General features: G+C 60.5%; 48 protein-coding genes and 1 pseudogene. 30 read left to right on the top strand and 19 right to left on the bottom strand.

What is annotated here, in order from left to right:
- Window positions 1–1,314 (top strand): aconitase family protein (locus tag ACIF4X_RS23510; RefSeq protein WP_397483940.1); only part of this gene is annotated, 1,314 nt, incomplete at its 5' end.
- A gap of 51 nt (window positions 1,315–1,365) precedes the next feature.
- Here the strand turns inward: ACIF4X_RS23510 and ACIF4X_RS23505 are convergent.
- The 4 genes from ACIF4X_RS23505 to ACIF4X_RS23490 form a co-directional block, all read right to left on the bottom strand.
- Window positions 1,366–3,018, bottom strand: coding sequence for a SulP family inorganic anion transporter (locus tag ACIF4X_RS23505; protein WP_397483939.1), 1,653 nt, complete (start codon window positions 3,016–3,018; stop codon window positions 1,366–1,368).
- A gap of 80 nt (window positions 3,019–3,098) precedes the next feature.
- Entirely contained in the window at window positions 3,099–4,379 is a 1,281-nt protein-coding gene (locus tag ACIF4X_RS23500; protein ID WP_141127693.1) for an HAAAP family serine/threonine permease, read from the bottom strand.
- Between the two features lie 233 nt (window positions 4,380–4,612).
- A complete protein-coding gene (locus ACIF4X_RS23495; protein ID WP_397483938.1) occupies window positions 4,613–4,795 on the bottom strand; it encodes a hypothetical protein in 183 nt (60 codons plus the stop codon).
- Between the two features lie 69 nt (window positions 4,796–4,864).
- Window positions 4,865–5,059 carry a hypothetical protein gene (locus ACIF4X_RS23490; RefSeq protein WP_397483937.1) on the bottom strand — a complete coding sequence of 65 codons (195 nt, stop codon included), beginning with the start codon at window positions 5,057–5,059 and terminating at the stop codon, window positions 4,865–4,867.
- Window positions 5,060–5,310: 251 nt separating this feature from the next.
- Between ACIF4X_RS23490 and ACIF4X_RS23485 the strand changes: the two genes are divergently transcribed.
- From ACIF4X_RS23485 to ACIF4X_RS23465, 5 genes are all read left to right on the top strand, one after another.
- Window positions 5,311–5,694 carry a tautomerase family protein gene (locus tag ACIF4X_RS23485; protein WP_397483936.1) on the top strand — a complete coding sequence of 128 codons (384 nt, stop codon included), beginning with the start codon at window positions 5,311–5,313 and terminating at the stop codon, window positions 5,692–5,694.
- Window positions 5,695–5,912: 218 nt separating this feature from the next.
- Window positions 5,913–6,437, top strand: coding sequence for a cysteine hydrolase family protein (locus ACIF4X_RS23480; protein ID WP_397483935.1), 525 nt, complete (start codon window positions 5,913–5,915; stop codon window positions 6,435–6,437).
- Window positions 6,438–6,779: 342 nt separating this feature from the next.
- Window positions 6,780–7,262, top strand: a complete 483-nt coding sequence (locus ACIF4X_RS23475) for a DUF4822 domain-containing protein (RefSeq protein ID WP_397483934.1) — start codon at window positions 6,780–6,782, stop codon at window positions 7,260–7,262.
- Window positions 7,263–7,277: 15 nt separating this feature from the next.
- Window positions 7,278–7,706, top strand: coding sequence for a hypothetical protein (locus ACIF4X_RS23470; protein ID WP_397483933.1), 429 nt, complete (start codon window positions 7,278–7,280; stop codon window positions 7,704–7,706).
- Window positions 7,707–7,877: 171 nt separating this feature from the next.
- Window positions 7,878–8,846 (top strand): 2-hydroxyacid dehydrogenase, encoded by a 969-nt coding sequence (locus tag ACIF4X_RS23465; RefSeq protein WP_397483932.1) that lies wholly within the window; start codon window positions 7,878–7,880, stop codon window positions 8,844–8,846.
- On the opposite strand, the gene tssA is transcribed toward ACIF4X_RS23465, so the two are convergent.
- Genes tssA through ACIF4X_RS23440 form a run of 5 tightly spaced genes read right to left on the bottom strand, consistent with a single transcriptional unit; the run spans window position 8,843 to window position 16,353 of the window.
- Window positions 8,843–9,925, bottom strand: coding sequence for a type VI secretion system protein TssA (gene tssA / locus ACIF4X_RS23460; RefSeq protein ID WP_397483931.1), 1,083 nt, complete (start codon window positions 9,923–9,925; stop codon window positions 8,843–8,845). The two genes, ACIF4X_RS23465 and tssA, sit on opposite strands and share 4 nt — an antisense overlap.
- Window positions 9,922–13,746: a type VI secretion system protein gene (locus tag ACIF4X_RS23455; RefSeq protein ID WP_397483930.1), complete on the bottom strand. Its 3,825-nt coding sequence runs from the start codon at window positions 13,744–13,746 to the stop codon at window positions 9,922–9,924. The genes tssA and ACIF4X_RS23455 overlap by 4 nt, the downstream gene beginning before the upstream one ends.
- Complete coding sequence (locus tag ACIF4X_RS23450; protein ID WP_397483929.1) at window positions 13,743–14,507, bottom strand: DotU/TssL family secretion system protein; 765 nt, start codon at window positions 14,505–14,507, stop codon at window positions 13,743–13,745. Before ACIF4X_RS23450 ends, ACIF4X_RS23455 begins: the two co-directional genes overlap by 4 nt.
- Before the next feature lie 18 nt (window positions 14,508–14,525).
- Window positions 14,526–15,857 (bottom strand): type VI secretion system baseplate subunit TssK, encoded by a 1,332-nt coding sequence (gene tssK, locus ACIF4X_RS23445; protein ID WP_397483928.1) that lies wholly within the window; start codon window positions 15,855–15,857, stop codon window positions 14,526–14,528.
- A gap of 46 nt (window positions 15,858–15,903) precedes the next feature.
- Window positions 15,904–16,353 (bottom strand): type VI secretion protein, encoded by a 450-nt coding sequence (locus tag ACIF4X_RS23440; protein ID WP_397483927.1) that lies wholly within the window; start codon window positions 16,351–16,353, stop codon window positions 15,904–15,906.
- 227 nt (window positions 16,354–16,580) lie between these two features.
- Here ACIF4X_RS23440 and tssB point away from each other — a divergent pair, with 227 nt between their 5' ends.
- From tssB to ACIF4X_RS23380, 12 genes are all read left to right on the top strand, one after another.
- On the top strand, window positions 16,581–17,123 hold the full coding sequence (gene tssB, locus ACIF4X_RS23435; protein ID WP_397483926.1) for a type VI secretion system contractile sheath small subunit: 543 nt from the start codon (window positions 16,581–16,583) through the stop codon (window positions 17,121–17,123).
- A gap of 31 nt (window positions 17,124–17,154) precedes the next feature.
- Window positions 17,155–18,636, top strand: coding sequence for a type VI secretion system contractile sheath large subunit (gene tssC / locus ACIF4X_RS23430; RefSeq protein WP_397483925.1), 1,482 nt, complete (start codon window positions 17,155–17,157; stop codon window positions 18,634–18,636).
- 75 nt (window positions 18,637–18,711) lie between these two features.
- Window positions 18,712–19,209 (top strand): Hcp family type VI secretion system effector, encoded by a 498-nt coding sequence (locus ACIF4X_RS23425; RefSeq protein WP_397483924.1) that lies wholly within the window; start codon window positions 18,712–18,714, stop codon window positions 19,207–19,209.
- A 15-nt stretch (window positions 19,210–19,224) separates the two neighbouring features.
- A complete protein-coding gene (gene tssE, locus ACIF4X_RS23420) occupies window positions 19,225–19,668 on the top strand; it encodes a type VI secretion system baseplate subunit TssE (RefSeq protein WP_397483923.1) in 444 nt (147 codons plus the stop codon).
- Window positions 19,652–21,445: a type VI secretion system baseplate subunit TssF gene (gene tssF, locus ACIF4X_RS23415; RefSeq protein ID WP_397483922.1), complete on the top strand. Its 1,794-nt coding sequence runs from the start codon at window positions 19,652–19,654 to the stop codon at window positions 21,443–21,445. The genes tssE and tssF overlap by 17 nt, the downstream gene beginning before the upstream one ends.
- On the top strand, window positions 21,409–22,434 hold the full coding sequence (tssG, locus tag ACIF4X_RS23410) for a type VI secretion system baseplate subunit TssG (RefSeq protein WP_397483921.1): 1,026 nt from the start codon (window positions 21,409–21,411) through the stop codon (window positions 22,432–22,434). The genes tssF and tssG overlap by 37 nt, the downstream gene beginning before the upstream one ends.
- A 2-nt stretch (window positions 22,435–22,436) precedes the next feature.
- Entirely contained in the window at window positions 22,437–24,980 is a 2,544-nt protein-coding gene (gene tssH, locus ACIF4X_RS23405; protein WP_397483920.1) for a type VI secretion system ATPase TssH, read from the top strand.
- A 34-nt stretch (window positions 24,981–25,014) separates the two neighbouring features.
- A complete protein-coding gene (locus ACIF4X_RS23400; protein ID WP_397483919.1) occupies window positions 25,015–25,848 on the top strand; it encodes a hypothetical protein in 834 nt (277 codons plus the stop codon).
- 36 nt (window positions 25,849–25,884) lie between these two features.
- Window positions 25,885–26,799, top strand: a complete 915-nt coding sequence (locus ACIF4X_RS23395; RefSeq protein WP_397483918.1) for a hypothetical protein — start codon at window positions 25,885–25,887, stop codon at window positions 26,797–26,799.
- A 20-nt stretch (window positions 26,800–26,819) separates the two neighbouring features.
- Window positions 26,820–27,788 carry a hypothetical protein gene (locus ACIF4X_RS23390; protein WP_397483917.1) on the top strand — a complete coding sequence of 323 codons (969 nt, stop codon included), beginning with the start codon at window positions 26,820–26,822 and terminating at the stop codon, window positions 27,786–27,788.
- 29 nt (window positions 27,789–27,817) lie between these two features.
- Window positions 27,818–29,833, top strand: coding sequence for a type VI secretion system tip protein TssI/VgrG (tssI, locus tag ACIF4X_RS23385; RefSeq protein ID WP_397483916.1), 2,016 nt, complete (start codon window positions 27,818–27,820; stop codon window positions 29,831–29,833).
- Between the two features lie 12 nt (window positions 29,834–29,845).
- Window positions 29,846–30,388: a toxin-antitoxin system YwqK family antitoxin gene (locus ACIF4X_RS23380; RefSeq protein ID WP_397483915.1), complete on the top strand. Its 543-nt coding sequence runs from the start codon at window positions 29,846–29,848 to the stop codon at window positions 30,386–30,388.
- Between the two features lie 198 nt (window positions 30,389–30,586).
- Here ACIF4X_RS23380 and ACIF4X_RS23375 read toward each other — a convergent pair whose 3' ends face one another.
- Complete coding sequence (locus ACIF4X_RS23375; RefSeq protein ID WP_007911072.1) at window positions 30,587–30,982, bottom strand: DUF4280 domain-containing protein; 396 nt, start codon at window positions 30,980–30,982, stop codon at window positions 30,587–30,589.
- Window positions 30,983–31,172: 190 nt separating this feature from the next.
- Between ACIF4X_RS23375 and ACIF4X_RS23370 the strand changes: the two genes are divergently transcribed.
- Window positions 31,173–32,240 (top strand): phosphotransferase family protein, encoded by a 1,068-nt coding sequence (locus ACIF4X_RS23370; RefSeq protein WP_397483914.1) that lies wholly within the window; start codon window positions 31,173–31,175, stop codon window positions 32,238–32,240.
- A 22-nt stretch (window positions 32,241–32,262) separates the two neighbouring features.
- Window positions 32,263–33,030, top strand: a complete 768-nt coding sequence (locus ACIF4X_RS23365) for an SDR family oxidoreductase (RefSeq protein WP_397483913.1) — start codon at window positions 32,263–32,265, stop codon at window positions 33,028–33,030.
- Between the two features lie 101 nt (window positions 33,031–33,131).
- Here the strand turns inward: ACIF4X_RS23365 and ACIF4X_RS23360 are convergent, their stop codons facing one another.
- From ACIF4X_RS23360 to ACIF4X_RS23330, 7 genes are all read right to left on the bottom strand, one after another.
- The gene (locus ACIF4X_RS23360) at window positions 33,132–33,746 is read right to left on the bottom strand and encodes a trimeric intracellular cation channel family protein (protein WP_397483912.1); all 615 of its coding nucleotides are present in this window, start codon (window positions 33,744–33,746) and stop codon (window positions 33,132–33,134) included.
- A 35-nt stretch (window positions 33,747–33,781) separates the two neighbouring features.
- Window positions 33,782–33,994, bottom strand: coding sequence for a hypothetical protein (locus ACIF4X_RS23355; protein WP_397483911.1), 213 nt, complete (start codon window positions 33,992–33,994; stop codon window positions 33,782–33,784).
- A 1,117-nt stretch (window positions 33,995–35,111) separates the two neighbouring features.
- A complete protein-coding gene (locus ACIF4X_RS23350; protein WP_397483910.1) occupies window positions 35,112–35,369 on the bottom strand; it encodes a DUF1652 domain-containing protein in 258 nt (85 codons plus the stop codon).
- A gap of 138 nt (window positions 35,370–35,507) precedes the next feature.
- Window positions 35,508–37,004: a helix-turn-helix transcriptional regulator gene (locus tag ACIF4X_RS23345; RefSeq protein WP_397483909.1), complete on the bottom strand. Its 1,497-nt coding sequence runs from the start codon at window positions 37,002–37,004 to the stop codon at window positions 35,508–35,510.
- A 170-nt stretch (window positions 37,005–37,174) separates the two neighbouring features.
- Entirely contained in the window at window positions 37,175–38,068 is an 894-nt protein-coding gene (locus tag ACIF4X_RS23340) for a LysR substrate-binding domain-containing protein (protein WP_397483908.1), read from the bottom strand.
- 6 nt (window positions 38,069–38,074) lie between these two features.
- Complete coding sequence (locus ACIF4X_RS23335) at window positions 38,075–40,288, bottom strand: molybdopterin cofactor-binding domain-containing protein (RefSeq protein ID WP_397483907.1); 2,214 nt, start codon at window positions 40,286–40,288, stop codon at window positions 38,075–38,077.
- Window positions 40,288–40,752: a (2Fe-2S)-binding protein gene (locus ACIF4X_RS23330; RefSeq protein WP_397483906.1), complete on the bottom strand. Its 465-nt coding sequence runs from the start codon at window positions 40,750–40,752 to the stop codon at window positions 40,288–40,290. Before ACIF4X_RS23330 ends, ACIF4X_RS23335 begins: the two co-directional genes overlap by 1 nt.
- Before the next feature lie 118 nt (window positions 40,753–40,870).
- Here ACIF4X_RS23330 and ACIF4X_RS23325 point away from each other — a divergent pair, with 118 nt between their 5' ends.
- The 9 genes from ACIF4X_RS23325 to ACIF4X_RS23285 all read left to right on the top strand — a co-directional run bounded on the left by ACIF4X_RS23325 (window position 40,871) and on the right by ACIF4X_RS23285 (window position 50,802).
- Window positions 40,871–41,794, top strand: a complete 924-nt coding sequence (locus ACIF4X_RS23325; protein ID WP_397483905.1) for a LysR substrate-binding domain-containing protein — start codon at window positions 40,871–40,873, stop codon at window positions 41,792–41,794.
- A 442-nt stretch (window positions 41,795–42,236) separates the two neighbouring features.
- Window positions 42,237–43,166 (top strand): amidohydrolase family protein, encoded by a 930-nt coding sequence (locus ACIF4X_RS23320; protein WP_397483904.1) that lies wholly within the window; start codon window positions 42,237–42,239, stop codon window positions 43,164–43,166.
- 4 nt (window positions 43,167–43,170) lie between these two features.
- Window positions 43,171–44,076 (top strand): amidohydrolase family protein, encoded by a 906-nt coding sequence (locus ACIF4X_RS23315; protein ID WP_008081961.1) that lies wholly within the window; start codon window positions 43,171–43,173, stop codon window positions 44,074–44,076.
- Between the two features lie 243 nt (window positions 44,077–44,319).
- Window positions 44,320–45,705: a UbiD family decarboxylase gene (locus ACIF4X_RS23310; RefSeq protein WP_397483903.1), complete on the top strand. Its 1,386-nt coding sequence runs from the start codon at window positions 44,320–44,322 to the stop codon at window positions 45,703–45,705.
- 11 nt (window positions 45,706–45,716) lie between these two features.
- Window positions 45,717–46,295, top strand: coding sequence for a UbiX family flavin prenyltransferase (locus ACIF4X_RS23305; protein ID WP_397483941.1), 579 nt, complete (start codon window positions 45,717–45,719; stop codon window positions 46,293–46,295).
- Between the two features lie 50 nt (window positions 46,296–46,345).
- Window positions 46,346–47,389, top strand: a complete 1,044-nt coding sequence (locus ACIF4X_RS23300; RefSeq protein ID WP_397483902.1) for a CobW family GTP-binding protein — start codon at window positions 46,346–46,348, stop codon at window positions 47,387–47,389.
- A gap of 250 nt (window positions 47,390–47,639) precedes the next feature.
- Window positions 47,640–49,007 (top strand): nucleobase:cation symporter-2 family protein, encoded by a 1,368-nt coding sequence (locus tag ACIF4X_RS23295; RefSeq protein ID WP_397483901.1) that lies wholly within the window; start codon window positions 47,640–47,642, stop codon window positions 49,005–49,007.
- Between the two features lie 13 nt (window positions 49,008–49,020).
- Complete coding sequence (locus ACIF4X_RS23290) at window positions 49,021–50,409, top strand: amidohydrolase family protein (protein ID WP_397483900.1); 1,389 nt, start codon at window positions 49,021–49,023, stop codon at window positions 50,407–50,409.
- A gap of 201 nt (window positions 50,410–50,610) precedes the next feature.
- Window positions 50,611–50,802, top strand: a complete 192-nt coding sequence (locus ACIF4X_RS23285; protein WP_397483899.1) for a hypothetical protein — start codon at window positions 50,611–50,613, stop codon at window positions 50,800–50,802.
- 122 nt (window positions 50,803–50,924) lie between these two features.
- Here the strand turns inward: ACIF4X_RS23285 and ACIF4X_RS23280 are convergent, their stop codons facing one another.
- The gene (locus ACIF4X_RS23280) at window positions 50,925–51,557 is read right to left on the bottom strand and encodes a glutamine cyclotransferase (RefSeq protein WP_397483898.1); all 633 of its coding nucleotides are present in this window, start codon (window positions 51,555–51,557) and stop codon (window positions 50,925–50,927) included.
- Window positions 51,558–51,588: 31 nt separating this feature from the next.
- Window positions 51,589–52,800: a helix-turn-helix domain-containing protein gene (locus ACIF4X_RS23275; protein WP_397483897.1), complete on the bottom strand. Its 1,212-nt coding sequence runs from the start codon at window positions 52,798–52,800 to the stop codon at window positions 51,589–51,591.
- A 142-nt stretch (window positions 52,801–52,942) separates the two neighbouring features.
- Between ACIF4X_RS23275 and ACIF4X_RS23270 the strand changes: the two are divergent.
- Window positions 52,943–53,184 (top strand): annotated as a pseudogene (locus ACIF4X_RS23270) (type VI secretion system tip protein VgrG); the annotation flags it as partial.

Genomic DNA, 53,184 nt, shown 5'->3' with positions numbered 1-53,184 from the left:
GACCACATCGCCGAGCAGATGCCCGCACAGGAACCCCGCCCCGGCCCGCCGCCCGTGGGCTGCACCGATGCCGAACACCGCCAGTACACCCTGCCTGACTTCATCATGACCCGCGGCGGCGTTTCCCTGCGTCCGGGCGACGGCATCATCCACTCGTGGCTGAACCGCATGCTGCTGCCAGACACCGTCGGTACCGGTGGTGACTCGCACACCCGTTTCCCGATGGGCATTTCGTTCCCGGCCGGTTCCGGTCTGGTTGCGTTTGCTGCGGCCACCGGCGTTATGCCGTTGGACATGCCGGAATCGATCCTGGTGCGCTTCAAAGGCAAAATGAAACCTGGCATCACCCTGCGTGACCTGGTTCATGCGATTCCGTACTTCGCTATCCAGAACGGTCTGCTGACCGTCGAGAAGAAGGGCAAGAAAAACGCCTTCTCCGGCCGCATCCTGGAAATCGAAGGTCTGGAAGGTCTGACCCTGGAGCAGGCGTTCGAATTGTCCGACGCCTCGGCCGAACGTTCGGCTGCCGGTTGCACCATCAAGCTGTCGAAAGAATCGATCACCGAGTACCTGAACTCCAACATCACCCTGCTGCGCTGGATGATCGGCGAAGGCTACGGCGATGCGCGTACTCTGGAACGTCGTGCTCAAGCGATGGAAGCCTGGGTTGCCAACCCGGAACTGATGGAAGCCGATGCCGACGCCGAATACGCCGAAGTCATCGAAATCGATCTGGCCGACATCAGCGAGCCTGTACTGTGCGCACCGAACGATCCGGACGACGCCCGTCTATTGTCCAGCGTTGCTGGCGAGAAGATCGACGAAGTGTTCATCGGTTCGTGCATGACCAACATCGGTCACTTCCGCGCTGCCGGTAAAATGCTGGTTCAGGTCAAGGGTCAACTGCCAACCCGTCTGTGGCTGTCGCCACCGACCAAAATGGACGCTCACCAACTGACCGAAGAAGGCTACTACGGCATCTACGGCAAGGCTGGCGCGCGCATGGAAATGCCAGGCTGCTCGCTGTGCATGGGTAACCAGGCACGTGTAGAGCCGAACGCGACTGTTGTGTCGACTTCGACCCGTAACTTCCCGAACCGTCTGGGCGACGGCGCGAACGTCTACCTCGCTTCGGCCGAGCTGGCGTCCGTGGCTTCGATCCTGGGTCGCCTGCCGACCGTCGAGGAGTACATGGAATACGCTGGCAAGATCGACAGCATGGCGGCCGATATCTACCGCTACCTGTCCTTCGACCAGATCGCCGAGTTCCGTGAAGCTGCTGCGAACGCCAACATCCCGGTCGTTCAAGCCTAACGTTGCAACGCAATGAAAAACGCCGCCCATCGTAAGATGAGCGGCGTTTTTTTATGCCTTGGGGTTTAGTATGAGGGCTCTCTGCACGGCACCATCGACGCTCAAACCGCTGAGAATCACACCGTTGGCCAGTACTTCAGGCAAAGCGTCCAACACCGTCAACGCTTCATGCTTGAGCCGCGCCAGAATCAATCGCTTGCCTTCCTGATGCACCCGCAAGAAAAACTCCTGCATCGCCTCAATGCTGGTGCCATCAAGATCCGGCGTCTCTTCAAGACTCAGAATCACCGTGTGCACCGGCACCTCTGCATGGCGGATCAGCCGTAACGCCGCCCCCAGAATTCGTTCAACATTGGCAAAAAACAACGCCTCGCTCGGTCGAATGATCAGCACCCCGGGTTCCGTCTGCGCAACGGGATGGCGCTGCACATCGACAAAATCATGCCCGCCGTCGATCCGCCCCAACACTTGAACGTCCGCGGCCGACATCTGCTTGAGCATCAACAGCACACTGATCGCCACCGAGACCAGCAAGCCGTCCAGCACGCCCAACATCAAAACGGCCGAGACCGCACAGATCACCAGCACGCGATCCCGGCGCCAGATGAAGTAGCGGCCCAGCGGCTGCAAACTCAAACCGCGACCCAACGCATGCATGACAATCGCGGCGAGAACCGGCTCGGGCGTCAGGGCAATCCACGGCAACACCGTCAACACGATGATCAACACCACCAACGCGGCGACCCCGCCGGCCCAGCGAGACGTCGCCCCTGCGGCTTCATTCGCCGAGGTCGCCGAGTACCCAGCCCCTGCCGGCATGCCATGAAACAACCCGGAGAGCAGGTTCGACGCTCCCAGCGCCAACAGATCACGGTTTGAGGTGACGCGGTCGCCATGCTTGAGCGCATAGGAACTGATCGACCCGTAAGACTCCGCATACAGAATCATCACCAGCGCAAACCCCACCTCCCCCAGCCGTAGCCAGTCGGCGAACGGCAGCGTCGGCAGGTTGGGGACGTCGAGGCTGAGGTCGATGATGCCGATCATCTTCACGCCGTACGCTGGCAGGTTCAGCCATTGCCCGGCGGCGATGCCGATCACCACCACCAGCAAACCGCCAGGCACTCGCGGGAATCGCGAGGAGACTCCGAGCAACAGCAGTGCGACGGCCGCGACAGCCGCAGCCGGCCAGTTCCATTGCGGCAGTTGTTCAAGCAGTTGCGGGGCGAAGCGCACCAGATTGGCGTCGGTCAGATGCACGCCGACCACACTGGCGACCTGCTTGAGAATGATGGTCAGCGCCAGACCGAAGGCGAATCCACGCAAAACCGGTTTGGCGATGAAGGACGTGACACTGCCCAGACGAAAGGCCCCGGCCAGCAAAAACAACACGCCCGTGACCAACACCAAACCGACCGCCAACGTGGAGCGCAATTGCGGGTCACCATTGGCCAGCGTTGCCGTCGCCGCCGCCAGCACTGCGGCCGAGGAGGACGTCGCCGAGACAATCGCAAAGCGACTGGAGCCGAACAACCCATAACAGAGTAACCCGGCGAACAAAGCAATCACCCCGGCCTGAGGTGCCAGCGCGGCGATAGTCGAATACGCGACGGCTTCAGGCAGCAGCAACCCGGCAATCGACAAACCCGCCAGCACATCCTGCCAGCGATTGGGTGGAACAACAGGTTGCGGGGCGTTCGACAATCCACTGTCTCCAGACGAAAAAAAGCCGCTGTGCGCGTCACGCACAGCGGCCACTGTAGCTGAGTAACCTGGGTTTTGGCTTATGCGGTCAGCGAATAAATCAGCGCCGAAATCGCCACCAGACCTACTGCGGTGACAAACACATTGGAAGCCTGACCACGATAACGCGCCATTGCTGGCACCTTACGAATGGCATACATCGGCATCAGGAACAGAATCGCTGCGATCACCGGGCCGCCGATCGTTTCGATCATGCCCAGAATGCTCGGGTTCAAGGTCGCCACGATCCAGCACACCACCAGCATGAACGCCGCCACAATACGGTCCAGCGCCTTGGCGCCTGGACGTTTGCCGCTTTTGATGATCAGACCTTTGAGACCTTCACTGGCACCGATGTAGTGACCGAGGAAAGACTTGGAGATCGCCACAAACGCAATCAACGGCGCCGCGAAGGCGATGGTCGGATTGCTGAAGTGGTTGGCCAGGTACGACAGGATCGACAGGTTTTGCGCCTTGGCCTCGGCCAGTTGTTCCGGCGTCAGGGTCAGCACGCAGCTGAACACGAAGAACAGCACCATCGCCACCATCAGCAGGTGCGCGCGGGACAGGATCTGCGAGCTGCGCTCTTCAGCGTGGACGCCGTAGCGGCGCTTCTGATCGACCGCAAACGCCGAGATGATCGGCGAGTGGTTGAACGAGAACACCATTACCGGAATTGCCAGCCAAAGTGTGTGCAGCAACGCGGACGGTGCCGGCACGTGCGAAGCGGTGGCGAGAATGCCGCCGTTCCAGTGCGGAATCAGGTAAACGGCGAGGAACAGCAACGCGACGATAAACGGGTACACCATCAGGCTCATCGCCTTGACGATCGCCTGCTCACCGCAACGCACCACGGCCAGCAGACCGAGGATCAGCACGAACGACAGCAGCGCACGCGGTGGCGGCGTGATGTGCAGTTGGTGCTCGAGGAAACTGGCGACCGTGTTGGTCAGGCCAACACTGTAGATCAGCAGGATCGGGAAGATCGCGAAGAAGTACAGCAAGGTGATCAGCGCACCGGCCTTGATGCCGAAATGCTGCTCGACCACTTCAGTGATGTCGGCGCCTTCACGACCGGAAAGCACAAAGCGGGTCAGGCCACGGTGCGCGTAGAACGTCATCGGGAACGCCAACAGCGCGAGGATCACCAGCGGCCAGAAGCCCCCCAGACCTGCGTTGATCGGCAAAAACAGGGTACCGGCGCCGATGGCCGTCCCAAACAGTCCCAACATCCAGGTGGTGTCCTGGCGATTCCAGCTCGAAAGTTCAGCGGGTGCTGCTGCATCAAAGCGCTCTTCGACGCTATTGGCCTGATCATTCATCCGGTCGGATCTCCGCTTTCGGGTCACTTGCCACTCGGTCAGGACGCGTCGGAAAAAACCGACAGACATGCTCCGGCCGAAACAGGGGCGCGATTCTCCGTGATAAATGAGCAGAAGCAAAGACTTAGCTGAGGAATGGTTATGCGGGGCAGATCAGCGGGGTGTCGTTTTTGGGCAATTATCTGTCGTACATAGGTATTCTTGCTGTCGTTAATAGGCACATGCAAAGGTATTCAGATGGTTCGGACCAACACCATCACGAAAGCGATCCCCACCGCGCCCATCAGCATTCCAAGGCTAAATAGCAAAACCGTTTCACGCCTTTCGGCCTTGCGAAAGGGCTTCATGGCTTCTCTGAACTCAAACTCCTCTTGATACAGTCGGTCTATCCTGGCTCTGCTTTCCTCTGTGCTCATACTGCTCCCCTCCCTTTTTTTGGTGGTCTGAGTCAACACGTATGCGCAACGGCAACCTGCTGCGCTCTCTTACAGCTTCAAATAAAGCCCTACGGCGGTGGCAATTGCAGTTAATGCCCCAGCCCCCACCACAAGGGGATACAAAAAAGTCTCAAGTTTCAGTTTTGCTTCCTCCGCCAAGAGCTTGCGCCTCTCCGCGCCGAGCTTTTGGGTTTCCGTTTGTAGCCTTTCGATCTCCACATTTTCGTGGTCATCAAGATGCATGAACCTTCCTTGGCTGCTGACAGTTAACGCTCGGGAAGCTTTTCCATCCTGGACCACCTCCCATTGCTGCCCCATGATTTCGCGTTAACCGTCTGCCCGATAGCAGATGGCTCTGCCAAATGCGTAGGTAAAATCCGCGAGTTTCGTAGGTAGCCTCATACAACAACAGTAGCGAGGTCATCACCCCACACTTTCAATTTGGTTGATATGTTCTAGCGTGAATGAGTCCCCTCCCCCCGGAGTCTCTGCCCATGCCCCTCGTTCGCATCGACATCAAACAAAACCCCGACCCCACTTTCGCCAAACGCATCGGTGAGCAGATCTATTCCGCCCTGTGCAGTTGTATCGATGTGCCGGAGTACGACAACTTCCAGATCCTCACCGAGCACGACAGCCAGCACTTCGTCTACGACCCGCAGTATCTGGGGATCCAGCGCAGCGACGGCGTGGTGTTCATTCAGATCACCATCAGCGAAGGGCGCTCGGTAGAAAAAAAACAATTGCTGTTCAAAACCATCGCCGAAAGCCTGCACAGCCAACTGGCGGTGCGCCTGGAAGACGTCTTCATCAATCTGGTGGAGGTGAAAAAAGAGAACTGGTCATTCGGTAACGGCATTGCGCAATACGTCACTTGAGCGGGTGATTGACAGCCCGGCATCGGTGCCAGCATGATCGGCCCCATGAACATTCGCGCGCTGCAACTCACCCGCACCACCACGACCGCCACCGGCGGATCGCGGAGTTTGTGCGTGAGGTAACCCAGCGCAGCAGACCCGAGGCCCCGCCAGCAATGGACGGGGCCTTGTTGTTTCTCCCGTCCGTGCGGCATCTGCAGCACCCAAGGAGAAGCACCATGCCCGCAGCACTGTTGATCATCGATATGCAGGTTGGCCTGTTCCACGGCCCGGAAAAACCCTACCAAGGCGAACGGGTTCTGGCCAACATCCAGCGTCTGGTCGCTCAGGCACGCGTGAATCAAGTGCCGATCTTCGCCGTGCGCCACACAGGCCCGGACGGCTCACCGATTGCCGCTGGCAGTCCATTCTGGCAATTGCTGCCAGCGCTTGAACTGGACGCCGAGATAGACACCCTCTTCGACAAATTCCGCCCGAATGCTTTCCATGGCACTGACCTCGCGCAGCAACTTAAAGCCGCACAGGTAGAAGACCTCTATGTGGTCGGCATGAAAAGCCAGTTCTGCATCGACAGCACCTGCCGCAGCGCTGCCGATCTGGGTTTTAGACCACTGCTGGTCAGCGACGCCCACACCTGCATGGACACTGCTGCGCTATCGGCCGAAGTGATCATCAACCATCACAACGCAACCCTCGGTGCCGCCTTCGCACGATTAATCGACAGCGCTGAAGTGCGGTTCTAAGGGAGCGGGCGAAATAGACGCAACTTCACTTGCTGCGGTTGCGTCAACCAGACATTTGTTACGGCATCCTCTGTCCTGCAGCATCGTGTAATTAATTAAGAGAGCCAGCGACTTTAACTACAGACAACGCCAACAAACAAGCAAATCGAAAACCAATTTTTCAGAATATTCCTACAACATAAACAGCAAAAAAACCCACAACAAAATATTACTCAAAACCGAATATCAGCCATTTGTTACAAACAACTACCCAGCCATTGAACAATATTCCATGGCAGGTCTATATTTTTATCGCCCCGAATTCGAAGACTAATAATTCAAGTGTGATCAAGAGGACACAGCATGCAAAAGAACATGATGAGCGGCCTGTTGTTGGCCGCACTGCTTGCCCCGCTCGCCAGCGCCAACGCCGATGTCCGCGAGCTGGCTTCTTCGCCGCGATGGCTGACCACCAAGGTCTATATCGACGGCGCCCCTGAAACCGACGTCAAAGCGAAGTACCCCGGCGTCGTTGGTATATCGACGTGGGATCCCGAGCGTAATCGATACGAGTTCTTTTACACCGACACAGGCGAATCAAAATACAACAATGGCGTTGGCGGGTATTTCTTTGTCACCGGCGATCAGCAACAGCACATTCTTGTACCGGATATCGGCCCGACCAAAACATGGGTCAGGCGTTTGGAAACACTGAACAAACGTGAGTTCACTTATTCCCGGGAAGTCCCCCGCGACATGGTCGACAATAATCCTCTTGTGCGCATTCATGTCGTTCACGCGCCCTATACCGGAACGATAGAAACCAAGTCCGCCATCAAACAATAAAACCAGGAGTTCGCTATGCAAAAGTCAATTAAAACCCTGCTGATGTCGACGTTACTGATTTCTTCTGTCTATTGCGCCGGGGTCAGCGCACAAGCTGCCATCCAGCCCGCAAAAAATGCCGTCGCCACCGCCGACAACGCGATGATGCTGACCGTCTTTCTGAAACATGATCAAACCCGACCGTTAAGTGAACTCAAGGCCCAGCTCGCGCAACAAGGCTTCTACAAAACCTTCCCCCCGGCCGGAGTCGAGGTGGTGAGCTGGAGCATCATGATGGGTATCGGCCAAGTCGTTACCGTGCGCTTTCCTGTCTCGCGTCTGGCGGAAGTGAACCTTGCGCTGGAGAACACCGCATGGGGCAGTTACCGCACCGAGTTCTATCCGACCTACGATTTCAAGCCGATTGCCCTGGCTGAACAAGCCAAAGCGCAAGCGGCCCAGTGATGCCGACAGCACACCGGATCACCGGTGTGCTGCCTGCCCTTGCTTCTTGCCCGAAGCCGTCCAGAATCAAAGCACCACTGCGCGAATGACAACGATTGCCAAGTCGCTGCGGATTCAGCACTCTGAAACGACTTTCGCGACCAACCCGCCGACGTTCACAGGAGCCGCGCAATGCCCGCAACCGTTCTGGTACTGGTTGAAACCATCAACGACTACTTGCCGATTCTCGAACATCAGGGTTTCCACCTGATCCTTGCCCCCACGCCCGCCGAACGTGCGCAAGCCATTGCCACCCAAGGCAGCCGCATCGACGCGGTGCTGACCCGTGGCCCGCTGGGCCTGACTGCCGATGAGATCGCCGCCCTGCCCGCGTTAAAGATCATTACGGTCATCGGCGCCGGTTACGAACAGGTCGACCTGCAAGCCGCCAGCAACCGTGGCATTACCGTCACCAACGGCGCCGGGGTCAACGCCTCGTCGGTGGCCGACCATGCGATGGCAATGTTGTTGGCACTGGTGCGCGATATTCCGCGTTGCGACGCCGCAGTGCGCCGGGGTGAATGGCCGAAGATCATGCGCCCGTCGCTGGCTGGCAAACGCCTGGGGGTTCTCGGGCTGGGCGCAGTGGGAATGGCGATCGCCAAACGCGCGAACCTCGGCTTCGACATGGAAATCAGCTATCACAGCCGCCAGGTGCGCAGCGATGTGCCCTACGCGTTCTGCTCGACGCCGACCGAACTGGCGCGGGCCTCGGACTTTTTGATTGTCGCCACGCCCGGTGGCATCGGCACACAGCATCTGGTCACCCGCCCGGTACTCGATGCGCTCGGGCCAAAAGGCTTCATCGTCAACATTGCCCGCGCCAGCGTCATCGCTACGGCGGATCTGATCACGGCCCTTGAACAACGCCGGATTGCCGGTGCCGCACTCGATGTGTTCGACCACGAGCCGCAAGTGCCGGATGCACTGAAAACCCTGAGCAACGTGCTGCTGACACCCCACGTCGCGGGGCTGTCACCGGAAGCAACGCAAGGTACGGTGGAACTGGTGGGCAAAAACCTCGTGGCGTTCTTCTCCGGCGTGCCGGTGCTGACGCCCATCGCGCTGCCGCCAAAACTCAACAATCAACGCGTGCACTAAAGCACCCCGAGCAACGTCCACAGGCGCCGCGATTCCGCGTCGGCGCTGATCAACTCACCGAGCAACTCCCTCAGCGGTTTGTTGCCCCACTCGACACCCCGGCGGATCAGGTAGGGTACAGGGCTGTGAGGTTCGGTGCGGGCAAGGTATTGGGCAATCAACAGCAATTGTCGGTAAGCCTCTTCGCGACTGGCCGGTTCGCGAAATACCTGGGCAACCGCCGCGGGTTCTTCTGCTTGCGGCAAGGCGACGGAGGCTTCGACCACCGGTGCCGGCGACGCCGGTTGTTGTGGGTGCATGGCGATAAACTCCTGAACCAACGTCAGCAGCGCTTGAATAATGTCCTGCAAGGGACGCAATCCCGGGCCCTGATCACCTAGATAAGTATTGCTCCAGCTGTCGAGCCGCTGCAGATGTTGCAGGCTCAGCAGCAGATTGCCCTGGGTGCGCAGCCAGAACGCCAGCGGCGTGGCGCGGATCTGGTCGCTGAGTTTTTTCTGTTCGTTGCGCGCGGTTTCCGCCGAGCTCTTGGCATTCTTGCTGTCGTTGGCCTGCACCTGCTGAATCTTTAAACGCCGCCAGACTTCAAGCGTATAAACCTCGAAATCACTGTTGCGAGTGCCGAACAGCGGCACCCGTGTGAGCAGTATTTCGCTATAGCGGCGCACCAGCCATTCCAGCGGAATCACGCGCCACGACTGATCGCCCTCCTCGGCTTGCGGATGCAGGTGCTCGGGAAAGCGTTCACACAAACCGGCGATCAGCGCCAGGCTGCCGGGCAAACCGTCCAGCGCTTGCAGGTGCAGCCAGGCTTCGCCAAGCCACGCGCTGAGCATCAAGTCCTTGCTGCGTTCGAGCAATAACGCAGTGGAGAGCTTCTCGACTTCCGGCCAGTTCGCCCGCTTCAGTGTTGACTGCCAGACGCCGGTCGGCAGGCTGGCATCGTCCTCGCGGCGCAAGTCGCGCAATTGATCGAACTCACGCTCATAGCGCAAATCGACGCCGCAGGGCGCCTGCGCGCTGATCGGCGCGAGCAATTGATCAATCAGATCCGGCACAGCGGTCGATGGCAGGTTCACAGGTCCTCCTTCTGCGATTCGAGGGCGGCGGTGCTGCCGGTCAGCTGAAACGGCGAACGCGGCGCACGGGTGGGCAACGGAGCAATCGACAGCGGTAATTTCGAACCTTGGCTCATCAATGACAAGCGCACGAACATGCGGGTGAACTCGCTGGTGACGCTGTCGGTCGAGGCGGTCACTGGCAGGCGCAGGGTCAGCGGGAAGTCGGTGTAATCCATGCTCGGCTGCCGCTGCACCGAAAAGTGCGCGCGCATCATCCGCAGCAACGACCATGGTCCGCCATACTCCCAACCCGCCTCCAGATCGCGCACCACCAGATTCGGCTGCTGCGGATCGTTGACCGGGCGCTCCTTGCCGTTGCGTGCCCAGCGCAGGGTCAGGCGGATGGGTTGCCCGACCATCCAGCGCAGGCTCGGCTGCTCGGTCGGGACCGGATAGTTGATCTGCTGATTGCCCGCCAGCAAACCCCAGGCAATCACCTGGTCGGCACCCTGTTCATTGTCGCGATCGGTGCGCCAGCGCACGTCCAGCTCGACGCCGAGGATGCCGCTTTTGTCCCGCACGAACAGCGGCGTCAGCCAGACGCTGGCCTGCTTCAAACGATTGAGAAAGTCTTCTGCGGCTACACGTTCCGGCGTCTGATTCGTGGCCAGTCCGGCCTGTGCGACCGGCAGCCGCTTGTCGATCAGCTCCAGCAGATACTGAACCCGCGCCGGGTCGGCATCCGGCATCTGCACGCCGTTGGCGAAGGGAAAGCGGTCAGCCAGGTATTGATTGAAGTAGTTCGCCAGCTCATTCCACGCGGCCGCCGCCTGTTGCACTTGCAGCTGCTGGCAACGCTGCATGGCTTCCTGTTGCAGCTCTATCGCGCGCATCGCCAACGTGCCGCGCCCACCGGCAACATTGGCGGTCTGCAACATTTGCAGGCAGGAATTGACGTCCATTTCGATGAAATCACGGCTCACCAGCTGCTCGATCTGCGCCGGCGAGCTGGCCGGATTGGCTTCCTTGTATTTACGTAGTTCGTCGTTAAGTGCGCTGAATTGCGTCACGCGTTCGTAATCCAGTGCCGAGAGATTGGCTTGCTGCGTCGTCAACCACTGCAACGAAGACGTGCGCCGCTCAGTGATGCCGAGCATGGTGTTGAACTGCTGCTTGAGGCTCAGTTTCAGATCCTGCACATCGCTGGCGCCGAACAGTTCCAGACCGAGGTTTTTCGAACCGTCCCACTGGCTGATTTCGGCACGACCGCCGAACAGCGGTTGTGCGGTGATTTCCTCGATACCACCGGTAATCTGCGCCATCGCGCGGCGATTGAGAGCCGCTTGCAGGCGCGTGGAGAGATCCGCGCGGTGCACCTCGACAAAGGCTTTCTGCAGGGCCATGGCTTGCTCGGCCTGCACGTTGAACACGGCGTAAGGATGCGCCTGGTCGTTGTGATCCTTGAGGCTTAACCACATCGCCTGAGCGGCGGCGCGCTCGGCGGTTTTGAGCAGGGCAATTCGATAGTCCGGCGGAATGCGCGGCAGCTCTTCAGCGATGTAGCTGCTGTAGTCGGCAAAATACTTCAGCGACTCATTGAGGTCATCGCCGTCTACAGTCTGGCCTTGCAGGTTGACGTTGTCTTCGCTGTCGCGCAGGGCAACCGAAACGAACTCTCGCTTGAACAGCGCCTGTATCGCGTTATCCAGCTTGATCACTTGTTCCTGCAAGGCCAGCTGCCCGCTGACTTGCTGCACCAGCAGGTTGTCCCGCGAACCGATCTGGGCGATCCATTGATCGCGGAAACTTTGCTGCAGGCGTGTCGCTTGCGTGTCGAGGTCTTGCTCGACCTGCGTGCCGAGCAACGTGCTCTTGCCGACCTTGGTGAGGAAGTCGCGATAACCTGGGACCAGTTCCTGGCCCTTGCCGCGGCTCCACGTCGAATTGGTCAAGGCGATCGCCGCTTGCAGATCGTCGACCAGCGCGGTCAGGTCTTCAAGCTCTCGCAGGCTGTTGCCACTGCCGGCTTGCAGTTGATCCAGATGCAATTTGAGGTAGCCCGCCTTGCTGACAAAATTGTCGGCGAGAAAATACTGATCCAGCCAGCGCTGCATCAACCCGGAAAAATTGCTGACGATCTGCGGCCGGTCGACGCTCAGATCCAGCGCCTGCAAGCTGCCGTCTTCCCCGGCCACGAGCAGCCGATTGTAGAACGCCGCATAGGGCAAGGTGCCCGTATTGAGGTTCAGCGACAGCGCGTTGTTGCTCAGTTGCACCAGGTCGTCCAGCGGCGCGCGCGGGTTGTTCTGCACTTGATTGAACAACTGGTTCTGCTGTTCCAGGCGCAAGGCCCGATCCACCAGATCGTTCGCCTTCAGATAGTTCTGCCACTGCGCCGGGTCGTCGCTTTCGACACTACTGCGCCGATCGGTGCTGCGGATCGCCTTGATCTGCGCCAGTTGCGCGCTCAACAGGTCATGCAGCGGCACCATGATGTGGCGCTGGGTGGACTGCAACACTTGCTGCTCGAGCTGATTGTCCAGCGAGGAAAACCACGACGTCGGAAACACCAGAGACACATAGTTCCAGTGCGGCGCACGTTCCAGCACGCGCCAGAAGGTCTGCACGTTGCGTCGGGTCGAGTCGACCCGCTGCGCCTCGTCGCTGATCGCCACGTAGCCCTTTTGCGCACCTTGCATCTGCCGCGCCAGTTCGTGGGCGTCCTTGACCGACACGTGCCAGACCCAAAGCATCGCCACGGCCCAGACAACCCCGATCACCAGCGCCACGCCGGCCGCCAGCCGCTGCCAGCGCTGACGCAAACGCAGCAGGCGCGGCACGCCTTGCGCCAACCCGCGCTCACCGACCAGGCGCTGACGCCACAACTGGCGCACGAATACACTTTGCTGCAAGCCGCTGTCGTCGGCGGAGAATCCATCCTTGGCATCCTCCGAGGCCTGACTGGCGCTGAAATAGACACCGCGAAAACACGGTGCTTCACCCTGAGCATTGCCTTGAAACACCGGTTCCAGAACACTCTGCAAACCACGTCGCAAGGTTTCCAGACGCTCCGGCAAGGCGTACAGATCGGCGCTCAACTGGCCGGACAGCGTGCCGATTTCGATGATCGCTTCCGCCACGGCGCGATGGAGGCGATCGAGCGCCTGATCGCTCCATTGCCCTTGCCATACCGCATCGCGCGAATAAGGCGACGACCAGCCAAGGGTACGTTCGCGGGCCTCTTCGGGCAGCGCACTGATCAGTTCCTGAAACCCTGGCAGCTCTTCAAGTCCGGTGATGATCACGTACACCGGCACACTCAGGCCAAACCGTTGCAGCAGATCGATGAAGCGTCGGCGCGCGGCCAGTCCGAGGCTGGCGGCCTGTTCCAGATTGTTCAGGCGACTGACCGGCACCAGCCAGACCACCCCGTCCAGCGGCCGCTTGCTGCGCATTCGCAGGATCAGACCGAGTAATCGCCACCAGCCGCCACGTTGCAAATGCATACCGTCGTCGGGCAGAAACAGCGCCTGCGGCACGACCAGCACGGCCCCTTCGGGATCTGACCACCAGCGACCGAACCAGGCGGGTTTGTCGGTCGGTTGCAGACGCCATTCACTGACCAGTTGCGTGCCCTGGGTTTCGTCGCCGAGCATCAGCAGCCATGGCATCTGATAGCGGTCATGACTGCCCTGCTCCTGCTCCATTTGCCGTACGGCTGCGTAGAAACTGCGGATCGCTGCGCCACTCTGGGTCCGCAACCACCACACCGCCACGGCGATGATCACCACCACCAGCAGCAGCGCGACAACCCACGCAACCATTGTCAGGGTGCTCATGAGTCTTGCTCCGCCGGCGCCACCGAGTCGATGATCTGCAGCACCGGGTCCAGCTCCGAACGAATGTCACGCCAGAGGAACTGGCCAAGCCCGGTCAGCAACAGCACCATCGCCAGAATCCCCAATGCCAGTCGAAAGCCATCCGGCAGCGCCGTGCGCACCGGCAGCTGCAATGGCGTGGTCAGCGACGGCTGCACCAGGCGCTGACTGACATCGGCATAACTGGCCTCGTCCTGCCAGGCAAAGGTGTACAGCGCCAGCCGCCATTTCTCCAATTGCGCCTGACTGTGTTCTCCGCGCAAACGCCCATGGAAACCGAGGATCAGGCACTGCAGATACACGTTGGCCAGATCGCGGCTGGTCGGTTGTTGTTCATCGAGCAAGGTTTGAATCGCCGCAGGCACGTGTTCGCCGGCCTGACGACTGGAGTACAGACGCGACTCCAAAGGTTTGTCCTGCCACGCCGACTGCCCGGGCCATGGCGTGAAGAGCAGGGTTTCGTCGACCAGCGCGACGAACGCATAAACCAGTGCCTTGACCTGTTCGGTCGCCGAATCGCCGACCCGCGCATAAGCGGTGCGCCACAATCGCTGCGACGCTTGGGTAGACAGCTCGACCACGGTGTCGACCAGCGCCGCTTCGTCCTCGCTGTCCTTGGGCAATTGCACCCAGTCCTGTTGCCATTGCTGCCACGTCTGGCGGAACGCGCTGCTCAACGGTGCGTCCTGCAACCCAAGGCTTGCGGCACTTCCTTGCGACATACGGCGTTCCTTGTGTGGTCAGGCACTTTCAGTGTTCTGGGCGATAAACAGCACCACTTGCCACGGGCTGCTGGTCAGTTTCGTCGCGGGCGCGGCGATTACCAGCGGCAGTTGCGCGTCGAACCACGTACCTTCGGCGGTGATCACAAACAGCCGCGTGTCCTCGCCAACGCTGTAGGCCACCTGTTCGCTGCGGCTCATGACCTGGTGCGACAAACCGCTCATGCGCTGGCGGCTGAGCAGCGCAATGTGCGGTGCCGAGGCGATGATCGCGCCACGCAACCAGTCAAGGGCCGCTTGTTCGCTGGCCCCGTTGGGCATGCGCAGACCGATCACCAGACGCTGACTCGGCTGCTCGTCCGGCAGTTGAATGGAATAGCTGTGCTCACCCCGCTCGAACGGCAGGCTGCGGTAGCCGGCACGGATCAGTTCGAGGGTGGTTTCCAGCCATTGCAGCACCGCGTCAAAACCGCGCTGCAATTCGAGAAAATCCAGCGGCGCAAACGCCGGCACGCCGGCCAGCGGATCGAGCGCCGACCATGCGCCGGCCAGACCGAGCAATTGCACATAGAGGGTTGGCGGATGAGCAATGCGGCTGTTCAGCGCGCCTTCGACTTCCGGCAGACGCGCCCACAACGCCGTCAACTGGCGACGGATTTCCAGCGCATCGTCCTGATTGCCGGCCTGCTGCGCCTGACGCAAACGACCACCGAGAAACAGACACTTCTCCCGCGACCGCGCGCAGAGACCGGCGATGCGTCGACCGAGCGCCGACTCCGGCAACAGGATCGGCGTCGGGGCCGTGTAGGACAGTGCCAGGAAGCCGCCGCCCTCCTTGCGGATTTTCAGCAGCGGCAGGCAGATCGAATCGGCTTTGTTCAGTTGCGTGCACAGACGTGGATTAGGTCGCCACACGGTGATCGATTCAGGAAATTCACCGCTGGTGAGATCCGGCAGCGCGTCGCCCACCACCGACTGCAAGCGGCCCTTGAGCGGCAGCAACTGACCGGCACGCCACATCGGGCTGATCGCCAGGTACACGGTGACAGTGGCATCGTCGGTGGCATCGATGGCCGCACTGACATCCAGCTCCAGTGCCGGGCCGATCCCGGCCTGCAAATCCACCGGCAGACCATCGGGCATCGTCCCTTGCAGCGACAAGACGCGTACCACGCCAGCGCTCAGCGCCGAAGGATCGAATTCCATCTGGCTCACGCCCCAGAACCACGGGTTGCACGCTTGCGCCAGATGCGCACCGAGCGCTTCGGCCCGCAGTCCTTGCAACTGAAAATGCTGCGGCAGCAATTGCATGCCTTCGTGCCAGCAAACCGCGTCAGGTAGCAGACTCATACGACTCCCTTCGACAAGGCCGCGATCCGGCGGCAGCGGTGATGTTTCAGTGTTCGGTGGCGTTGACCAGGCTCATCTCGCGGCTGTCGAATTTCAGCCACGCCTCGCTCTGATCGTCGAGCCGCAAGCGGTGTGCTCCGGGTGTGTTATAGCTGGCGAAGACCAAAAGTCCAGCAGCCTTCTTGCCCCCCAACGGGAAGGGTTGGCGGTCGATGAATTGGCCCGGCACCAGCTCCAGTCCCCACACGCTCATCAACTGACGATAGTCGCGTTGGTACTGTTCGCGCCCGGCGAACCACTGACTGGCACTGATGCCCGACAATTGCTTGAGCAGATCGGGGTCGGCGACTGCAATGAAGTCCACGGCAATCGGCGTGTCGTCGTTGGCTTTCGGAGCGACGTCGAGGGTCAGGCTGTCGAGATCCACCTTCGGCCCGAAGAAGGAGCAACCGGCCAGGGACGCAAACACCAGCGTTAGAAAAAGTCGTCTACGCAAAATGAATTTTCCTTTTCACGAACCTGTCCAAAAATGTTTTTGCTTGCATTTTTATAGACCTGTTCTAGCGTCTTGGGTAGTTCGGTTCCTACAGCCGAATGAGGAAGGTTTGTCAAAGGAACGACAGGTCATCTGCCTCCCTTTCTAACCTACGGTCCAGCAAGGGAAAGCGATGAACGGGCCACCCCGATGCATTGCGCCCGCTCATCGCATCGGAGTCCGCCGACATGGCAGAAAGTACTCAGCACAAGCTCGACCGGGTGCGCCCGCCCCGAGTGCAAATCACCTACGACGTCGAAATCGGCAACGCCATCGAGAAAAAGGAACTGCCACTGGTGGTCGGGATTCTTGCCGATCTATCGGGCAAGCCACTTGATCCATTGGCAAAACTGACTGAGCGGCGCTTTACCGAAATCGACCGCGACAACTTCAACGAAGTGCTCGCCTCGATCGCCCCGCGCGCCACGCTGCAGGTCAACAACACCCTCAGCGGCGACGACAGCAAGCTCAACATCGAACTCAATTTCAAACACATCGACGACTTCGACCCGGTCAAGGTTGTGGAACAAGTCACGCCGCTGCGCCGCCTGTTCGAGGCCCGCCAGCGTCTGCGCGATCTGCTGACCAAACTCGACGGCAACGATGACCTGGACAAGCTGTTGCGCGACGTCATCGCCAACACCGAAGGCCTGCAGGAAATCAAATCGGCCCGCCCAGACACCGCTACCCCGGCAGCTGACGCCGAGGCGCCGGCCGAACCGCAAGCCTGATCGTCCACTTACATCGAGGGGAGAATTCGCCATGCCCGCTTCTGCTCAGAAACAAGCCAGCGACAGTACGACCGAGACACTTTCCCTGCTCGACCAGATCATTCTCGACGGCCGCATGGCCCACGATGACAGTCAGCAGGATTACGCCCGCGACATGCTCGCGGAATTCGCCACCCAGGTGCTCGACGAAGGCATGGCCATCGACAAGGACACCGTGGCGATGATCAACGACCGCATCAGCCAGATCGACGAACTGATCAGCGCCCAGCTCAACGAGGTCTTGCACCACCCTGACCTGCAAAAACTCGAAGCCTCGTGGCGCGGTCTGCACCTGCTGGTGCAGAACACCGAAACCAGCACCCGGCTGAAACTGCGCCTGCTTAACGTCACGCAGAAGGAGTTGCAGAACGACCTGGAAAAAGCCGTCGAATTCGACCAGAGCGCGCTGTTCAAAAAGATCTACGAAGAGGAATACGGCACCTTTGGTGGCCATCCGTTCAGCCTGTTGGTCGGTGACTACACCTTTGGCCGCCACCCGCAGGACATTGGCCTGCTGGAAAAACTGTCGAACGTTGCCGCCGCGGCTCACGCGCCGTTCATTGCCGCCGCCAGCCCGCGTCTGTTCGACATGAACAGCTTCACTGAGCTGGCCGTGCCGCGTGATCTGTCGAAAGTCTTCGAGAGCCAGGAGCTGATCAAGTGGCGCTCGTTTCGCGAGAGCGAAGATTCGCGCTACGTCTCGCTGGTGCTGCCGCATTTCCTTCTGCGTCTGCCGTATGGCCCGGACACTTCACCGGTGGAAGGCATCAATTACGTCGAAGACGTCAACGGCACCGACCACAGCAAATACCTGTGGGGCAATGCCGCGTGGGCGCTGTCGCAACGCATCGCCGAAGCGTTCGCCAAGTACGGCTGGTGCGCGGCGATTCGTGGCGCTGAAGGCGGTGGCGCGGTCGAAGGTTTGCCGGCGCATACCTTCCGCACCAGTTCCGGCGACCTGTCGCTGAAATGCCCGACCGAAGTGGCGATCACCGACCGCCGCGAGAAGGAGCTCAACGACCTCGGTTTCATCGCCCTGTGCCACAAGAAGAACAGTGACGTCGCGGTGTTCTTCGGCGGCCAGACCACCAACAAATCCAAGGTCTACAACACCAACGAGGCCAACGCCAACGCGCGGATCTCGGCGATGTTGCCTTACGTGCTCGCCGCCTCGCGGTTCGCGCATTACCTGAAGGTGATCATGCGCGACAAGGTCGGCAGCTTCATGACCAGCGACAACGTGCAGACCTACCTCAACAACTGGATCGCCGACTACGTGCTGATCAACGACAACGCGCCGCAGGAAATCAAGGCGCAGTACCCGTTGCGTGAAGCGCGCGTGGACGTCACCGAAGTCGCCGGCAAGCCCGGTGCCTATCGCGCGACGGTGTTTTTGCGGCCGCACTTCCAGCTTGAGGAACTGACTGCATCGATCCGCCTGGTGGCGACTTTGCCACCGCCTGTTGCTGCCTGACCTGCTTCGCCCCCGCCGTCAGTGCGGCGGGGGCTTTCGTTTATCTAGCGCGACACCTTTCAGGAGTTTCAAGCGATGGATGCAATCATTCTCGACCTCGGCGGCGATATCAAAGGCGATAGCTTGCTCGAAGGTTATGCGGACAAGATCGAAGTCATGTCCTACAGCCACAACGTGGCGATGCAAGTCACCAACGACGTCAGCAACTCGGAACGGACTTCCGGTAAACCTCACGTCGGCGAGTTCACCCTGACCAAGTTTGTCGACACCTCGACACCGTCCCTCAACGAATACTGCTGCGCCGGCAAACCCATTCCGGAAGCCAAGATCACCATCGGTCGCAACGCCGCCGAGGGCAGCGGGCAACTTCTGCCATTCATCGTCTACACGCTGACCAACGTGGTGATTTCCAACGTCAGTGTCAGTGGCGGTACGGGCGGCAAACCGGTAGAAACCCTGTCGCTGAACTTCACCAAGATCAAATGGGAGCTCACCGCGCAGAAAGACGACGGCACCAAGGAAGGTACGGCCGCATCGACCTGGGACATGGCCGCCAACAAGCTTGTCAGCTAAGCCGGCGTCGCGGCCATGGCAGGCACCGGCATGCTTCCCCCACTGTTCGAACGCCTCGCGTCGAGCGAGGCTGACGGCGCCCGGGCGTTTGATCGGCAGGACTTGCTCGACTCGGTGCACGCCGAGCTCGGGCGCCTGTTCAACACCCGGCGTGGCCCGCGCACACTGACCCAGCCACCCAGCGTAATCGACTACGGCATCGCCGACTGGAGCGCTTTGCAACAACAGCGCAGCGATGACCGTCGGCGCCTGGCGCGCGATATCCGTGAAGCCATCACCCATTTCGAACCACGCCTGAAACTCGGCGATGTTCAGGTCAATCCTTTGCCCGATCAACCGCAACGCATGAGCATTCGCCTGCTCGGCGAGTTGCGCAGTGGCCACCAGCACTGGCCGGTGGCGTTTGTCATCGAGCCCGGCGGCCAAGGGCTGGAGGTGCGCCATGAGCGACTCGATTGACGCGCAACTGCTCGACTATTACCAACGCGAACTGACCTGGCTGCGGCATGCCGGCAGCCAGTTTGCCGAGCGTTATCCGAAAGTAGCGCGGCGCCTGGAGCTGTCACCCGGCGAATGCCCCGACCCGCATGTCGAGCGTTTGCTGGAAGGTTTTGCGTTGCTGGCGGCGCGTCTGCAACGACGCCTGGATGACGACTACGCCGAGTTCAGCGATGCCCTGCTCGAACAGCTTTACCCGCTGGCCATGCGGCCGTTGCCGTCCTGCGCCATCGTTCAGTTCGAACCGGACCCGAGCAAAGGCAACCTCGACGCCGGCTATCCACTGCCCCGCGACACGCCGTTGTTTGTCACCACCGACAAGGGCCAGAGCATCCACTTTCGCACCACGGCCGCCGTGCAGTTGTGGCCGATCGAGGTGACTGAAGCGCTGTTGCTGGGCAGTGATGAAGCGCAGGCGCTGACCGGTGTCGCGCAGTCTCGCTCGGCCCTGCGCTTGAGCCTGCGTTGCCTGGGGGAAAGCCAATGGGCCGACCTCGGCATCGAGCAATTGCGCATTCACCTGGCCGCCTCGCCGGTCATCAATGCCTGCCTCTACGACTTGCTTGGCGCCCACGCAGTGCAAGTGCTGGCAGGCTCACCCGGCAGCGTGCCGATGGCGCTCAAAGGTCTGCCACAGATTGTCGGTTTCAGTGATGACGAAGCGCTGCTGCCCGACGAAGACGGCGTGCACCCGGGCATGCGCCTGCTGGCCGAGTACTTCGCCTTCCCGGACAAATTTCACTTTTTCGATCTGCCCATGCGCGGCGTGAGCAGTGACAGCCAGACGCTGTACCTGTACATCGTCTTCGACCGCGCCCCGGGCAATCGTCTGCACTTGCAGGCCAGCGACATCACCCTCGGCTGCGCGCCAGTCATCAACCTGTTCCCACGGACCTCCGAGCCGCTGCGCCCGGACGGCACCCGCAGCGAGTACCGCTTGATCGCCGACAGCCACCGCGAAAACAGCGTCGAAATCCACAGCATTCGCGGCATGCGCGCCAGTTCCAGCGCCGGCGTGCAACGCCTGCCGGCGTATTACGGCAGTCAGCACAGTGGCGGCGATCAGCAGCGCTACTGGCACGCGCGGCGTGTCAGCGGGATGACGCCGAACCGGCTCGGCAGCGACTTGCTGGTGAGCGTGGTCGACACCCGTTTCGAGCCGCAGACCGATCTGCCCGATTACAGCCTGACCGCCGAACTGCTGTGCACCAATCGGCACCTGGCGCAGAGCTTGCCGGCGGGCACACCACTGGGTTTCGAGCGCCCCGGCCCGGTCGCGTGGGCACGCCTGCGCAATCCACCGAGCCCGCAAAGCCTGCCACGTCTGGACGGCGATTCGCGCTGGCGGCTGGTGTCGCAACTGACCCTCAATCATCTGTCGCTGGTGGAAGGGCCGCAGGCGCTGGATGCGTTGAAAGAGATTTTGCATCTGCACAACCTGCGCGATGAAGCCAGCGCGTTACGGCAGATTGAAGGTTTGCTGAGCCTTAGTTGCGAACGGGTGATTGGCCATGTCGGCACCGATGCCTGGCGCGGTTGGCGCAATGGCCTGCAAGTGCAATTGCAGCTAGACCCACAACATTTTGTCGGCAGCAGCGCGGTGTTGTTTTCGGCGGTGCTGGCGCAGTTCTTTTCGCTGTACGCCACGGCTAATCGCTTTGTGCGCACGGTCTTGATGCAGTCCGACAAGGAGGTCAAGGCATGGCAACCCCAAGCCGGCATGCCCCTGTCGCTCTGACGTTAAGCCAACGCTTGCGCCGCGATCCGCAGGCATTCGAATTGTTGCAGGCGCTGTTGCTGCTGGAACGTGAACAACCGCAAGCCGAGTCCCTGGGCAGCGGCACCTCGCCTCAGGCCGAAGCGCTGAAATTGCGTGGCCCGTTGACGCCGATGTTCGCCGCCAGCCAGATCGAAGCGCTGCACGAAGAACCGGGCGAGCCACTGACTATTGATACGCCGGTTTTCGGCCTCGGCGGGCCCGACGGCCCCCTGCCCTACGCCTATCAGGAATGGCTGCAACAGCGGGCACGGGCGAAAGATCACGCGCCGGCCGAGTTCCTCGACCTGTTCCAGCATCGCCTGCTCAGCCTGCTCTACAAGGTGATGCGCAAACACCGCATCGCCCTGGGCTTCGTGACACCCGGCGCGTCACCGGTGCAAGCGCAACTGCGGGCGTTGACCGGGCTGTTGCCCAAAGCGCTGCAGGAACGCCAGGCCGTGCCGGATTGTGCGGTGCTGGCCAGTACCGCGTTGTTTGCCGACGGTCGCCGTTCACTGGCCGGGTTCGCGGCGATCGTACGCGAGCAGTTTGCCGTGCCGGTCGCGTTGAGTGCCTATGAAGGTGCCTGGCGCGAGATTCCTCCGGCCAGTCGCAGCCTGATGAAACCTGGCGGGCGCAATTTGCAGCTCGGGCGCAGCGCCGTCGCGGGCAAGCGGGTCTGGGATGAACACGCCGGCGTTCGTTTGACCCTGGGGCCATTGCCTTCTGCACAGGCCGCACGGTTTCTGCCCGATGGCGAAACACACCCGGCGCTGGCCAGCCTCGCCGCGCTGTATTTCGGCCCGGACCTGGACGTCAAACTGGTGCTGTTGGTGCGCGGTGCCGGACCGATGAAACTCGGCCGTCAGGCGCCGGCGCTGCTCAGCTGGAACGGTGGCTTGCAACGTCAGGCCAGCTTGGCGGTGCAAACCATCGAAACCCGTCTTCGTCAGCTGGAGATCACCTGAACATGGAACTGGCCAGCCTGATCGGACGCCTCAACCCGGACAACCGCCGCGCCCTCGAACGCGCCGCACAACGCTGCTTGCAGCGCGGGCATCACTTTGTCGAAATCGAGCACTTGTTGCTGGAGTTGCTGGATATCGAGGGCGGCGACTTCGCCTTTCTGCTGCCGCGCTTCGGGTTGGAACGTGATGCGCTGACCGCAGAGATCAACAAGGCGCTGGACCTGTTCAAGGCTGGCAGTACACGCACACCGGCGCTGTCTTCGCACACGTTGGGGCTGCTCGAAGACGCGGTGGTGCAGGCCAGCGTGTTGGGACTCGAGAGCATTCGTTCCGGGCTGCTGTTATTGGCGTTGATTGACCGCGATGAGCGTCGCAGCCTGCTGCTCAACAGTGCCTCGTCGTTGCTGCGGATTCCCAAGGAAGCGTTGCGGGCGAATTGGCTGGAGTGGACTGAGAACTCGCGTGAGCACGTCGGGCCGCGTTCCGCAGCGTCCTCTGGAAGTGCCGCGCCGCGCCAGGACTCGGTGCTGGATCAATACACCCAGGACCTGACTGCCGATGCCCACGCCGGGCGCATCGACCCCATCGTCGGTCGCGATGGCGAGATTCGCCAGTGCATCGACATTCTTTTGCGGCGGCGACAGAACAACCCGATTCTGGTGGGCGCACCCGGCGTGGGTAAAACGGCGGTGGTCGAAGGTCTGGCCCTGCGCATCGCCGCCGGGGACGTGCCGCCGTCGCTGCAGGAAGTCAGCCTGCGCGTGCTCGATCTCGGCCTGTTGCAGGCCGGCGCCGGGGTCAAAGGCGAATTCGAACAACGCTTGAAAGGCGTGATCGACGCAGTGCGCAACGCCGATAAACCGATCATTCTGTTCATCGACGAAGCCCACACGCTGATCGGCGCCGGCGGTGCCGAGGGCGGCAGTGACGCGGCCAACCTGCTGAAACCGGCACTGGCCCGAGGCGAACTGCGCACCCTCGCCGCCACCACGTGGATGGAATACAAAAAATACTTCGAGAAAGACCCGGCCCTCGCCCGTCGCTTTCAACTGGTGCAGGTTGAAGAACCGGACGAAATCACCGCCGTGGAAATGCTCCGTGGCGTTGCCGCCAAACTTGAACAGCACCACGGCGTGCAAGTGCTCGATGCGGCGATCCATGAAGCGGTGAAACTCTCGCATCGCTACATTTCCGGTCGCCAGTTGCCGGACAAAGCCATCAGCGTCCTCGACACCGCGTGTGCCCGCGTCGCCCTTGGCCAGCACGACGTGCCGCCACCGCTGGAAAGCCTGCGCCACCGGCAGAACAGCCTCAAGGATGAAGTCGAACGCCTGCGCCGCGAACAAGCCACCGGTCTCGATCACCGTGAGCGCATCACCCTGCTGGAGGAGGAATCGAAAACCAATGTGCAGGCCATCCGCGAACTGCAAACTCGCTGGGGCGAAGAGCGCGTGGCCGTGCGCGAACTGCTCGAAACCCGCCGTGAATTGCTCGACTTGAGCGAACGCGCCGACAGCGACAAACCCGATGAAGCCACCGACAGTCGCATCGATCATTTGGCTGGCGAACTGCTGCGACTTGAGGCAGGACTCGACGCGATCCGCCAGGACGATCCCTTGGTGCCCGAACAGGTCGACGCGAAAACCGTTGCCGCCGTGATCGCCGGCTGGACCGGCATCCCCGTCGGCAAAATGCTCGCCGACGAAGCCCACGCCGTGCGTACCCTCGGCACGCGCATGGGCCAACGGGTGATGGGCCAGAGCACGGCGCTCAATACCATCGCCCAACGCTTGCAGGCCTACCGCGCCGGCCTCACCGATCCGCAAAAACCGGTCGGCGTGTTCCTGCTGGTCGGCCCTACTGGCGTCGGCAAAACCGAAACCGCGTATGCGCTGGCCGATGCGTTGTATGGCGGCGAGCGCAACCTGATCAGCATCAATCTTTCGGAATATCAGGAAGCCCACACCGTCAGCCAACTCAAAGGCGCCCCGCCCGGTTATGTCGGTTACGGCAGCGGCGGCGTGCTGACCGAAGCAGTGCGGCGCAAACCGTATTCGGTGGTGCTGCTGGATGAAATCGAGAAGGCGCATCCGGATGTGCTGGAGGCGTTTTACAACGTCTTCGACAAAGGCTTGATGGAGGACGGCACCGGGTTGGTGGTGGACTTCAAGAACACCGTAATGCTCGCCACCAGCAACGTTGGCGCTGAGCTTTTGCTCGATACGCCCGTTGCGCAACTGGGCTCGGATGCCTTCAACGAAGCGCTGCACAAAGTCCTGCTGCAAGCCTTCCGCCCGGCGTTTCTGGCACGGATGACCGTGGTTGCCTATCGGCCGCTGGATGAGGCGACGCTGGAAGGGATTGTGCTCGCCAAACTGGAAAAACTGCGCGGCCGCTACAAGGCGGCAACCGGCAAGCAGTTCGAGTTTGATGCAGGGATTGTCAAAGCAGTGCTCGCCAAGTGCAGCGCAGCCGGTGCGCGGGATGTCGAGAATGTGTTGATGACCCAAGTGACCGGGAAGCTGGCGGAGTGGGTTTTAGAGTGACGTCAAAAACAGGCGAACAGGGGAAAAACAGGACATGGCTAGTTCACCGATCATCACCGCCCGCTTTCCGAGCAACGGCCATCGGGAATGGGTCCACTCGGACCTGACAATGCACTATTCACGGAAAATTGATCTGGTGCCGGAAATGACGCAGCGTTCATTCCCGTTGACCTGGCATCACCAGATACCCTTCAACAGTTTGAGAGATTTCTGGAACTGGCTGTATGTCATTGCCGATGACGATCTGCTGGACATGTGCGTGGATCTTTTCAGCCAGCGAGCCAAAGGTGGGCGATTCCCGGAGATCAAGAGAAAACTGAAAGTAATCAAGAGCACCTTGATGCCTACCTTGCAGTTGGAAACTCAGACCTATGCGCAATGGAAAGCGGTGGTTGCGCAAATCGCCAATGGTCGTCTTGTTGCCGCCGATGAGCTCGACGGCGAGGAACAGTCCGACCTCTTTGAAGCTATTTCATGGTCATCGTGGAATATTCTCGAAGGCCCGCTCCCCCAGCATCGAAGTGATGATCCAGGCGATGCCAACGTAGACGACTTCAGCCATTTGAGAGAAATAAAGTTCTCGAAACACTTCGTAAAAACCGCCGAGCTGTATGCCTCCATGATTCTTTTTATCAATGAGATGAATGCCCAGCAGAACCAAAACTACAGTAAAGCCTGGGTCAAGGATCGCGGCAAAAAACTGCTCACGATCCTGACTGGTGCGGACCAGCTTCTGTTCAGCGTCAAGATCACTTTCTTCAATAAGAAGCACTGGAGCTACCAGGAGCAGATGACCGGCCGCACGCCCGTGAGGGCGACTGTTCTTGACAATGGCGCGACGTGGTACCGGTGGCGTCGGTGCATCTAGGTTGGCTGAATGTAGCGCAAACGCAGGGAGGCTTGTATGTATTCGATCATGATCTGGAATGCTCAACATTTCGACAATCAGAAGAGCAACCACTCACAGGCCTATACCGACAAAAAGAAGTTTCTGGATTTCTATATCTCGCAAAAAAAGCCCCACATCATCGCCCTGTTCGAAGCAGGCAAAACCGGAAACATCAATGAAAGCCTGATTGCCGACCTGACCGGCAGCTACACGGCGATCGCCACGTTGACGCAGGAAGGTGGCAAGAAAAAACACACCACGCTCGGCTCGATGGTGCTGTTGCGAAACGACATCAGTACTGAATTCGATAACGTCACCGACAATTACATTCTGTCTCATACGGAACAACGCGCGCCGTTGATCATTCGCCACATCGAATCAACCTTCGGGTTCGCGTTCTATCACGCCAACGCCTCGTTCATGGCACCGGGCAATATTGTCGACACGATCGGCTTCATCCAGGACAACAAAGCCATGCTCGGCATCAAGAATCTGCTGTTTTTCGGTGGTGACTTGAACCTCATCCCGACGCAGGCCTACGCCGAAATAAAAGGCATGAACCGCTTGGTGCCGTCCAATCCGGGTTACACCCACTTGAGCATTAAAAATGTCACCCTCGCGCAGGCTGCCCATGAACTGAGCATCCTTCAAGGCTACGGCAAAGATACGCACCTCACGGCCAAGTCGTACTTGCCGCAGTACATGTTCGACCAAGGCATCGAAGCCTGTGATCTACAACCCGTGCTGTTGTTGCTCGACTATGCCTACGTCATGCATGCACAGCACTGGCGTGCGGAATGTGATGCGAGCCTGCGGCAGAACAGTGATTGCTGGGGCAACATCCTGGAGATCGCCCCGTATTGTCTGGGTCACCCGATTCGCAGCGACCATTTCCCCGTCATGTTTTACCTGAACGCAGCACTTGGCTAACTCCGGATACAAGGAAGATCATGCCTATTTCCAGCTACAACGCCAAAGATCTGGTGCTCTTTTCCACCATCATCAACTCGGCGACCCGACAGAAAAACTGGGAAAGCGAACTGAGTGACAAGGCCGTCGGGACCAAAGTCGAAGAAGTTCAGTGCATGAAGATCGATGAACGCCTGTTCATCGCCTGCAACTATGGGGAACACGCCAGAGTCGACAAGTTCTTCCAGGCATTTGGCGTGACCAACCTCGACACGTTCCTGCAATGTATGCGGTTCTGCCACGCGCTGCTGAAAATGGAGCACACGACGAAGATCCCCTCGCTGGGGCGTGCCTTTACGGCCGATTACAGCGGTCCGGAAAAAACCGCCTGTACTTACGCGGCGGCAAGTACGGCAGTGACGGATCTGAGCGCTGAAGAGTTGACGCTCATTCGCAACATGATCAAGAAGAATCCGACAATCCCGGTCGACACCCAGGCGCAACGCATACTGTGGGCGGTGAGAAAACTCACCGACGCGGGGGTTGCCACCGGCTTGACCAAACCTGCCGGCAGCAAGAGCTTGATGACCAAAAACTACAACACCAATACCAATGCCATCAACTTGCTCAACGACAGTTTGCCGTCGCATGCAGAGTTGAAGCTTTTGCGTCTGCTCACCCAGACCAAAATCGGCGCTTCCCCGCTGAATGCTCACCAGACTGCCACGATTGGCGGGATAAAACGTGCATGCGAGTCCTGTGCAAGATGGATTGCCATCTATGTGAAGTGGATCAAGGCGCAGTTCGATGTAGATATTGAACTGCCTGCTACGGACACCCGCACCAGTGCATCGGGCGACGGTGACCGACCAAAAATCGAAAAAGACCACGTTGAAGAATATGGCGAGTATGTCGTCGCGCTGTTCAATGGCGTGAAGAATAACAACTTCGCCGATCTTCCCGCGGCTGACGCGCCGTGGGTTCTGCCAGCACAGGAAGAAGAACAGTAATCACGCTCACCGATCATTGGGGTTAATCAATGCCACGTGCCACCGACAGCAATACAACGCTCTCCCTGACCGCCGTCGCATTGTCGGCGCTTTATCCTGAGTCGCTGTCCGGTGAAGAAGCCCTCAATGGGCTCGGTTCGCAAATCCTCAACGGTCTAAACGACGGCGCCTCGCTCTCGCTCTCCCTCACCAGCGCCGTGGCCAGCCACGTCACCACCGCTCTGCACAACGATGAGCAGTTGCGCGTGCTCGACGCATTGGTCGCGGAAATTCGCCAACTGCCCGCCGACGCCACCGCCGAGCGTTATCAACTCGTTTTACGCCCGTGGTTATGGTGGCTGACCCTCGCCAGCAACAACCGCGTGTTCCAGAACCTCGCGACCTCAGACATCGTCACCACGATCTTCAAGGCCCACGGCTTCAGCGATTTCAAACTCTCGCTGACCGGCAGCTATACGCCGCGTGAATATTGCGTGCAGTACGGTGAAACCGACTTCGCCTTCGTCTCGCGGCTGCTGGAGGAAGAAGGCATCTTCTGGTTTTTCAGCCACGACGACGGCCAGCACACGCTGGTACTCGGCGACAGTAATGACGCGTTTGTGCCGATCCCCAACGGGCCGAAGATCAAGTATCTGGGCCAACAGTTGGGCGAGCGGGAGTTGCACGGCATTCGCTCCGGGCAGGTGTGCCTGCAAGCGGTCGCCGGGGTGTATCGGGCCACGGATTATGAGTTCACCACGCCGACCACTTCACTTTACGGCCAGGCCGAAGCGGTCGCCGGGCCGCGTTCGATCTACGAGCACCCGGGCGGCTACAACGCCAAGGCGCGCGGCGATGCGTTGACCAAGCAACGCGTCGACGGTTTGCGCAGTGAAGAGAAACGTTTTGTCGGCGAAAGCGACTGCCGCTGGCTGATTCCGGGCCATTGGTTCACCCTCGATGGGCATGACGACGCGAGCCTGAATATCGACTGGGTGGTGACGCGGGTCACCCATGACGTCAGCCACGAAAGCTATCGCAACCGTTTTGAAGCGATACCCAAAACCACGCCGTTTCGCCCGCAACGTGTCACGCCAAAGCCGCGCATGCATCCGCAGACTGCGATTGTCGTGGGCAAGTCCGGTGAGGAAATCTGGACTGACGAGTACGGCCGGATCAAATTGCAGTTCCCCTGGGATCGCGACGGCAAGAACGATGAAACCAGCTCCTGCTGGGTGCGCGTGGTTTTGCCGTGGAGCGGCAAAGGCTTCGGCATGCAGTTCATCCCGCGCATCGGTCAGGAAGTCATCGTCACGTTTATCGACGGTGATCCGGACCGGCCGCTGGTCACCGGTTGCGTGTACAACGGCGACAACGCCCTGCCCTATGCCCTACCGGCCAATCAGACGCAATCGGGGATCAAGACCCAGTCGTCCAAGGGCGGCGGTGGTTTCAACGAGCTGCGCTTCGAGGACAAGAAGGACGCCGAAGAGGTGTTCTTGCAGGCGCAAAAGGATTTCAACATCAACGTGCTCAACGACACCACTGCCACCGTCGGCCACGACGAAACCCTCACGGTGCAAAATGCGCGCACCCGCACAGTGAAGGACGGCGACGAGACGGTGACGCTGCAGAAAGGCAAACGCAGCGTGACCATCCAGACCGGCAGCGACAGCCTCGAGGTGAAGGACAGCCGCACGGTGAAGGTCGGCGCCGACCAGAACCACAGCACCGGCGGCAACTACACCGACAAGGTCACCGGCGATTACAGCCTGACCGTGGATGGCAACCTGACGATTAAAGTCAGCGGCACATTGACTCTGCAAAGCGGCGGCAGCTTCACGGTCAAGAGTGGCGCTGATCTGGCAACCTCGGCCAGCACCTCGATCACGCACAAGGCTGGCACCGCGATGACCAATCAGGCCGGTACTTCACTGGACAACAAAGCCGGAACGACGCTGACCAACGACGCCGGCATCAGTCTGACCAACAAGGGCGCAGCCTCGCAGACCGTGGACGGCGGCGGCATGCTGACCATCAAGGGCGGTCTGGTCCAGGTCAACTGACAAGGAGAAACCATGGCGATCACACCGCTGGATCTGCAGCAGGATGACAAGCAGCTCAAGGGGCGTCTGCAGGACGGTCAGCTTGATGGGCCGCTGAACATCAAGGATGACGGGCGCAAGCAGGCGGACCTGAATTACAGCCAGGGCGAATTGCAGGGCACGTCGCTGCTCTATCACCCCAACGGCAAGGTCTCGGCGCAGATGCCGTTTGTGCGCGACAAGCTGCAGGGCGTGGCGAGTTTTTACGCGCCTGAGGGTTTTTTACAGCGCAAGGCGACGTATCGACGCGGGTTACTGCATGGCGAAGCGTTCAATTACTTCCCGGATGGGCAAGTGGCGGAGGCGGAGTTTTATCGCGATGGCGTGCGGGAGGGGCGTTATCAGCGCTTTCATCCGAATGGCAAACCGGCGGTGGAGGCGCGCTATGTGAATGGGCAGTTGCTGGAGCCAGGGCAAGGATTTGCCGAGGATGGGCGGCCGCTGGGGGCGGATGGCAAGCCGATTTCGCGGGTACGCTGGTGGTATCGGCAGTGGGCGGATCCGCAGCAGGCCTGAAAGCCCGGAAGAGCCCCTCACCCTAGCCCTCTCCCAGAGGGAGAGGGGACTGATCGGGGGAGATTCGCGAATTACGCCGACCGGGAAGACTTGCTGTGAATCCATAATCGACTCGGTCGTTCAGGTCGATGTATCTCGATAGACACCTCGGTCGGCTCCCTCTCCCTCCGGGAGAGGGCTGGGGTGAGGGTTAGCGGTTCAAGGAATCAACATCTGCATCTGCCCCGGCACCACGATCTTGATCACCCCCGCCCAGTTGCACATCAACGTTGAGTTGGCATCGATCGCCGGCATCCCGCCCAACAACAACGTCGGCGCCCCGCCAGGGATCCACGGCGTGGCCGTCGCTGGAATGCACGGCATCGGCGTCAACACTCCCAATGCCGCCGCCGTTGCGGCGGCGACCATCGGGTTGGCCATGCTCATGCACACGCCAAACGGCAAGATATTCACCAGCGGGATGTGATCCATGATGTTCGCCGCCGGCATCCCGCCGGTCAGCGTGCGATTGACCGGCAGCACATTGAGCATCGACGGTGCGGCGCCGAAGCTGCATTGCAACGTGGCCGTGGCACAGACTTGCGGACAGCCCATTTCAACGCTCCTTTTTGCCCATGGCATACCCGCTAAACCTTAGTCTGCTGCGGCCCGTCGCGCACATTCTCAAAGGTGATTATCCGGCAACACGCTAACCTATAAGACCGACCTGCGCTTGTGACTGCCCGAGCGCACCATTAGATTAGCCAATGATGTCTGGCCTCCAAAATAAGCAGAAGGGATAAGCATGGCGCTTACTGACCAGTCCACCCGTATCCGCTCTGGCGAAGAGCTCGATGCCAGCCTGATCGATCCGTACCTCAAGGCGCACATTCCAGGACTGAGCGGCTTGCCTGCGATCAGCCAGTTCCCCGGCGGTGCGTCGAACCTGACCTACCTTCTGGAATACCCGGAACAGGAATTCGTCCTGCGTCGCCCGCCGTTTGGCCACAAAGCCAAGTCTGCCCACGACATGGGCCGCGAATTCCGCATCCTCAATCAATTGCGCGACGGCTTCCCGTATTGCCCGAAAGCCTACGTGCATTGCACCGACGAGTCAGTGATCGGCGCCGAGTTCTACGTGATGGAACGGGTCAACGGCATCATCCTGCGCTCGGAGCTGCCGCCGGAACTGGGCCTCGACTCAGCGAAAACCGAAGCCTTGTGCAAGAGCTTCATCGACCGCTTCGTCGAACTGCACCGCGTCGACTACAACGTCTGTGGCCTCGGTGATCTGGGCAAGCCAGAAGGCTACGTTGCCCGCCAGATCAAAGGCTGGAGCGAACGCTACGAAAAGGCCCTGACCCCGGACGCGCCGCACTGGCAAGCGGTGAAGGCCTGGCTCAACGACAAGATGCCCGCCGACCACCCGACCTCGAGCATCGTCCATAACGACTATCGCTTCGACAACGTCATCCTCGACCCGCACAACCCGATGCAGATCATCGGCGTGCTCGATTGGGAACTGACCACCCTTGGCGACCCGCTGATGGACCTGGGCAACACCCTCGCCTATTGGATTCAGGCGGACGATCCGGCGCCGGTGCAACTGATGCGTCGCCAGCCGAGCCATGCGCCGGGCATGCTCACCCGCCGCGAGTTCGTCGATTACTACGCCGAACGCTCGGGCATCCAGATCGACAATTTCGACTTCTACTACACCTACGGCCTGTTCCGTCTGGCCGGCATCGTGCAGCAGATCTACTACCGCTTCTACCATGGCCAGACCCAGGACAAACGCTTCGCGCAGTTCATTCACATGAACAAACTGCTGGAGCAGATGAGCTTGCAGGTCATTGCGAAATCGAGCCTCTGACGGCCCACACAAAGGAACCCTTATGTCCAAGACTCAGTTGTTCGACCTCGACGGCAAGATCGCTTTCGTCTCCGGCGCCAGCCGTGGCATCGGTGAAGCCATCGCCAAACTGCTCGCCCAGCAAGGCGCCCACGTAATCGTCTCGAGCCGCAAACTCGACGGCTGCCAACACGTTGCCGATGCGATCATTGCTGAGGGCGGCAAAGCCACCGCAGTGGCCTGCCACATCGGTGAAATGGAACAGATTGCCCAAGTATTCGCCGGGATCAAGGAACAGTTCGGTCGCCTCGACATTCTGGTCAACAATGCTGCAACCAACCCGCAGTTCTGCAACGTGCTGGACACTGACCTGAGCGCGTTCCAGAAGACCGTCGACGTGAACATTCGTGGCTACTTCTTCATGTCGGTCGAAGCCGGCAAACTGATGCGCGAAAACGGTGGCGGCAGCATCATCAACGTCGCGTCGATCAACGGCATTTCGCCGGGGATCTTCCAGGGCATCTACTCGGTGACCAAGGCGGCGGTGATCAACATGACCAAGGTCTTCGCCAAGGAATGCGCGCAGTTCGGCATCCGCTGCAACGCCTTGCTACCGGGCCTGACCGACACCAAATTCGCCTCGGCGCTGGTGAAGAACGACGCGATTCTCAAGCAGGCGCTGACGCAGATCCCGCTCAAGCGCGTGGCGGATCCGAGTGAAATGGCCGGTGCGGTGTTGTACCTGGCCAGTGATGCGTCGAGCTACACCACAGGCGTTGCGCTGAATGTGGACGGCGGTTTCCTGTCCTGATCCAGAACTGCAACTCGACCCTGTAGGAGCTGCCAAAGGCTGCGATCTTTTGACTTTGTTTTTGCAGATCAAGATCAAAAGATCGCAGCCTTCGGCAGCTCCTACAGGGGTTGCGATGAGCCTTGGACTTTGGGCAGTTGCCAGCCAAAATGCACCGACAGCAAACGCAACATCAAACACACCGCCCCCGCCAGCAACGCCGCCGCGACCGGTGAAACGCCCAGCCTGCGCACAACAATCAACACCGCCGCGCCAACAAACGCCGAACTCGCATACAAATCCACCTGCAACACCACTGGTATCCGCGCCAGCACAATGTCGCGAATCACCCCGCCACCGACGCCGGTGATCGTGCCCATCAGCATCGCCACAAACGGCGTAATCCCGAAGTTCAGCGCTTTCTGCGCACCGGCCACGGCAAACAGCGCCAACCCCGCCGCATCCAGCACGATCAGCGTCGAACCGGACCAGCCCAGCACCTGTTCATGAAAGGCAAACGCCAGCCCGCCCATGAAAAACGCCAGTGCCGGATAGCGCCAGTCGGCCACGGCATTGGGTGGCGTCGCACCAATCAGCAAGTCACGAGTGACCCCGCCGCCGAGGGCGACGATAAACGCAATCACCATCACCCCGAGCAAGTCGAGCTGACTGTGCATCGCCGCAATGGCGCCTTCCACGGCAAACACCGCCGTACCGGCCAGGTCGGCGACCAACACAATCCGCTCAACCCGGGACTGGCGCCCTGCGTGCGCTATTGCGTGACGCAACGGGTGGTGGTGATGTGGCGAGTGACCTGCCCGTCGACGTACATATCACCGGCGACTTCAGTGTTTTCGAGCACCTGGCAAGTACGTTCCGGTGGCGGAGGTGGCGCAACGGGTGGAGGCGGTGGAGGACTGGCACAACCCGCCAGCAAAACGGCAAAAAAAGCCAACGGCAACACGCGTTTCCCAAGATTGTTCATAGGACGACCCGCGATGAATGGAAGAGCAACTTCCGCGACCCAACCGACCACAGAAGACCTGACCACTCATTCTTTATAGACGAGCGCTCTGCAAGCGCCAGTGAATCGGCCGTATCGGAGTTTTATGGCTGTCGATTTTGCGTTGCGGGTTTAGCGGGTTGGCGGATTGGAATGTGCATTGCCAGACATGCCGTCTTCGCGAGCAAGCTCGCTCCCACAGTTAGATTGGGTGTATTCAGGAAAAAATCGGTCGGCTCGCAGGCCGCCATCGCTGGCAAGCCAGCTCCCACAGGGATTGAGTACATTGCGCAAAATCGGTCGGCTGGCAGACCGCCATCGCTGGCAAGCCAGCTCCCACAGGGATTTAGTACATTGCGCAAAATCGGTCGGCTGGCAGACCGCCATCGCTGGCAAGCCAGCTCCCACAGGGATTGAGTACATTGCGCAAATATCGGTCGGCTGTCAGGCCGCCATCGCTGGCAAGCCAGCTCCCACAGGGATTGAGTACATTGCGCAAAATCGGTCGGCTCGCAGGCCGTCATCGCTGGCAAGCCAGCTCCCACAGGGATTGAGTACATCGCGCAAAATCGGTCGGCTCGCAGGCCTTCATCGCTGGCAAGCCAGCTCCCACAGGGATTGAGTACATCGCGCAAAATCGGTCGGCTGGCAGACCGCCATCGCGAGCAGGCTCACTCCTAGAGTTGCGAACACCCCATGCGGCGAAGCCGCCCCACTCAACAGGATGAGCGTTAGCTCGGCTGCAGCTCTTGATCTTGATTCACCGGCCGTGTCGGCAGGCTGAGAGGAGGGATTGATCCGGGGGTGGGAGCGCAGCGACCGTTCGACGAAGTCGAACACAGCGAGAGGAGGTGCAGCGAAGCAAACCGTAGGCGCTGCCCCCGGATCGATCACGGAGCGAAGGAACCCCGAGCCCCAGCGAGCGGGCCGAACGTTGCGGCAAGCCTTTTTGGGTACTTTTTCGGCGTCTGGAAAAAGTGCCTCGCCGTAAGGGCGAAACCGCCAGCCGCAGCACCCGAAAAAACGGATATACCCACCAGACACCCCAAAGCATGGTCGGCCCAAAGGCCGCCAAGCCCAAAACCCAAAACCCAAAACCCTAAGCCAAATCCGGACCCAGAGCAGAGCGCAAAGAATTGCTTTCAAGCTCATACCGCAACTCGTCAATCAAAGCATCAACCGACTCCGCCGTACGCAACGCATCAAGCTTCAGCCCACTGATCACCAGATCCACCTGCCCCGACACCGGGTGATAAAGCTTCACCGTCAGCGAATGATCACCATCCACCAGACACTCACACGCCAGCGGCGAAAAACTACGCTCAAGCTGCGCGCGCAACTGCGCAAGATTCATCATTGCGACTGTTCCTTTAACAACTTCGAAGGGACGCGATCACCAACCTTAAAAGGCTCGCACCGCACCCCAACAGACTAAGAACAGTCACCCGGCATCAACACATCAAATTGCACCATGTGAGCTAGTGCATTTGCACCCCTATCGCTGCCCCTTGCCCTCCACCCCACCGGAAAACAAACCACGCTCCCGCGCCCAGACAATCGCTTCACTGCGGCTGTGCAGATCCAGCTTGGAGTACACCGTCGCCACATGATTGCGCACGGTGTTCGGCGCCAGTTTCAGTCGCGCCGCGATCTCCTTGTCCGCCAGCCCTTCACAGATCAACCCCAGCACATCACGCTCGCGAGCCGTCAGATCGGTGAACGACACGCTCGGCAATTGCGGCGAGTTGACCTTCTTCACATTGGCCAGTTTCTCGATCAGCGTGCGACTGAACCAGGAAGCATCCTTCATCACCTCTTCAATCGCCGCCACCAGCTCAAGCTCGGTGCGTTTGCGCTCGGTGATGTCCATCAACACCAGCAAATAACACGGCAGGTCCTGAATATTCACGGTGTCGGCCGAGAGCGCACACTCAAGCAGTTCGGCATCCTTCCTGCGCACCCGCACATCCACCCGATCCACCCGACCGTTTTTCTCAAGCGCTGCCAGCAACCGCGTGCGCGCACCGCTGTCATCGATGAAATCCAGCTGCGTCACGGTTTTGCCGAGCACGTCCTCGCTGTCGTAGGCCAGGGTCTCGAGGAACGCCTGATTGACGTCGATCACCTGCTGCTCGTCGGCACTGCAAATCAGGATCGGTACTGGCGTCAGGCGAAACGCCTTGGCAAAACGTTCCTCACTCTGACGCAGCGCCACCTCGGCCTTGTGCCGCAGCTCCATGTCGACAAAAGAAAACAGCATGCAATCCTCATCGTTGAGCGTCAGCGGCTGGCCGGCCACGATCACCTGCTTGCTACTGCCATCTGGCAGGCGCAGTTCAGCCTGCATCTGCGGGATGGTCGCGACGTCGCGCAGACGCTGGATCGCCAGATCCCGGTGTTCGGCCTGCTCAAAAATGTCGATTTCATAAGAAGAAGTGCCAATCACTTGCTCACGGCTGTACCCGGTCATCTCCAGAAACCCCGGATTGACCTTGATGTAACGCAGATCACTGAGCCGGCAGATCACCGCCGGCGCCGGGTTGGCGTTGAACGTCCTCTCGAAGCGCTGCTCGGCGTTGGCCCAATCGGTGACGTCGCTCATGATCAGCACCAACGACTCGGGCTGCCCTTCGCGATCGGTGAGAATCATGCTGCGTACGCTGTGCACCCAGATGCGCTCGGGGTCGTCGATCGGCGACACTTCGATCAGCACGTCATTAAAACTCTCACAACGCGCCACGCGGCTGATCGGGTAGTTTTCGGCGCTGATCGAGTGATTATTGCGATAGCGCAGGTTGAACTTTTTGGCGTATTCGTCGGCATTGTGGCCCAGATCGGTGATCCGGCTGACACCGTGCATGGCCATTGCGGCTTCGTTGGCCCAGAGAATGCTCTGATCCAGCTCCAGCAGAATCACCCCGTCGGACAGCCCGGCGATGATCTGCTGCAACTGGCGGCGGTTGGTTTCGGTGGTCAGGACTTCCTGGCTCATTGGATCTCCACAAGTGATACGCCCATGTGAAGAGTACGACCGCAGCCACCTCTGATCGTGCCGACGCATTCAAAACCACCTCGCCCCCCTGTAGGAGCTGCCGAAGGCTGCGATCTTTTGACTTTGATTTTTAAAGATCAAGATCAAAAGATCGCAGCCTTCGGCAGCTCCTACAGAGGTTTTGGGTTGCCGCTGAGTTCACGTAGTGTGTCGAGAAACAGCTTGAGCACCGGCGAAGCATCATCCGCGCGATAAGTCGCATACAACGGCACCTCCGGCAAAGCCGGCGTCAAGCGCCTGAACACCAGTCCCGCCGGGGCCAATTGCTCGATCGACGCCGGCAACAGCGCCACACCAAACCCGGCACGCACCAAGCTCAGCAACGTCTGCACCTCAATCACCTGCTGACGGATCTGCGGCGTGAACCCGGCCTGAATGCAGCACTGATAAAGGAAGTTGGCAAACCGCGACTGCTTCAATTCCAGCGCGACAAACGGCTCCTGCGCCAGATCCGCCGGGGCCAGCACCTCGCGCTGCGCCAGTGGGTGATCAGCCGGCATCACCACATGAATCGGCTCGTAGATCAGCAGTTCATTACGCAACAACGGATCGTCATAACCCACGCGAAACACGCAGGCATCAATACGTTTCTCCTTCAACGCCTTGACCTGTGCCGCCGGGGTCATCTCATGCAGGCGCCAGTTGACCTGCGGATAGCGCTCACGAAACAGATGCAGGGCCTTGGGCAGCACGCCGACCATTACCGAACTGATCATGCCGATTTCCAGCTCGCCGAGCTGACCGCGCCCGGTCTGCCGCGTCAGATCCAACGCCCGCTCGAGCTGTTCAAACACCAGCGGCGCCTGCTCCTTGAGCATCTGCCCCGCCGCCGTCAGCTCGACCCGATGATGACTGCGCTCGAACAGCGGCGTGCCCAGCTCCTCTTCCAGCAAACGAATCTGCTGGCTCAGTGGCGGCTGACAGATGTGCAGGCGTTCGGCGGCGCGACCGAAATGCAGCTCATCGGCCAACGCCATGAAGTACCGCAGCAGACGCAGATCCATGGCGATTTACCCCAGGTTCAATGGCGTCGAACGCTGGCGCACGCCGGTCAGCGCGAACAGGGCATTGGCGATGGCCGGCACCACTGAAGGACTGCCCAACTCGCCGACGCCACCGGGTTTGCCCGGCTCGCCGTCGAGTACGAGGATGTCGGTGGCCGGCATGTCGGACATGCGCGTGACGCGGTAGTCGTGGAAATTGCTCTGCACCACCCTGCCCTGTTTGATGTCGAGCCGGTCGAACAACGCATGGCCGAAACCCCACATCAGGCCGCCGTAGATCTGCTCTTCGACACCGCCCGGCGAAACTGCCAGACCGCAATCGACCACACAAGTGAGCTTCTCGACTTGCGACTTGCCATCGACCGTGGTCACCCGCGCGACCACCGCAATAAAACTGGTGTAACCCTGATTGGTCGCGATCCCCAGCGCCGTGCCGGGTGGCAGCGGTTTACCCCAACCGGCGCGCTCGGCAGCTTGCTTTAGCACTGCCACGTGCCGTGGCCGCTCCTGCATATTGGCCAACCTGAACGCCAATGGATCTTCACCGGCAGCATGGGCCAGTTCATCCATGAAGCTTTCCACGGCGAACACATTCGGGATGAAACTCACCGAGCGATACCAACCACTGGGCACGTTGGTTTCATGCTTGACCCAGTTCAGCTCCAGGTGCGGCGGACGGTAGGCGAAGTCCCACGCGGTGATCGCCTCGGTGGTGCTGTAATCCATCTTGTCCGGACGCTCGAAATAACCCGGTTCCCACTGTTCCGGCGAGGCTGGCGACACCGCGTGCAGTTGCAGCGCGCTGAGTTTGCCCTGCGCATCGAGCGCACCTTTGACCCGATGCAAAGTGGCCGGATGATTGAACAGCGCATGCATTTCGTCTTCGCGGCTATTGAGCAGTTTCACCGGCACGCCGGTTTTCTGTGCCAGATACGCGACCTCGAACAACCAGTATTTCGCCTCCCGCGCACCGAAGCTGCCGCCAGACACCAACTCATGAATGGTCACATTGGCCTTGTCGATCCCGCACACGGTTTGCGCCGCCTCCAGTGCCGAAGACGGCACCTGCACGCCGCCCCAATAAGTAATTGCCTTGTCCTTGACCTGTGCGGTGATACAGATCGGCTCCAGCGGGTTTTGCACCTTGTAGGGCATGGTGTAATCGGCTTCGATCAACTTCGCCGCGCCCGCCCATTGCCCGGCGACATCACCTTGGGTCATGGCTTTGACGGTTTGTGCTGCTGGATCGCCGATGGCTTTGGCTTGCGCGCCGGCCAACTGCTCGCTGTCGAACCCGGCCAGCGCTGAATCGCTCCATTTGATGTCCAGCACCTTACGGCCCTGCTGCGCCGCCCAAAAGTTATCCGCCAGCACTGCAACGCCTTCCAGATTGCCGCCGAGCACGTCGGGGCGCCCCGGAATCGCCAGCACTTTGCGCACACCCGGCACCTGTAAAGCCGCCGCCGAATCGACGCTGAGCACTTTCGATCCCAGGACCGGCGCACGCTGAATCACCGCCACCAGCATGTCTGGCAGTTGCACGTCGATGCTGTACTTGAAACGCCCGCACACCTTGGCCGCCGCATCACGTTTGTGGCGCAGTTTGCCGATGTATTTGAATTGCGTCGGATCCTTCAGCGTGACGTTTGTCGGGGCGGGCAGATTCGCCGCGACGCCGACCAGTTCGCCATAACCGAGACTGCGTTTGGTTGGCCTGTGCACCACCCGACCTTCCTCGGTGGTGCAGCTGTCAGGGCTGACTTTCCACTGCTTCGCCGCTGCCGTGATCAACAGCGCTCGCGCTGTGGCACCGGCCATGCGCAAGCGATCGTATTCGAGGGAAACGCTGGTGCTGCCGCCGGTCGAAAAGACTTTCCAGACCGGATGGATGTAGGTTTCGAAAAACGGGTCTTCCGGGGTGATGACCTGCACGGTCATCGGGTTGACGTCCAGCTCTTCAGCCACGCACGCGGCCAGTGCGGTTTGCGTGCCGGTGCCGGAGTCGTGCTTGTGCACCACCAGTTTCACCGTGCCGTCGGGAAAGATGCGCACCCAGGCATTGGGCTCGAATTCGCTGGCCGGTGCCGGCGCTTTCGGGTCGCTGGCGGCGGTGCCGCTCGGCAGATAAAGGGCAATCGCCAAACCTGAAGCAACCGTCGCCGCTTGATTGAGAAAAACCCGGCGCGGCAGTTCGATGCGGGTGTCGTCGATGAGGCTCATCAGGCCTCCTTCGGCGCATTCGCCGCACGTTTGATCGCTTTGTTGATGCGCCCGTAGGTGCCGCAGCGGCAGATATTCCCGGACATCGCATTGCGGATCGAATCGTCGGTCACCGTTGCGCCGGTGTTGAGCAACGCGGCGGCAGACATGATCTGCCCGGATTGACAGTAGCCGCATTGCGGCACATCTTCGGCGACCCAAGCCAGTTGCAACGGATGATTTTCCGTTGGCGACAAGCCTTCGATAGTAGTGATGCTGTGGCCCGCGACGGCGGCCGCCGGCAACTGGCAGGAACGCACCGCAACGCCGTCCAGGTGCACGGTGCAGGCACCGCACAGGCCCATGCCGCAACCGAACTTGGTGCCGGTGAGTTTCAGTTGATCACGCAGTACCCATAACAAGGGCATGGAGGAGGACGCTTCATCCAGCTCGCGTCGTTCGCCGTTAACCGTGAATGCAATCATTGTCAGGCTCCAAAAGAGCGGCCCGTCTTTGTGCGGGCCTGGTCACCGATTATTGGAACTCTGAGCAACACGCGGCCAGCGACGATTTCTGCCAACCGCTGTAAGCAGGACTAACAACATGTACAAGCGATACCCGTCGGTGCAGTCCATGAGCGCGTTTATCCACGCGGCGCGCAGCGGCAGTTTCTCCAGCGCCGCGCGCAAACTTGACCTGACCCACAGCGCGATCAGTCAGCAGATCCGCGCGCTGGAAGATTTCATCGGCCAGCCGCTGTTCGTCCGTGAAGGCGGCGGCAGCAACCTGACCGATGCCGGGCAGTTGTTTGCCAGTGTGTTGTCGGACGGTCTGGCGCAGATTGACCGGGCGATTTCCTCGGTGAAAAACCGCAGCGTGACGCAACGTCTGACCCTTGATGTCGACAGCGAACTGGCGCAGAGCTGGCTCAATCCGCGACTGCCGCAGTTGCTCGATGGGCTGCCGGATTACGAGGTAACGCTGCTGTCGATGCCGCGCAGTGATCGCAGCTCGTTTGAGCGGGTCGATCTGGCGTTGCGTTATGGCTATGGCGATTGGGATGACTGCGAGATGACGCAGATCTGTGGCGATCGGGTGCTGGCGGTGGCTGCGCCTGAACTGCTGGCGCGGCACGGATTGCAGGTGCCGTTGAGCCCGGCGCAGATTCTGCAATTGCCGTTGTTGGGGTATACGCGGCGCTCGTGGATTCCGTGGCTGGATGCGGCCGGAATGACACCGACCGAACCGCCGACGCGGGTGATTTTCGATAATGCGGCGAATTTGATTGCGGCCGCCGAGGCCGGCGTCGGCGCAGGGTTGGTGCGTGGATTACTGGCGGCTGATGCGTTGCGCAGCGGGCGGTTGGTGGCGTTGAACGAGGCGCAGATTGCGGCGCATTACAACCTTTACGCGGTGTGGCCGCATGGGCAGGCTGAGCGTGTGGCGCCGGTGGTTGATGCGGTTAGGCAGTTAGTCCTGTGTACGCTTGAGAACCCTGCCCTCACCCTAGCCCTCTCCCAGAGGTAGAGGGGACCGATCGGGGGATATTGACGAATTACGCCGACGTGCACCTCCTGCTGTGAATCCATAATCGATTCCATCTGACAGGGGAATGCTTCAGAAAATCGTCGACCTGAACCAGCCTCGCCGAATCCATAATCGCCTCGGTTTCTCAGGTCGATGCATCGCGAAAGACAGCTCGGTCGGCCCCCTCTCCCTCCGGGAGAGGGCTGGGGTGAGGGTCGCTTTTGATCTGCCCATATCGAACAAGTATCACCACCGCGCCCAATTAATATTGTACGAACCCAACCCCGCCTTCCAATACTCGCCCTCAGCAGCCACCCACCCGGGCCGGATGCGAACAGGCGAGGGAATGCGCGAGTCTTGCGCATAGCAACGGCCGATTGCCCGGGACGTGGATGCCGAGAGCCGCAAGGCTCCCTTCCCCGCTATCAGGAGATCGACTGCAATGATCATCGATATCAGCTGCTATCCCACGGATCTCGTGGACCTCGCCTGGAGGCATGACGGTGACCCGTTCACCGGCGAGCGTCTGCTGGAGATGATGGATGGCCCGTACATGGTCAACGGCAAGCCTCGCCGCATTGACAAAGCCTTCATCCAGCCGCCGCAAGGCAACACGATTTACACCTGGACCGACGGCGACCTGACCGGCCGTGAATCCATCGACGCCTACATGGCCTACACCCTGAAAATGGTCCAGACCTACCCGGACCGCTTCATCGGCTGCTTTGTCTACAACCCGCGCTGCGGCGTGGAAAACGGCGTCGAGGCGATTGAGCGCTACGTCAAGGAACACGGTTTCGGCATGGTGCAGATGCAGGCCAACATGCACGCCTACCGTCCTGACCGAGCGCTCGACTGGGTGCGTCCGTGCTTCGAGAAATGCGCCGAACTGGGCATTCCGGTCAAGCTGCACACTGGCGACGGGCCTTACAGCATCCCATCGGAATGGGTGCCGATGATCAAGGAATTCCCCAACGTCAATTTCATCATGGCCCACTTCGGTGTGCAGACCGGCGGCGTCTACGTGTTCGAACCGATGCAATGGGCGATGGAGTTGCCCAACGTCTATTGCGAATCCGGCTGGTGCCTGCAATCGCGGATCGTCGAATTCGCCAAGGTCTTGCCGACGCACAAGATCCTCTTCGGCACCGACACGCCGCCGAACGAACCGGGCATGTGGTTGCGCCTGCTCGAAGTGCTCTGCCACGAACCGCCGCAAGGCCTGAACCTCGACGAGGACACTCTCGAAGACTACTTGGGCAACAACACCGCGCGGATGATCGGCCTCAAGCCAACCCCGCCACCCCGTTCCGTTTCCGAAGCAGAGGCGCAACTCAAGCGCCCCGTCACCACTCAACTGGCCAGGAGCTGAACCGATGATCATCGACACCCATCTGCACCCCACCAACCTGGTCGACGAGGCCTGGCGCCACACCGGCGAACCGTTCACCGGCGAGCGCATGCTCAAATTGATGGACGGCCCGTACATGATCAACGGCAAACCACGCCGCATCGACATGGGTTTCATCCAGCCGCCACCGGGCAACACCGGCTATCGCGACGGCAACCGCCGGGGCCGCGAAGGCGTGCGTGACTACATGTCGTACATCGCCGAACTGTGCATGAAGTACCCGGATCGCTTTATCGGCAACTTCAACTTCAACCCGCGCTGGGGACCGGAAAACGGTGCGGCGGAGCTGGAATTCCACATCAAGGAATACGGCTTCAAGATGCTCAAGCTGCACGCCAACATGCACGGCTATCGTCCGGATCGCGCACTCGACTGGCTGCGCCCGGCAATGAAAGTCTGCGCCAAGTACAACATCGTTGTGCTGATCCATACCGGTGACGGCCCGTACACCATTCCGACGATGTTCTACCCGATCATCCGCGAGTTCCCGATGGTCAATTTCATCATCGGTCACTTCGGTATCCAGACCGGCGGCAACTACTCGTTCGAAGCGTTCTGGATGGCGATGGATACGCCAAACGTGTACTGCGAATCGGGCTGGTGCTTCCAGTCGCGGATTGTGGAGTTCGCCAAGGAACTGCCGCGCAACAAGATCGTGTTCGGCACGGACTCACCGCCGAACGAACCGGGAATGTGGCTGCGCGAGCTTGAGGTGTTGTGCTCGCCGGCACCGCAGGGTTTGGGCATTGATGAGGATCATCTCGAGGACTATCTGGGTAACAACATTGCCCGGTTGTGCGGAATCGAACCGACGCCACCGCCCAAGGACCTGGCCGAGGCCGACATACGCCTGACCACCACCTATCTGTAGCCACACACAAAACCCAATGTGGGAGCGAGCCTGCTCGCGAAAGCGGTGATCAGTCGCCATCAGCTTTGAATGACATACCGCATTCGCGAGCAGGCTCGCTCCCACAGGGGTCAGTGTTACGACCGACACACAGCGACTTTACAGGCACGAAGATGACGCGGCGTTCGTTCGTCCGGCAGGCCAACGGCTGGCCGCGCGAACGCCCTCTCACCCCTGCGTGCCTGCTTTTTACGAGGTGACACCATGACCCGTTCGACGCTCGGCGATTCTCAGGACTTTCACGTGTTCATCGACGCCTATCGCCGTGAGTACCCGGACGATGTGCTGACCGTCACCCACCCGATTTCCGCCGATCAGGACGTCACCGCCCTGGTCGATGCCCTCGCCGCCCAGGGCCGCGATCCGCTGCTGATCTGCGAAACCGTCGGCAACCTCGGCGTGCCGGTGGCGACCAATCTGTTCGCCTCCCGAACCCGCATCGCCCGGCTGTTCGGGGTAACCCCGGCGCAGTTGCACGAAACCTTTCAAACACGCGCCAACCAACCCATCGCACCGCGTTACGTGGAAAGCGGCCCGATCCTCGATGAAGTCTTCGAAGGCGAAGCGCTGGATCTGGCGCTGCTGCCGATGCTCAAGCATTTCGACAGTGATCGCGGGCCGTACATCACCAACGCGATCATCATTGCCGAAGATCCGCTGACCGGCATTGCCAACATGAGCTATCACCGCTCGATGCGCCACGCCCGTCAGGCCCTCGCCACCAGTCTGCATTCACGCGGTCACCTGTGGCGGATGCTGCAAACCGCCCGCGAACGTGGCGAAGAATTGCGCGTGGCAATGGTGGTCGGTGCGCATCCGCTGTTCATGCTGGCCGCCGCTGCACGCCTGCCGTATGGCGCCGATGAACGCGCCGTCGCTGGAGGACTGTTCGGCGCGCCGCTGGAGCTGGTGAAAACTCCACGCTACGGCATCGGTGTGCCAGCGTATGCCGAGTTCGTTCTGGAAGGCGCCATCGACCCGGCGGCGTATGCCGAAGAAGGTCCGTTCGGTGAGTTCAGCGGTTATTCCTCGGATCGCTCGACCAACAATGTGCTGCGCGTCGACACCCTGTTAAAGCGCAAAGACGCCTGGCTGGTCGACGTGATGGGCGGTCGCTACGCCGAACACTTGACCCTCGCCCGTCTGCCGCGCGAAGCGGAAATGAGCGAGAAACTCAAGGCGCGGTTCCCTGCCGTCACCGCCGTGCATTACCCGAACTCCGGCACCCATTTTCATTGCTATGTGGCGCTGGACCAGAGCCGCGATGGCGAGGCGCGGCAGATCATGCTGGCCCTGCTCGGTTGGGATCCGTACCTGAAAACCGTGATTGCGCTGGACAGCGATATCGACATCACTGACGACAGCCAGGTGTTGTGGGCACTGGCCACGCACTTCCAGCCGCATCTGGATATTTTCATCATTGACGGTTTGCCCGGCAGTCCACTGGACCCGTCGTCCTCGGTCAATGGCACGACATCGCGGATGGGCCTGGATGCCACACGCGGTTCAGGCTTTGATGGGATCAAGGCGCAGCTCGATCAGGAAGTTCTGGAGCGCGCCCGGGCTCTGCTCAAAGGGCTTGGGTCGTGAACCGGCAACGGATGGTGGTCGGCATCAGCGGCGCGTCCGGCTTCATCTACGGCGTGCGCCTCCTGCAATTGCTCGCCGAGCTGGAGATCGAAAGCCACCTGATCATCAGTCGCGCCGCGCTGCTGACCATGGCCCACGAGACCGACTACAAACTCGCCGACGTCACCGCGCTGGCCAGTCACTACCACCGCGCCGATGACGTCGCCGCCGGGATCGCCAGCGGCTCGTTTCGCTGCCTCGGGATGGTGGTGGCGCCGTGTTCGATGAGAACGTTGGCGGAGATCGCCACCGGCACGTCGTCAGGGCTGATCGGTCGCGCCGCCGACGTCACGCTCAAGGAACGCCGCACCCTGGTGCTGATGGCCCGCGAAACGCCGCTGACCCTCGCGCACCTGCGCAACATGACCGCCGTCACCGAGATGGGCGGGATCATCGCCCCGCCAGTGCCCGCGTTTTACGCCCGTCCGCAAAGCCTGGGGCAAATGGTCGACCACAGCCTGGGTCGCGTGCTCGACCTGTTCGGCCTCGATGCCGGCGTCGCCACTCGCTGGCGAGAACACCCCAATCCCTGTGGGAGCCAGCCCTGCTAGCTCCCACATTTGATCGCACTTCGGCAAAAAACACAGTCAAGGAGCTTCAGATGACCACCCCCTTCAACGCCCCAACCCGCAACACCAAAATCCCCGTGACCATCCTCACCGGTTTCCTCGGTGCCGGCAAAACCACCCTGCTCAACTACATCCTCAAGGAAAACCACGGTCGCAAAATCGCGGTGATCGAAAACGAATTCGGTGAGGTCGGTATCGACGGCGATCTGGTGCTCAGCTCTGAAACCGAAGAAATCTACGAGATGGTCAACGGCTGCGTGTGCTGTACCGCCGAGGTTCGCGAGGACTTGGTGCGCATCGTCCGCGAACTGGTCGCGCGCCCGGTGCGCCTCGATCACATCCTCATCGAAACCAGCGGCCTGGCCGATCCTTACCCGGTGGCGCAGAGCTTTTTCATTAATGATCCGATCGCCGATGAAGTTGAACTCGATGCAATCGTGACCATGGTCGACGCCAAGCACATCGCCCAGCATCTGGAGGATCTGCAACTCGACGGCGTCGACAATCAGGCGGTGGATCAGATTGTCTGCGCCGACCGGATCGTCATCAACAAGGTCGATCTGGTCAGCAGCGCCGAAGTGGAAACCCTGCGCGGCAAGATCCGTGGCTTGAACGCCACGGCAGATCTGGTGACCTCGACCCATGCGCAGATCGACCTGACGAAAATCCTCGGCATCGGTGCCTTCGAGTGCACGCAGAAGCTCATGGAAATCGGCGCTGAGCAGCACGATCACAATGATCACGATCACCACGCTGAAGAGCCCGATCATGAACACGACCCCAGCGTGTCATCGGTAGGCATCACCGTGGACGGCGCGGTCAACCTGATGGCGTTCCATCGCTGGATCAGCGAACTGCGCTCCTCTCAGGCCGACAACCTGTACCGCATGAAAGGCGTGCTCGCGGTGGCCAACGAGGACCAGCGCTACGTGCTGCAAGGCGTGCACAGCCTGGTGGAGTTCCGTGCCTCGACCGCGTGGGGCACAGAGCCGCGCTCAAGCAAGATCGTGTTCATTGGCCGCGACCTGGACCGCACGGCGCTGAACCAGGGCTTCGCCGCCTGCCTGGCAGGCTGAAACAAGGCATCGGAGCCGGTGGATGGCGGCTTCGCAGCACGAATGACTGATGCCAATTCTTTTGAACAACACAACACCTGTGGGAGCTGGCTTGCCAGCGATAGCGGACTGTCAGTTTATAAAAATGGTGACTGCTAAATCGCCATCGCTGGCAAGCCAGCTCCCACAGGGTTGCACTGTGTCCTTGAGCTGATCGGCATCAGACGAATACCCCTCTCTACCGCATAAAAACAGCCAGAGGTGTTTCCCCATGTCGTCAGCCACATCCCCATCAAAAACCGCATCCACCGTGCACCCCGTCGACCGCATTCTGCCGGTACGACAGATGCTCACCCTCGGCCTGCAACACATGGCCGTCTCGTACATCGGCGCCATCGCCGTGCCGTTGATTGTCGCCAGTGCCCTGAAAATGTCCCACGCCGACACGGTGGTCTTGATCAGCACCACGCTGTTCTGCTCGGGCATTGCCACCCTGTTGCAAACCGTCGGCTTCTGGAAATTCGGCGTGCGCCTGCCGATTCTGCAGGGCGTGGCGTTCAGCAGTGTCGGCCCGGTGATCGCCATCGGCAGCAACCCGGAGGTGGGGTTCGCCGGGGTCTGCGGAGCCGTCATCGGTGCGGGGATTTTCACCCTGCTGATGGCGCCATTTGTGGGTCGATTGCGGCGATTTTTCCCGCCCGTGGTCACCGGTTGCATCGTCACCGTGATTGGTCTGCAACTGTTCCCGATTGCCTATGAATGGGTCGGCGGCGGGCGCAACGCGAGCAACTTCGGTGCGCCGGCGTTCCTCGGCGTGGCGGTGGTGGTATTGCTGACCATTTTGCTGGTCAACCGTTATGGCAGTCCTTTGCTGCGCAACATGGCAGTGTTGATCGGCATGCTGATCGGCGCCGGTCTGGCCTACGGTCTGGGCATGGGCAGTTTTCACAGCGTCGAAGAAGCGCCGTGGCTGACCGTGCCCTACCCGTTCTATTTTGGCTTGCCGACCTTCAGCCTGATCCCCATCGCGACCATGGTGGTAGTGATGATCGTGCAGATGGTCGAGTCGATGGGGCTCTTCGTGGCCATCGGCGACATCGTTGAAAAACCGGTGGAAGACAAACAGGTCATCAACGGCCTGCGCGCCAACGGTCTGGCCAGCACCATCGCCGGCATGTTCGCCGCGTTTCCCTTTATTGCTTTCATGGAAAACGTCGGCCTGGTGATCCTCACCGGCGTGCGCAGCCGTTGGGTGGTCGCAGTGAGCGGCTTGCTGATGTGCTCGATTGCCTTGGTGCCAAAAGCTGGCGCGATCATCGCCTCGATGCCGACTGCCGCCCTCGGTGGCGCCGGCATTGCGATGTTTGGCGTGGTCGCAGCGGCGGGCATTCAGACCCTCGCCAAAGTCGATTACGAGCGCAATCGCTACAACGTGCTGATTGTCGGTTTCACCATCGCCGCCGCGCTGGTGCCGGTGCTCGCCCCCACCCTGTTCAAACAACTCCCCGAGTGGTCGCAGCCGTTCCTGCACAGCAGCGTGGTCATCGCTTGCCTGGTGTCGGTGCTGCTCAACGCCGCGCTGAATGGCGTCAGCGTGGCGCAAACCACCGCCAGCAAATCCGCCTCGCACATCCTTTAGTTTGGAGCTGCCCATGACTCAACTTCAGAACATCCTGATCAAGAACCCGGTCGCGGTGCTGACCGGCCTGCGCGGCCCCCGCGCGCGGGCCGGCGCCGTGGACATCCGCGTGGTCAACGGTCGCATCGCCGAAATGGCCGCGAACCTTGAGCCACAACCCGGCGAACGGGTGATCGACGCGCGCAACAGCGTGGTCTATCCGGGCTGGATCAACACCCACCATCATCTGTTCCAGAACCTGCTCAAAGCCGTGCCCGAAGGCCTCAATCAGGATCTGCAAGGCTGGCTGGCGAGCGTGCCCTACCCGCGCCTCAACCGCTTTACCCCGCAATTGGCGCGGATCGCCGCCCGGCTGGGCATGGTCGAATTACTGCTGTCCGGCGTCACCACCTGCGCCGATCACCATTACCTCTACCACGCCCACGGCAGCACCGAGACCGGCGACCTGTTGTTCGACATGGCCGATGAATTTGGCCTGCGCTTTGTACTGTGCCGAGGCGGTGCGCTGGAGTCAGCGAGCGCACATCCGGGCTTCTCGAAAACCGCGCTGCAACCGGAAAGCCTTGAGCAAATGGTCGGTGACATCGAACGGCTGAAATCGCTGTATCACCAGGACACCCCGGACGCGATGCGCCGCGTCGTCGTCGCTCCAACCACGCCGACTTTCTCGCTGCCGCCGACGCTGCTGCGCGAACTCGCCCACACCGCCCGCGGTCTTGGATTGCGCTTGCACACGCACCTGTCGGAAACGCAGAACTACGTGAATTTCTGCCGCGAAAAATACAACTGCCTGCCGGTGGAATTCGTCGCCGAACACGAATGGCTCGGGCCTGACGTCTGGTTCGCCCATGCCGTGCATCTACAACCCGGCGAAATCCGCATGCTCGCGCAGACCGGCACCGGTATTTCGCACTGCCCGGTGAGCAATGCCCGACTGGGCAGCGGCGTCGCGTCGGTGCCGCAGATGTATGAGGCGGGTGTGCCGGTTTCCCTTGGCGTGGACGGTGTGGCCTCCAATGAGTCCGGGAGCATGGTCGGAGAGGCCAACACCGCGTGGCTGATCCACCGCGCCGAACAAGGCGCATCGGCGACCACGGCGGAAGATGTCATTCATTGGGGCACAGCGGGTGGCGCACAGGTGCTCGGCCTTGGGGCGGTCGGCACGCTTGAGGTAGGTCAGGCGGCGGATCTGGTGATCTACAGCCTCGACCATCCACGGTTCTATGGTTTCCACGACAGTGCCGTCGCGCCGGTGGTGGCGGGTGAACCGATTGCGGTGAAATACAGTTTGGTCGGTGGCCGCATGGTCGTGGATAACGGGGTGATTCCGGGCCTCGACATCGAACGCATGCGCGCCGAGGCGTGGGAAGGCGTGCAACAATTGATGAACGTCGACGACTGACCTCGCCCCCCTGTAGGAACTGCCGCAGGCTGCGATCTTTTGATCTTGTCTTTTAAAAAACAAAGTCAAAAGATCGCAGCCTGCGGCGGCTCCTACATCCGGCGTGTGGATTCGCGCGTCTTGGCTTTGTCGACTAACGTTAATACCTCATCGGATAGAGCCCCCGCCCGCAACACCGGGCTCTTGATCAAGGAGAGACTGATGACGTCGCGTCGCACCATCGAACAGACTTACCGCACCTGGTCCAGCCCGATTCTGCTGGAGCTGAAAAAACGTGAGCACCAAATGGCGCCGTTCGAGCGCCAGGCCCTGGAAAATGTCTTGGTGGAAAGAAGGTTGCTGGACATCGGCAATCCGGACGGCGTCGAACGCCGTCGAAACAGCGGTGCCTGACATTCCGCTATCGCGAGCAGGCTCGCTCCGACAGGGTTTGGAGTGATTCACAAAATGTGTGTTCACCCGCAATCACTGTGGGAGCGAGCCTGCTCGCGAAGAGGCCCGTGCAGGCACCCTCATCATTTGGGCCGACGCACCGCCCTCACCCGGCCACTGTCGCCACCACCGCAATAGAAACGATCGGCACCGTCGGCTTCCAGCCCCGAAACACCCGAGCCCTCGGGCATCTTCAACGCCGCGATGACTTCACCGTTCTGCGCATCGATGTGCCGCAGTTCACTCTCATCCCCCTCCCAGGTGCCATGCCACAACCCGCCATCGACCCAGGTCACCCCGGTGACAAACCGGTTCGACTCCAGCGTGCGCAGGATCTCGCCGGTCTGCGGATCAATCTGATGAATCTTGCGCTCGCGATACTGCCCTACCCATAACGAGCCGTCCGCCCAGGCCATGCCTGAGTCACCGCCATTGCCCGGTGCCGGGATGGTGTGGAGTACGCGGCCGGTGGCCGGATCGATCTTGTGGATGTGGCGATCGGCGATCTGATACAGATGTTGGCCGTCGAACGCGGTGCCACCATCAGCGCCAACCTTGATCGTGCGCACGGTCTCGCCGCTGACCGGATCGAGTGCATTGAGCTGGCCGTCGCTGGCGAACCAGACCTGCTGGCCATCGAATGTCACGCCGTGAATGCCTTTGATGTCGTCAAAAGGACCGTACTCGCGAAGGATTTCTGCGTTTGCGTGTTTCATATCGGCTTCCTCGTGGATGTGTGGGTCCAGCCTAGCCATTGCCCAGCGACACCGGGAGTAACAAGATCGTCGCGAAACCCGGCAGCGGCGGCGTCATCCAGCGCCGCGCCCGGCCGACCCCGAAGGCCTGCACCTTTTCCTCCGCTGCCAACGCTTCCAGTGCCCGCTGCACTTGTCGCTGGCTGCGACCCAACGCCAGCGCCAACGCGGAACTCGACCAGGCCTCACCATCGGCCAGCAAGGCCAGCAACTGCGCATGTCTGTCTTCGAGCGGCAGCGTGAGCAGTGCCACCTCGGCTGCCACCAGAGCGAAGCCGCGTGCCGTTGCAGTAATTTTCGCCAACGGTTCCAGCGCTGCCCGCAGCCGACCGATCTCGACGCGCAACCGCGCGCGGTGGGATTCGTCACTGAGCGGCAATCGAAACGCCGCCGCAAACAGTTGCTCCCGGGAGATATCGCCCGGCCAGGCTTGCGCGAGCAAGCGGACAAGGCTGAACAGCACCGGTCGGGTTGCCAGTGCCACGGTCATACCGGCTCCGCGCACGCTGTAACGACAGGCATCGATAACCAGGCTCGATGACGCGAACAACGCCTCAACCTGCTCCAGATTCACTGGTTGCGACTGACCCGCCATGATCAATCTCGCGGCGGGTGCGGCGAGTATTTGCCTGGCGTGTTCGATCTCTGCCAGCAGCGTCGCAATGCCCGCCTGTTGTGCGGCAAGCTGCGCCCGGACTAGCGCGGCGCTTGCCCTTTGCACCTGTACCCGGCGCAGGGCAATTCCGGCAACCATCAGTTCATGGGCTGCACGCAGCGCTGGAGGCAACGGTGCGGGATCCACCTCTACAAGCAGCGCTTGGGCCGCATCCAGTTCACCAATCAGCAGCAACCGGCGAATCTGCAAATATCGCGCGTGCGCCGCGTTCAGCCGGTCACCGTGGCTGAGCAACAACTGGCGGGCGGTCTCCAGCGCCTTCATCGGCCAGCCCAAGTCGCGCGTCGCCAGCGCCACTTCCGCCTCGGCCACCACACAGCGCGCCCGCGCCAGCGGTTCATTGCTGCCAAAGGCTTTCATCGCGCGCTGCAACAACGTCTTGGCACGAGGCAGATCGCCGAGCTGAGCCATGGCAATGCCACGCAACGCCAGCGCGGGCGGGTCTTCACGCAAGGCAACGTAGTTCAACGCGCCCAGCGGATCACCAGCGCTCAGCGCGCGACCAGCGGCAGTAATCAGCGAGTCCATGGTGAATTCATCGTCACGGGCACCTCGGTGCAGGGCGTTGAGATCGAGTGTAATGCACGCGTATAAGCGTGTTTAAAATCCCTTGATAGCACTTTGGTATTCCTGCACCATCGGCAAAGCTGTTCCACGGAAGGAGTCAGGCATGCTGGACGCAAACGCTACCCACATTACCTTTTCCCTTGAAGGCCGTTCCACCGACCTGCAAGTGTTGAGCTTTGTTGGTCGTGAAGCCATCAACCAGCCCTTCCGTTTCGACCTGGAACTGATCAGCGCGCGCCCCGACCTCAAACTCGAAGAGCTGCTGCACAAGCCCGGCGTCCTGACTTTCGGCCCGACCGGCGAAGGCAAGATCCACGGTCTGGTCTATCGCATCGAGCAAGGCGA

The sequence above is a fragment of the Pseudomonas sp. NPDC085632 genome (genome assembly GCF_044541255.1).
Lineage (GTDB): Bacteria > Pseudomonadota > Gammaproteobacteria > Pseudomonadales > Pseudomonadaceae > Aquipseudomonas.
This window is presented reverse-complemented; position numbering and strand designations above follow the sequence as displayed.

Excerpts from the sequence above, each read along its gene's own strand:
- tssH (WP_397483920.1), top strand. The coding sequence starts at position 22,437 with ATGGAACTGGCCAGCCTGATCGGACGCCTCAACCCGGACAACCGCCGC.
- ACIF4X_RS23285 (WP_397483899.1), top strand. The coding sequence starts at position 50,611 with ATGACGTCGCGTCGCACCATCGAACAGACTTACCGCACCTGGTCCAGC.
- tssK (WP_397483928.1), bottom strand. The coding sequence starts at position 15,857 with ATGAGTCTGCTACCTGACGCGGTTTGCTGGCACGAAGGCATGCAATTG.
- ACIF4X_RS23390 (WP_397483917.1), top strand. The coding sequence starts at position 26,820 with ATGCCTATTTCCAGCTACAACGCCAAAGATCTGGTGCTCTTTTCCACC.
- ACIF4X_RS23335 (WP_397483907.1), bottom strand. The coding sequence starts at position 40,288 with ATGAGCCTCATCGACGACACCCGCATCGAACTGCCGCGCCGGGTTTTT.
- ACIF4X_RS23375 (WP_007911072.1), bottom strand. The coding sequence starts at position 30,982 with ATGGGCTGTCCGCAAGTCTGTGCCACGGCCACGTTGCAATGCAGCTTC.
- ACIF4X_RS23330 (WP_397483906.1), bottom strand. The coding sequence starts at position 40,752 with ATGATTGCATTCACGGTTAACGGCGAACGACGCGAGCTGGATGAAGCG.
- ACIF4X_RS23400 (WP_397483919.1), top strand. The coding sequence starts at position 25,015 with ATGGCTAGTTCACCGATCATCACCGCCCGCTTTCCGAGCAACGGCCAT.
- ACIF4X_RS23290 (WP_397483900.1), top strand. The coding sequence starts at position 49,021 with ATGACTCAACTTCAGAACATCCTGATCAAGAACCCGGTCGCGGTGCTG.
- ACIF4X_RS23495 (WP_397483938.1), bottom strand. The coding sequence starts at position 4,795 with ATGAGCACAGAGGAAAGCAGAGCCAGGATAGACCGACTGTATCAAGAG.
- ACIF4X_RS23465 (WP_397483932.1), top strand. The coding sequence starts at position 7,878 with ATGCCCGCAACCGTTCTGGTACTGGTTGAAACCATCAACGACTACTTG.
- ACIF4X_RS23295 (WP_397483901.1), top strand. The coding sequence starts at position 47,640 with ATGTCGTCAGCCACATCCCCATCAAAAACCGCATCCACCGTGCACCCC.
- tssE (WP_397483923.1), top strand. The coding sequence starts at position 19,225 with ATGGCAGGCACCGGCATGCTTCCCCCACTGTTCGAACGCCTCGCGTCG.
- ACIF4X_RS23480 (WP_397483935.1), top strand. The coding sequence starts at position 5,913 with ATGCCCGCAGCACTGTTGATCATCGATATGCAGGTTGGCCTGTTCCAC.
- ACIF4X_RS23275 (WP_397483897.1), bottom strand. The coding sequence starts at position 52,800 with ATGGACTCGCTGATTACTGCCGCTGGTCGCGCGCTGAGCGCTGGTGAT.
- tssB (WP_397483926.1), top strand. The coding sequence starts at position 16,581 with ATGGCAGAAAGTACTCAGCACAAGCTCGACCGGGTGCGCCCGCCCCGA.
- ACIF4X_RS23370 (WP_397483914.1), top strand. The coding sequence starts at position 31,173 with ATGGCGCTTACTGACCAGTCCACCCGTATCCGCTCTGGCGAAGAGCTC.
- ACIF4X_RS23350 (WP_397483910.1), bottom strand. The coding sequence starts at position 35,369 with ATGATGAATCTTGCGCAGTTGCGCGCGCAGCTTGAGCGTAGTTTTTCG.
- ACIF4X_RS23280 (WP_397483898.1), bottom strand. The coding sequence starts at position 51,557 with ATGAAACACGCAAACGCAGAAATCCTTCGCGAGTACGGTCCTTTTGAC.
- ACIF4X_RS23485 (WP_397483936.1), top strand. The coding sequence starts at position 5,311 with ATGCCCCTCGTTCGCATCGACATCAAACAAAACCCCGACCCCACTTTC.
- ACIF4X_RS23315 (WP_008081961.1), top strand. The coding sequence starts at position 43,171 with ATGATCATCGACACCCATCTGCACCCCACCAACCTGGTCGACGAGGCC.
- ACIF4X_RS23365 (WP_397483913.1), top strand. The coding sequence starts at position 32,263 with ATGTCCAAGACTCAGTTGTTCGACCTCGACGGCAAGATCGCTTTCGTC.
- ACIF4X_RS23500 (WP_141127693.1), bottom strand. The coding sequence starts at position 4,379 with ATGAATGATCAGGCCAATAGCGTCGAAGAGCGCTTTGATGCAGCAGCA.
- ACIF4X_RS23325 (WP_397483905.1), top strand. The coding sequence starts at position 40,871 with ATGTACAAGCGATACCCGTCGGTGCAGTCCATGAGCGCGTTTATCCAC.
- ACIF4X_RS23305 (WP_397483941.1), top strand. The coding sequence starts at position 45,717 with ATGGTGGTCGGCATCAGCGGCGCGTCCGGCTTCATCTACGGCGTGCGC.
- ACIF4X_RS23490 (WP_397483937.1), bottom strand. The coding sequence starts at position 5,059 with ATGCATCTTGATGACCACGAAAATGTGGAGATCGAAAGGCTACAAACG.
- ACIF4X_RS23345 (WP_397483909.1), bottom strand. The coding sequence starts at position 37,004 with ATGAGCCAGGAAGTCCTGACCACCGAAACCAACCGCCGCCAGTTGCAG.
- ACIF4X_RS23340 (WP_397483908.1), bottom strand. The coding sequence starts at position 38,068 with ATGGATCTGCGTCTGCTGCGGTACTTCATGGCGTTGGCCGATGAGCTG.
- ACIF4X_RS23425 (WP_397483924.1), top strand. The coding sequence starts at position 18,712 with ATGGATGCAATCATTCTCGACCTCGGCGGCGATATCAAAGGCGATAGC.
- ACIF4X_RS23380 (WP_397483915.1), top strand. The coding sequence starts at position 29,846 with ATGGCGATCACACCGCTGGATCTGCAGCAGGATGACAAGCAGCTCAAG.
- ACIF4X_RS23455 (WP_397483930.1), bottom strand. The coding sequence starts at position 13,746 with ATGAGCACCCTGACAATGGTTGCGTGGGTTGTCGCGCTGCTGCTGGTG.
- tssC (WP_397483925.1), top strand. The coding sequence starts at position 17,155 with ATGCCCGCTTCTGCTCAGAAACAAGCCAGCGACAGTACGACCGAGACA.
- ACIF4X_RS23475 (WP_397483934.1), top strand. The coding sequence starts at position 6,780 with ATGCAAAAGAACATGATGAGCGGCCTGTTGTTGGCCGCACTGCTTGCC.
- ACIF4X_RS23300 (WP_397483902.1), top strand. The coding sequence starts at position 46,346 with ATGACCACCCCCTTCAACGCCCCAACCCGCAACACCAAAATCCCCGTG.
- tssG (WP_397483921.1), top strand. The coding sequence starts at position 21,409 with ATGGCAACCCCAAGCCGGCATGCCCCTGTCGCTCTGACGTTAAGCCAA.
- ACIF4X_RS23470 (WP_397483933.1), top strand. The coding sequence starts at position 7,278 with ATGCAAAAGTCAATTAAAACCCTGCTGATGTCGACGTTACTGATTTCT.
- ACIF4X_RS23395 (WP_397483918.1), top strand. The coding sequence starts at position 25,885 with ATGTATTCGATCATGATCTGGAATGCTCAACATTTCGACAATCAGAAG.
- ACIF4X_RS23355 (WP_397483911.1), bottom strand. The coding sequence starts at position 33,994 with ATGAACAATCTTGGGAAACGCGTGTTGCCGTTGGCTTTTTTTGCCGTT.
- tssF (WP_397483922.1), top strand. The coding sequence starts at position 19,652 with ATGAGCGACTCGATTGACGCGCAACTGCTCGACTATTACCAACGCGAA.
- tssI (WP_397483916.1), top strand. The coding sequence starts at position 27,818 with ATGCCACGTGCCACCGACAGCAATACAACGCTCTCCCTGACCGCCGTC.
- ACIF4X_RS23320 (WP_397483904.1), top strand. The coding sequence starts at position 42,237 with ATGATCATCGATATCAGCTGCTATCCCACGGATCTCGTGGACCTCGCC.
- ACIF4X_RS23450 (WP_397483929.1), bottom strand. The coding sequence starts at position 14,507 with ATGTCGCAAGGAAGTGCCGCAAGCCTTGGGTTGCAGGACGCACCGTTG.
- ACIF4X_RS23310 (WP_397483903.1), top strand. The coding sequence starts at position 44,320 with ATGACCCGTTCGACGCTCGGCGATTCTCAGGACTTTCACGTGTTCATC.